The 55,875-nt window shown below is 72.0% G+C and carries 54 protein-coding genes (1 of these 54 only partly in view); 27 read left to right on the top strand and 27 right to left on the bottom strand.

All coding sequences use genetic code 11. The annotated features are described in order from the left end of the window. Window positions 1-188 precede the first annotated feature (188 nt). The 3 genes from IF655_RS26825 to IF655_RS26835 form a co-directional block, all read right to left on the bottom strand. Entirely contained in the window at window positions 189-401 is a 213-nt protein-coding gene (locus IF655_RS26825) for a hypothetical protein (RefSeq protein ID WP_199587707.1), read from the bottom strand. A 276-nt stretch (window positions 402-677) separates the two neighbouring features. Further along, window positions 678-1,610 carry an alpha/beta hydrolase gene (locus tag IF655_RS26830; protein ID WP_199587708.1) on the bottom strand — a complete coding sequence of 311 codons (933 nt, stop codon included), beginning with the start codon at window positions 1,608-1,610 and terminating at the stop codon, window positions 678-680. A gap of 256 nt (window positions 1,611-1,866) precedes the next feature. Beyond that, on the bottom strand, window positions 1,867-2,751 hold the full coding sequence (locus IF655_RS26835; RefSeq protein WP_199587709.1) for a helix-turn-helix domain-containing protein: 885 nt from the start codon (window positions 2,749-2,751) through the stop codon (window positions 1,867-1,869). Between the two features lie 149 nt (window positions 2,752-2,900). Between IF655_RS26835 and IF655_RS26840 the strand changes: the two genes are divergently transcribed. The 3 genes from IF655_RS26840 to IF655_RS26850 all read left to right on the top strand — a co-directional run bounded on the left by IF655_RS26840 (window position 2,901) and on the right by IF655_RS26850 (window position 4,877). Then, window positions 2,901-3,824, top strand: a complete 924-nt coding sequence (locus IF655_RS26840; RefSeq protein WP_199587710.1) for an alpha/beta hydrolase — start codon at window positions 2,901-2,903, stop codon at window positions 3,822-3,824. 103 nt (window positions 3,825-3,927) lie between these two features. After that, window positions 3,928-4,710, top strand: coding sequence for a ketopantoate reductase family protein (locus tag IF655_RS26845; protein ID WP_199587711.1), 783 nt, complete (start codon window positions 3,928-3,930; stop codon window positions 4,708-4,710). Further along, complete coding sequence (locus IF655_RS26850) at window positions 4,665-4,877, top strand: hypothetical protein (RefSeq protein WP_199587712.1); 213 nt, start codon at window positions 4,665-4,667, stop codon at window positions 4,875-4,877. Before IF655_RS26845 ends, IF655_RS26850 begins: the two co-directional genes overlap by 46 nt. A 48-nt stretch (window positions 4,878-4,925) precedes the next feature. Here IF655_RS26850 and IF655_RS26855 read toward each other — a convergent pair whose 3' ends face one another. Continuing rightward, the gene (locus tag IF655_RS26855; RefSeq protein WP_242488951.1) at window positions 4,926-6,095 is read right to left on the bottom strand and encodes an aldehyde dehydrogenase; all 1,170 of its coding nucleotides are present in this window, start codon (window positions 6,093-6,095) and stop codon (window positions 4,926-4,928) included. Between IF655_RS26855 and IF655_RS26860 the strand changes: the two genes are divergently transcribed. From IF655_RS26860 to mmsB, 7 genes are all read left to right on the top strand, one after another. After that, the gene (locus tag IF655_RS26860; protein WP_199587713.1) at window positions 6,067-6,669 is read left to right on the top strand and encodes a flavin reductase family protein; all 603 of its coding nucleotides are present in this window, start codon (window positions 6,067-6,069) and stop codon (window positions 6,667-6,669) included. The two genes, IF655_RS26855 and IF655_RS26860, sit on opposite strands and share 29 nt — an antisense overlap. Before the next feature lie 130 nt (window positions 6,670-6,799). Next, window positions 6,800-7,957 carry a mandelate racemase/muconate lactonizing enzyme family protein gene (locus IF655_RS26865; protein WP_199587714.1) on the top strand — a complete coding sequence of 386 codons (1,158 nt, stop codon included), beginning with the start codon at window positions 6,800-6,802 and terminating at the stop codon, window positions 7,955-7,957. Beyond that, entirely contained in the window at window positions 7,954-8,943 is a 990-nt protein-coding gene (locus IF655_RS26870; RefSeq protein ID WP_199587715.1) for a zinc-binding dehydrogenase, read from the top strand. The genes IF655_RS26865 and IF655_RS26870 overlap by 4 nt, the downstream gene beginning before the upstream one ends. A gap of 108 nt (window positions 8,944-9,051) precedes the next feature. Further along, entirely contained in the window at window positions 9,052-10,020 is a 969-nt protein-coding gene (locus IF655_RS26875; RefSeq protein ID WP_199587716.1) for a hypothetical protein, read from the top strand. A 110-nt stretch (window positions 10,021-10,130) separates the two neighbouring features. Beyond that, window positions 10,131-11,249, top strand: coding sequence for a multiple monosaccharide ABC transporter substrate-binding protein (gene chvE, locus IF655_RS26880; RefSeq protein ID WP_199587717.1), 1,119 nt, complete (start codon window positions 10,131-10,133; stop codon window positions 11,247-11,249). A gap of 32 nt (window positions 11,250-11,281) precedes the next feature. Beyond that, window positions 11,282-12,832 carry a multiple monosaccharide ABC transporter ATP-binding protein gene (gene mmsA, locus IF655_RS26885; protein ID WP_199587718.1) on the top strand — a complete coding sequence of 517 codons (1,551 nt, stop codon included), beginning with the start codon at window positions 11,282-11,284 and terminating at the stop codon, window positions 12,830-12,832. Further along, window positions 12,829-14,061 carry a multiple monosaccharide ABC transporter permease gene (gene mmsB, locus IF655_RS26890; protein WP_199587719.1) on the top strand — a complete coding sequence of 411 codons (1,233 nt, stop codon included), beginning with the start codon at window positions 12,829-12,831 and terminating at the stop codon, window positions 14,059-14,061. The genes mmsA and mmsB overlap by 4 nt, the downstream gene beginning before the upstream one ends. A gap of 23 nt (window positions 14,062-14,084) precedes the next feature. Here the strand turns inward: mmsB and IF655_RS26895 are convergent, their stop codons facing one another. The 3 genes from IF655_RS26895 to IF655_RS26905 all read right to left on the bottom strand — a co-directional run bounded on the left by IF655_RS26895 (window position 14,085) and on the right by IF655_RS26905 (window position 16,741). After that, a complete protein-coding gene (locus IF655_RS26895; RefSeq protein ID WP_199587720.1) occupies window positions 14,085-14,930 on the bottom strand; it encodes an SMP-30/gluconolactonase/LRE family protein in 846 nt (281 codons plus the stop codon). Continuing rightward, window positions 14,927-15,700, bottom strand: a complete 774-nt coding sequence (locus IF655_RS26900) for an IclR family transcriptional regulator (protein ID WP_199587721.1) — start codon at window positions 15,698-15,700, stop codon at window positions 14,927-14,929. The genes IF655_RS26895 and IF655_RS26900 overlap by 4 nt, the downstream gene beginning before the upstream one ends. Before the next feature lie 132 nt (window positions 15,701-15,832). Beyond that, a complete protein-coding gene (locus tag IF655_RS26905) occupies window positions 15,833-16,741 on the bottom strand; it encodes a helix-turn-helix transcriptional regulator (protein ID WP_199587722.1) in 909 nt (302 codons plus the stop codon). 148 nt (window positions 16,742-16,889) lie between these two features. Between IF655_RS26905 and IF655_RS26910 the strand changes: the two genes are divergently transcribed. Together IF655_RS26910 and IF655_RS26915 are read left to right on the top strand one after the other, a co-directional pair. After that, a complete protein-coding gene (locus IF655_RS26910) occupies window positions 16,890-17,867 on the top strand; it encodes an aldo/keto reductase (protein WP_199587723.1) in 978 nt (325 codons plus the stop codon). Window positions 17,868-17,935: 68 nt separating this feature from the next. Continuing rightward, window positions 17,936-18,964, top strand: a complete 1,029-nt coding sequence (locus IF655_RS26915; protein WP_199587724.1) for a zinc-binding dehydrogenase — start codon at window positions 17,936-17,938, stop codon at window positions 18,962-18,964. A 21-nt stretch (window positions 18,965-18,985) separates the two neighbouring features. On the opposite strand, the gene IF655_RS26920 is transcribed toward IF655_RS26915, so the two are convergent. After that, a complete protein-coding gene (locus IF655_RS26920; protein ID WP_199587725.1) occupies window positions 18,986-19,762 on the bottom strand; it encodes a family 16 glycosylhydrolase in 777 nt (258 codons plus the stop codon). Between the two features lie 241 nt (window positions 19,763-20,003). On the opposite strand from IF655_RS26920, the gene IF655_RS26925 reads away from it, so the two are divergent. Beyond that, a complete protein-coding gene (locus IF655_RS26925) occupies window positions 20,004-20,873 on the top strand; it encodes a DMT family transporter (protein WP_199587726.1) in 870 nt (289 codons plus the stop codon). 111 nt (window positions 20,874-20,984) lie between these two features. On the opposite strand, the gene snpA is transcribed toward IF655_RS26925, so the two are convergent. After that, on the bottom strand, window positions 20,985-21,656 hold the full coding sequence (snpA, locus tag IF655_RS26930; protein ID WP_199587727.1) for a snapalysin: 672 nt from the start codon (window positions 21,654-21,656) through the stop codon (window positions 20,985-20,987). A gap of 181 nt (window positions 21,657-21,837) precedes the next feature. Here snpA and IF655_RS26935 point away from each other — a divergent pair, with 181 nt between their 5' ends. Next, window positions 21,838-22,776 carry a LysR family transcriptional regulator gene (locus tag IF655_RS26935; RefSeq protein WP_199587728.1) on the top strand — a complete coding sequence of 313 codons (939 nt, stop codon included), beginning with the start codon at window positions 21,838-21,840 and terminating at the stop codon, window positions 22,774-22,776. 7 nt (window positions 22,777-22,783) lie between these two features. On the opposite strand, the gene IF655_RS26940 is transcribed toward IF655_RS26935, so the two are convergent. After that, complete coding sequence (locus IF655_RS26940; protein WP_199587729.1) at window positions 22,784-24,310, bottom strand: hypothetical protein; 1,527 nt, start codon at window positions 24,308-24,310, stop codon at window positions 22,784-22,786. Window positions 24,311-24,580: 270 nt separating this feature from the next. Here IF655_RS26940 and IF655_RS26945 point away from each other — a divergent pair, with 270 nt between their 5' ends. From IF655_RS26945 to hypA, 9 genes are all read left to right on the top strand, one after another. Then, window positions 24,581-25,279: a DedA family protein gene (locus IF655_RS26945; protein ID WP_307815076.1), complete on the top strand. Its 699-nt coding sequence runs from the start codon at window positions 24,581-24,583 to the stop codon at window positions 25,277-25,279. 168 nt (window positions 25,280-25,447) lie between these two features. Then, window positions 25,448-26,992: a hypothetical protein gene (locus IF655_RS26950; RefSeq protein ID WP_199587730.1), complete on the top strand. Its 1,545-nt coding sequence runs from the start codon at window positions 25,448-25,450 to the stop codon at window positions 26,990-26,992. Next, window positions 26,989-28,080 carry a hydrogenase expression protein HypE gene (locus tag IF655_RS26955; protein ID WP_199587731.1) on the top strand — a complete coding sequence of 364 codons (1,092 nt, stop codon included), beginning with the start codon at window positions 26,989-26,991 and terminating at the stop codon, window positions 28,078-28,080. The genes IF655_RS26950 and IF655_RS26955 overlap by 4 nt, the downstream gene beginning before the upstream one ends. Window positions 28,081-28,161: 81 nt before the next feature. Further along, window positions 28,162-29,955 carry a nickel-dependent hydrogenase large subunit gene (locus IF655_RS26960; protein WP_199587732.1) on the top strand — a complete coding sequence of 598 codons (1,794 nt, stop codon included), beginning with the start codon at window positions 28,162-28,164 and terminating at the stop codon, window positions 29,953-29,955. After that, window positions 29,948-30,514: a NifU family protein gene (locus IF655_RS26965; RefSeq protein WP_199587733.1), complete on the top strand. Its 567-nt coding sequence runs from the start codon at window positions 29,948-29,950 to the stop codon at window positions 30,512-30,514. Before IF655_RS26960 ends, IF655_RS26965 begins: the two co-directional genes overlap by 8 nt. Then, window positions 30,511-31,101: a DUF5947 family protein gene (locus IF655_RS26970; protein WP_199587734.1), complete on the top strand. Its 591-nt coding sequence runs from the start codon at window positions 30,511-30,513 to the stop codon at window positions 31,099-31,101. The genes IF655_RS26965 and IF655_RS26970 overlap by 4 nt, the downstream gene beginning before the upstream one ends. A gap of 21 nt (window positions 31,102-31,122) precedes the next feature. Further along, the gene (locus IF655_RS26975) at window positions 31,123-31,329 is read left to right on the top strand and encodes a hypothetical protein (protein WP_199587735.1); all 207 of its coding nucleotides are present in this window, start codon (window positions 31,123-31,125) and stop codon (window positions 31,327-31,329) included. Between the two features lie 20 nt (window positions 31,330-31,349). Then, a complete protein-coding gene (locus IF655_RS26980) occupies window positions 31,350-31,538 on the top strand; it encodes a hypothetical protein (protein WP_199587736.1) in 189 nt (62 codons plus the stop codon). A gap of 7 nt (window positions 31,539-31,545) precedes the next feature. Continuing rightward, a complete protein-coding gene (gene hypA, locus IF655_RS26985) occupies window positions 31,546-31,893 on the top strand; it encodes a hydrogenase maturation nickel metallochaperone HypA (RefSeq protein ID WP_199587737.1) in 348 nt (115 codons plus the stop codon). A gap of 78 nt (window positions 31,894-31,971) precedes the next feature. Here the strand turns inward: hypA and hypE are convergent, their stop codons facing one another. The 7 genes from hypE to IF655_RS27020 form a co-directional block, all read right to left on the bottom strand. Beyond that, complete coding sequence (hypE, locus tag IF655_RS26990) at window positions 31,972-32,961, bottom strand: hydrogenase expression/formation protein HypE (RefSeq protein WP_374100393.1); 990 nt, start codon at window positions 32,959-32,961, stop codon at window positions 31,972-31,974. A gap of 76 nt (window positions 32,962-33,037) precedes the next feature. Then, the gene (hypD, locus tag IF655_RS26995) at window positions 33,038-34,183 is read right to left on the bottom strand and encodes a hydrogenase formation protein HypD (protein ID WP_199587739.1); all 1,146 of its coding nucleotides are present in this window, start codon (window positions 34,181-34,183) and stop codon (window positions 33,038-33,040) included. Beyond that, entirely contained in the window at window positions 34,180-34,470 is a 291-nt protein-coding gene (locus tag IF655_RS27000) for a HypC/HybG/HupF family hydrogenase formation chaperone (protein ID WP_199587740.1), read from the bottom strand. Before IF655_RS27000 ends, hypD begins: the two co-directional genes overlap by 4 nt. 50 nt (window positions 34,471-34,520) lie before the next feature. Beyond that, window positions 34,521-36,872, bottom strand: coding sequence for a carbamoyltransferase HypF (hypF, locus tag IF655_RS27005; RefSeq protein WP_199587741.1), 2,352 nt, complete (start codon window positions 36,870-36,872; stop codon window positions 34,521-34,523). Further along, window positions 36,869-37,654 (bottom strand): hydrogenase nickel incorporation protein HypB, encoded by a 786-nt coding sequence (gene hypB / locus IF655_RS27010; protein WP_199587742.1) that lies wholly within the window; start codon window positions 37,652-37,654, stop codon window positions 36,869-36,871. The genes hypF and hypB overlap by 4 nt, the downstream gene beginning before the upstream one ends. Before the next feature lie 63 nt (window positions 37,655-37,717). Then, window positions 37,718-38,308, bottom strand: coding sequence for a hydrogenase maturation protease (locus IF655_RS27015; RefSeq protein WP_199587743.1), 591 nt, complete (start codon window positions 38,306-38,308; stop codon window positions 37,718-37,720). Next, window positions 38,305-40,020 (bottom strand): hydrogenase maturation protein, encoded by a 1,716-nt coding sequence (locus tag IF655_RS27020; protein ID WP_199587744.1) that lies wholly within the window; start codon window positions 40,018-40,020, stop codon window positions 38,305-38,307. Before IF655_RS27020 ends, IF655_RS27015 begins: the two co-directional genes overlap by 4 nt. A gap of 509 nt (window positions 40,021-40,529) precedes the next feature. Between IF655_RS27020 and IF655_RS27025 the strand changes: the two genes are divergently transcribed. Continuing rightward, on the top strand, window positions 40,530-41,636 hold the full coding sequence (locus IF655_RS27025) for an AI-2E family transporter (protein WP_199587745.1): 1,107 nt from the start codon (window positions 40,530-40,532) through the stop codon (window positions 41,634-41,636). 70 nt (window positions 41,637-41,706) lie between these two features. Here the strand turns inward: IF655_RS27025 and IF655_RS27030 are convergent, their stop codons facing one another. Further along, a complete protein-coding gene (locus IF655_RS27030) occupies window positions 41,707-42,555 on the bottom strand; it encodes a lysozyme (RefSeq protein ID WP_199587746.1) in 849 nt (282 codons plus the stop codon). 129 nt (window positions 42,556-42,684) lie between these two features. After that, window positions 42,685-44,541 (bottom strand): M1 family metallopeptidase, encoded by a 1,857-nt coding sequence (locus tag IF655_RS27035; protein WP_199587747.1) that lies wholly within the window; start codon window positions 44,539-44,541, stop codon window positions 42,685-42,687. A gap of 379 nt (window positions 44,542-44,920) precedes the next feature. Between IF655_RS27035 and IF655_RS27040 the strand changes: the two genes are divergently transcribed. Then, window positions 44,921-45,826: an SGNH/GDSL hydrolase family protein gene (locus IF655_RS27040; protein WP_199587748.1), complete on the top strand. Its 906-nt coding sequence runs from the start codon at window positions 44,921-44,923 to the stop codon at window positions 45,824-45,826. Between the two features lie 34 nt (window positions 45,827-45,860). Here IF655_RS27040 and pgm read toward each other — a convergent pair whose 3' ends face one another. Beyond that, window positions 45,861-47,501, bottom strand: a complete 1,641-nt coding sequence (gene pgm / locus IF655_RS27045) for a phosphoglucomutase (alpha-D-glucose-1,6-bisphosphate-dependent) (protein ID WP_199587749.1) — start codon at window positions 47,499-47,501, stop codon at window positions 45,861-45,863. Between the two features lie 194 nt (window positions 47,502-47,695). Continuing rightward, window positions 47,696-48,439, bottom strand: coding sequence for an SAM-dependent methyltransferase (locus IF655_RS27050; RefSeq protein WP_206776502.1), 744 nt, complete (start codon window positions 48,437-48,439; stop codon window positions 47,696-47,698). A 199-nt stretch (window positions 48,440-48,638) separates the two neighbouring features. Here IF655_RS27050 and IF655_RS27055 point away from each other — a divergent pair, with 199 nt between their 5' ends. Then, the gene (locus IF655_RS27055) at window positions 48,639-49,199 is read left to right on the top strand and encodes a GNAT family N-acetyltransferase (protein ID WP_374100387.1); all 561 of its coding nucleotides are present in this window, start codon (window positions 48,639-48,641) and stop codon (window positions 49,197-49,199) included. Here the strand turns inward: IF655_RS27055 and IF655_RS27060 are convergent. The 4 genes from IF655_RS27060 to IF655_RS27075 form a co-directional block, all read right to left on the bottom strand. Continuing rightward, window positions 49,196-49,990 (bottom strand): SDR family NAD(P)-dependent oxidoreductase, encoded by a 795-nt coding sequence (locus IF655_RS27060; protein ID WP_199587752.1) that lies wholly within the window; start codon window positions 49,988-49,990, stop codon window positions 49,196-49,198. The genes IF655_RS27055 and IF655_RS27060 overlap by 4 nt on opposite strands. 148 nt (window positions 49,991-50,138) lie before the next feature. Next, window positions 50,139-51,974 carry an arabinofuranosidase catalytic domain-containing protein gene (locus tag IF655_RS27065; protein WP_199587753.1) on the bottom strand — a complete coding sequence of 612 codons (1,836 nt, stop codon included), beginning with the start codon at window positions 51,972-51,974 and terminating at the stop codon, window positions 50,139-50,141. 215 nt (window positions 51,975-52,189) lie between these two features. Then, window positions 52,190-52,798, bottom strand: a complete 609-nt coding sequence (locus tag IF655_RS27070) for a CE1759 family FMN reductase (protein ID WP_199587754.1) — start codon at window positions 52,796-52,798, stop codon at window positions 52,190-52,192. Next, entirely contained in the window at window positions 52,795-53,934 is a 1,140-nt protein-coding gene (locus IF655_RS27075; protein ID WP_199587777.1) for an LLM class flavin-dependent oxidoreductase, read from the bottom strand. The genes IF655_RS27070 and IF655_RS27075 overlap by 4 nt, the downstream gene beginning before the upstream one ends. A 449-nt stretch (window positions 53,935-54,383) precedes the next feature. Between IF655_RS27075 and IF655_RS27080 the strand changes: the two genes are divergently transcribed. Beyond that, window positions 54,384-55,331 carry a DUF5996 family protein gene (locus IF655_RS27080; RefSeq protein ID WP_199587755.1) on the top strand — a complete coding sequence of 316 codons (948 nt, stop codon included), beginning with the start codon at window positions 54,384-54,386 and terminating at the stop codon, window positions 55,329-55,331. Between the two features lie 7 nt (window positions 55,332-55,338). Here the strand turns inward: IF655_RS27080 and IF655_RS31345 are convergent, their stop codons facing one another. Together IF655_RS31345 and IF655_RS27090 are read right to left on the bottom strand one after the other, a co-directional pair. Next, window positions 55,339-55,533 carry a hypothetical protein gene (locus IF655_RS31345; protein WP_242488952.1) on the bottom strand — a complete coding sequence of 65 codons (195 nt, stop codon included), beginning with the start codon at window positions 55,531-55,533 and terminating at the stop codon, window positions 55,339-55,341. 187 nt (window positions 55,534-55,720) lie between these two features. Further along, window positions 55,721-55,875, bottom strand: partial view of a hypothetical protein gene (locus IF655_RS27090; protein ID WP_199587756.1) — the 3' portion only. It continues 43 nt past the right edge of the window; only the last 155 of its 198 coding nucleotides appear in the window; its start codon lies beyond the right edge, outside the window; the stop codon is at window positions 55,721-55,723.

Raw genomic sequence — 55,875 nt, forward strand, 5'->3', positions numbered from 1 at the left:
TTTCCCCCCGCGGGGGCCCCGGTTTTTTTTTTTCTGGGCGGCGGGGGGGGGCCGCCGCCTATTATTGGGGGGGGGGGGGGGGTTTTTCTCGGGGGGGGGGGGGGGGGGGGGGGCCCCCCACCACCACGATATGGCACGCATCAGCCCTGATGGGCGAGCTGCGTGCAGGGCGGTTGAGTGATGCCCTGTCAAGGAGTTCGCACGTGCGCGAGGTCGTCCCTGACGCGTGCGGGCTCCTCGTCCGGGGGGAGGTTGGCGGTGTCCCTGACCGCATCCGCCGATGCGAGCGCGTCAGTTCGCGCGCCCTGGAACAACGCGGTGAAGTCCTCGGTGGCGGGGCCGGGCCCGGAGAAGACCTCGAAGGTGTTGCCCAGCGCCGCGTCATCGAGCACCGCCTCCACGAGGAGCGGTCCCGGCGGGTGACGAAGATCGTCGTCCGGAGAACGATCCGGGGCCTGCGGTCCCCGAGTGCGGTGAGGGTGTTCGCCACCCCGCCATAATCAATGCGCTCGAAGGACTCGGGGCGGGAGTCGTCGTCCGAGCCGTGGACGAAGATCACGGCGTCGATGTCGCGGACGGCCTCGGTGAGTGTGTCTGTCGTCTCAGCCGCCGATGACGGAAATCCCGGCTTCTCCGTGCGATCGGGATATCCGGCGCCGGGCAGCGGAGATGTTCGGTCAGAGGTACTTCTTGTAGAACGGGATCAGGTGGTCCAGGGCGATCTTGACCGGCTCGGGCTGGTCGTACAGGTCGTAGTGGGAAAAGCCCTCGGCGACGACCAGTTCCTTGTCCTTGGAGGCCGCGCGGCGGTAGATCTCCAGGCCGTCCCGGTAGGCGCCGAAGGCACCGGGCTTGTCGCCGACCACTACGCACAGGGGGCGGGTGAGGAGGACCTCGGCGCGGTTGAAGGCGTCCCAGCCGACCGCGTTGGCCTGGCGGGAGAACAGCGACTCGGTGCGGCCGCCGGGCTTCTCGCCGCGGTCGGTGCGGTAGTACTCGGTCGCCTCGAACAGGTCCAGCTCGGTCAGGCCCTGCTCCTCTGCCGCCTCGGGCGAGGCCGGCAGGTACTGGTTGACGCGCGGCTCCCCGCCCCGCGCCTCGGCGGTGCGCTGTTCGGCGATGGCGTCGAGGGTGGCGATGGGGTCGTAGCCGCTGAACGCCTCGTGCATCAGGCGCCCGAAGTTCACGCCGGTCACGCTGCCGACGGCCTTGATGCGGCGGTCGGTCATCGTGGCGTTGATGGCGTACGCGCCACCGCCGCACACCCCGATGACCCCGATGCGGTCGGCGTCCACGTAGGGCAGCGTCACCAGGAAGTCGATGACGTAGCTGATGTCCTCGACCCGGAACGTCGGGTCCTCGATCGACCGGGGCTCCCCGCCGCTCGCGCCCTGGAAGCTGGCGTCGAAGGCGACGACCACGAAGCCCTGTTCGGCCAGCGCCTTGCCGTAGACGTTCCCCGAGGTCTGTTCCTTGCAGGAGCCGATGGGGTGGACGCTCACGATCGCGGGGTAGGTCCGGCTCGCGTCGAAGCCGGGCGGAAGGTGGATGTCAGCGGCCAGGTTCCACGCCAGCGCCTTGATCTCGACGTGCTCGATGTTCTCGCTCACGGGTACAACTCCTCCTCGAAGAGGTGGTCGACATGGGGTTCGAACCGGTCGCGGTGGTCGCCTCGTCCAGTGGGCGGCGACTGACGCCTCGCGCCGGTTCCTCCATGCTTGCGCAGGGAAAAGCGGTCCGCAGCACCTGATCGGGGTGGGGCTTACAGGGGGGACCGGCAACCCCTCCTTGCCGGGGACTGGCCACCGTCGAACGCCCGGCGCGCGGCGGCGGCCCGGTCCGTGTCGTCGTGGGAGCCGGTCGCGACTATTCCGCGGTGTGCTGCGGCGCGCCCGCTGCCGATTCGACCCGTTCCGTGGCGGCCCAGCTCGCCAGCAGCGTCAGCGCCTCGTACGAGGGTGAGCCGGGTTCGGCGGTGTAGCCGATGACGGAGAGTCCGGTGGCGCCGGTCGCGTCCAGGGCTTCGAAGCGCAGGCTGAGGTCGCCGACGGCGGGATGCCGGAAGTCCTTGGTGCCGCTGCGGTGGGCCCGTACGTCGTGCGCGGCCCAGCGGGTGCGGAACTCGTCGCTGCGGGTGGCGAGTTCACCGACCAGGTGGGTGATGGCCTTCGCGTACGGGGCCTTGGCGGCGGCGACCCGCAGCAGGGCTACGGCGTCGTCGGCGGCCTTCTCCCAGGCGGGGAAGGTCTCCTCGGCCCGGTCGGCGAGGAAGATGAACCGGGCCAGGTTGGGCGGCTCGGGCTGGTGCTCGTAGACCGCTCCGTACAGGGCACGGCCGAGCGGGTTGGCGGCGACCATGTCGAGGTGGGCGTTCTGCACGATGGCCGGGGCGGTGACCATGGTGTCGATCAGTGCCTGGAGGGTTTCGGGGACCTGTCGGCGGGGGGCACGGGTCTGCTTGCGGGCCGCCTTCCCGGCCGCGCGGGCGAGGTCGAAGAGGTGGGCGGCCTCCACCTCGTCCAGCCGCAGCGCCCCGGCGATGGCGTGCAGCACCTCCTCGGAGACACCGGCGACCTGGCCGCGCTCGATCTGTACGTAGTACTCGGCGCTCACTCCGGCCAGCAGGGCGACCTCCTCGCGACGCAGCCCGGGCACCCGACGGCGGCCCGCCATGGGAAGGCCCACCTGGTCGGGGGTGATCTTCGCGCGGCGGGTGGTCAGGAAGTCCTTGATCTCCTTGGCGGTCTCCATGCTTCGAGGCTAAGCCCAGGTCGGGACCGGATGGAGAGGCTGCCAGTACCCCCGACAAGGAGCCTCTGCCTCGCCCGCGTAAGAAGCCGCAGGGTGGAGTCATCGGCCGGAACGACCGGCCGGAACCACTGTGACCCTCTGGAGTATCCGTGGAAGCCATCACCTTCCCCAATGGCCCGATCGCCATGGCGGGCAACCTCTTCCTCCCGGCCGGTTTCGACCCCGAGGGCAGCTACCCGGCCGTCGTCACCGTCCACCCCGGCGGCGGCGTCAAGGAGCAGACCGCCGGCCTGTACGCGGCCAAGCTGGCCGAGCAGGGCTTCGTCGCCCTCGCCTTCGACGCCTCCTTCCAGGGCGACAGCGGCGGCGAGCCGCACCACCTGGAGGACCCCTACGCCCGCGTCGAGGACGTCCGCGCGGCCGTCGACCACCTCCAGTCCCTGCCCTACGTCGACCCCGAGCGCATCGGCGCCCTCGGCGTCTGCGCGGGCGGCGGCTACGCGGTCAACGCGGCGATGACCGACTACCGCATCAAGGCCCTCACCACCGTCAGCGCCGTCAACATCGGCACCTCCTTCCGCCGCGGCTGGTACGGCACCGACTCCGACGCCGCCGCCGTGCCGACCCTGCAGGCGCTCGCCCAGCAGCGCACCGCCGAGTCCGCCCAGGGCGCCGAGCCCGCCTACCTCCCCTACGTCCCGGCCGAGCCGGACGAGAACACCCCGCGCGACCTGGTCGAGGCGTCGGAGTACTACCTCACCCCGCGCGCCCAGCACCCCAACGCCAAGAACAAGTTCCTCTTCACCAAGAGCGTCTCGCGGATCTTCACCTTCGACGCGTTCCACATGGTCGAGGACCTGCTGACCCAGCCGATCCTGATCGTCGCGGGCAGCGACGCGGGTTCCCTGTGGATGTCCACCGAGCTCCACGGCCGCGCCCGCAGCCCCAAGCGGCTCCGCGTCGTCGAGGGCGGCACCCACATGGACTTCTACGACGTCCCCAAGTACGTGGACCAGGCCGTCGCCGAAGCCGTGCCCTTCTTCACCGAGCACCTGGCCGCCGAGCAGGACTGACCCCGTACCCGCGGCACACCGGGAGGTCCGCCGGTCCCGTACCGGCGGACCTCCGGTCCCCCGCGGCAACACGATCGTTTCTCTCCGACTCGAAGGGGTCACCATGACGACGACACCGCACTGGCGCATCGCCGTGATCGGCGCCGGAGCGATCGGCAGCACCATCGCGCTGAAGCTCGCCGAGTCCGGTCACGAAGTCACTATGGCGGTGCGCGACGCACGGCGGCGGGAGATCCTGACGCGCGAGGGGCTGCGTGGCCAGGCGCGCGGCGGCGCCGTCGAGCGCGCCGATGTCCGGGTGACCGCTTCTCTCGACGCCGATTACGACCTGGTGATCGTGCCGGTCCAGCGCCACCGGATCGACAGCCTCGTCCCGACGCTGGCGGCGAACGGCTCGGCTCGCATCATGCTCATGTTCAACAACGCCTCCGACGCGGACATCTGGTCCGACAAGATCGGTGCCGACCGCCTGATCTGGGGCTTCCCGGCGATCCTTGCCAAGGTGCACGACGACACGGTCGGGTACTCGATCGTGTCGCGCGTCCAGGTCACCACGATCGGCCGCCCCGACGGCGTGATCGACGACGACGTACGGCAGATCGCCTCGGTCTTCTCCGGCGCCGCCATCCCGACCGTCGTCTCCCCCGTCATCGACGGCTGGCTCAAGACGCACGCCGCGTTCGTCGCGCCGATGGTGGCGGCGGCTTTCCTGCCAGGACGCCCGGGGCGCGGTCACTGGCTGAGCTGGTCCTCGGCCCGCGAACTCGGCGCCGCCGTGCGGACCGGTATGCGCGCGGTGCGCCGGTCGGGGCCACCGTCGCGCCGGGGAACATGCGCGCGATGCCGTTCATCCCCGGACCGGTACTCACCGCGCTGTTCTGGCTGATGTTCGCCTCGCCCGCGGGCAAGGGGATGGTCGGTCAGGTCTCGGACTCGGTGGCGGCCGAGAGCGCGCTGCTGCGCGAGCTGAGCCGACTGGCCGGGGCGGCCGGTGTCGACCCGGCACCGCTGGTCCGCCTCGCCGCGCGCGTCCCCTCACCCGCGCCCCGCTAGCCCGCGTCCGCCGAGGCGGGCGGCACCGGCCGGGTGAGGGGACACCGCCTACCCCAGGTTCATGTACACAGCCTTCGGATACAGGTAGTTCTCCACGTGTTCCCGGGCGCCCTTCCAGCCGTAACCGCTCATCTTGGTGCCGCCGAAACCGATCGCGGGATCGAGGACGCCGTAGCAGTTGACCCAGACGGTGCCCCCGGTGATCGCCCTCGACACCTTGTGCGCCGTGGACACGTTCCGCGTCCACAGGCCGCCTGCCAGTCCGTACGGGGTGGCGTTGGCCAGCCGGATCGCCTCGTCCAGGTCGTCGAAGGGGATCACCGTGGCCACCGGGCCGAAGATCTCCTCCTGGGCGATGGTCATGTCGTTGGTGGCGCCCGCGAACACCGTCGGCTCGATGTAGCACCCGTCCGCGTGTTCGCCGGTGAGGCGGCTGCCACCCGTCACCAGGCGGGCCTCGTCGGTGCCGATCTCTATGTAGTGCTGGACCCGCTCCAGTTGCCGGGCCGAGATCAGCGGACCGATCTGGGTGTCCGGGTCCAGGCCGTTGCCCACCCGTACCGTCCTGGTGAACTCGCCCAGCCGTGCCACGAACTCGTCGTGGACCGGCCGCTGCACGAAGATCCGCGTCCCGGTCACGCACACCTGGCCGCTGTTGGTGTAGACGCCCATCGCGGCGCCGGGCACGGCCAGGTCCAGGTCGGCGTCCGCGAACACGATGTCCGGCGACTTGCCGCCCAGCTCCCTCTGCAGCCGCTTCATGTTGCCCGCCGACGCCCGCACGATGCTCTGTGCCGTGCCCACCGAACCGGTGAACGCGATCCGGTCCACGCCGTGGTGCTCGGCGAGCGCGCTGCCCGCGTCCTTTCCATAGCCGGTGACCACGTTGATCACGCCGTCCGGCACACCTGCCTCGGTCAGCAGCTCCGCGATCCGCAGCACCGACAACGACGCGTCCTCGGCGGGCTTGAGCACCGCAGTGCAGCATCCCCGCGCGCGGGGAGCGGATTCCGTCGCAAGTAGGCGCCGGGGCGGCGGGGGACGATGGGGCAGCTCGTCGTACAGGGTGAGGGTGACGCGGTCGCCGCGGGCGTGGGTGGGGATCTCGAAGTCGGAACCAGGGGCTTGGCGGTGCCGCGATCCGGGGCTGAAATGCGCCGCCTCCGTGCTGAACTGGATACTTACAGGTATGCGCGTTGACTTCGATCCTGCGGACATGCCCACTCGCGACTTCTACCGGCTACTCACCTCGGTGGTCGTCCCCCGGCCCATCGCCTGGGTCTCGACCCTGTCGGCGGACGGGAGGACGGCGAACCTCGCTCCGCACTCCTTCTTCACGGTCGCCTCCACCGATCCGCCGATCGTGCAGTTCACCTCCGTCGGACGGAAGGACTCGCTGCACAACGTGGAGGCGACCGGGGAGTTCGTCGTCAATCTCGCTCCGGAGCCGCTGTTCGCCGAGATCAACGCGACCGCGACCGACTTCCCGCGCGACAAGGGCGAGTTCGACGCCGTGGGCATCGCGCGTGAGCCCTCGCTGAAGGTGCGTCCGCCGCGGGTGGCGGACTCGCCGGTGGCGATCGAGTGCGTGCTGCACGCGACGCTGGGTCTGGGCGACTCGACGGTGGTGTTCGGCCGGGTCGTGCACGTGGTCGTCGACGAGGACGCGCTGGTGGACGGGCGTCCCGACATCGGACTGCTGCGCCCCCTCGCCAGGCTCGGCGGCAACGAGTGGAGCACGATCGGCGACGTGCGCGAGCTGGCGCGCGAGCGGTACGAGGAGCGGGACTAGACCTGGTCCGTCCCCGCTTGCCGGAACGGTCACCTGCGCAACCCATTGACACCCCCGCCACCCCCTCCCTACTGTCACGCCAGCATTTCGAACGCATGACGAAATTTCGAACACCGAGGGGTGGGCGGGCGTGCGTATCACCGGAATCAGCACCCATGTGGTCGGCACACCGTGGCGGAATCTGACCTATGTGCAGGTCCACACGGACGAGGGGCTCACCGGGGTCGGGGAGACCCGGATGCTCGGTCACACCGACGCCCTGATCGGCTACTTGCGCGAGGCAGAGGCGAACCACATAGCGGGCTCGGACCCGTTCGCCGTGGAGGACCTGGTCCGCCGGATGAAGTACGGCGACTTCGGCCGCGCCGGGGAGATCGTGATGTCCGGCATCGCGGTGGTCGAGATGGCCTGCTGGGACATCAGGGGCAAGGCGCTCGGCGTCCCGGTGTGGCAGTTGCTCGGCGGGAAGGTCACCGACCGCGTCAAGGCGTACGCGAACGGCTGGTACACCACCGAGCGCACTCCGGAGGCGTATCACGAGGCGGCCCGTGCGGTCGTGGCGCGGGGCTACCGGGCGCTGAAGATCGACCCGTTCGGCACCGGTCACTTCGAGCTGGACCACGAGCGCACCCGGTACGCCGTCTCCCTGATCGAGGCGGTACGGGACGCGATCGGTCCTGACACCGAGCTGATGCTGGAGATGCACGGCCGCTTCTCCCCCGCGACCGCGATCCGCCTCGCCCGTGAACTGGCGCCCTTCGACCCCGCCTGGCTGGAGGAGCCGGTGCCGCCGGAGAACCTGAAGGCGCTGGAGAAGGTGGCCGCGAAGGTGGACATCCCGGTCGCCACCGGGGAGCGGATGCACGACCGGATCGAGTTCCGGGAGCTGCTGGAGAGCCAGGCGGCGGACATCCTCCAGCCCGACGTCGGTCACATCGGCGGCATCTGGGAGACCCGCAAGCTGGCCGCGACCGCCGAGAGCCACTATCTGCTGCTCGCCCCGCACAACGTCGGCGGTCCGGTCCTCACCGCCGCCTCGCTCCAAGTCGGTTTCAGCACACCGAACTTCAAGATCCTGGAGCACTTCAACGACTTCGCGGACGCCGAGATCAAGACGGTGGTCAAGGGCGCCCCCGAGGTGGTCGACGGCTACTTCCACCTCTCGGACGCCCCCGGTCTCGGCGTCGAGCTGGACACCGACGCGGCGGCCGAATTCCCCCAGCAGCAGGCCCGGTTCGACCTGTGGGCCGAGGGCTGGGAGCGGCGCCGTCCGAAGGGGACGAAGTGAGCGTCCAGGTGGTGGTCGAGGCGCCGGGCACCTGTCGGCTGGAGCCGCACACGCCCCAAGCCCCTGGTCCCGGCGAGGCGTTGGTCGCCGTGCACGCGGTGGGCGTCTGCGGCAGCGACCGTGAGCTGTACCGGGGCAACCGGCCCGCACCGTACGTGCGTTACCCCGTGGTGCCGGGTCACGAGTGGTCCGGCACGGTCCGCGTGGTGGGCGCCGGGGTGCCGGAGGCATTGGTCGGCCGCAAGGTGGTCGGCGAGGGTTTCCGCAACTGCCAGGTGTGCGCCCGCTGTCACGCGGGCGAGACGACGCTCTGCGAGGCGGGGTACGAGGAGACCGGTTTCACCCACCCCGGCGCGATGGCGCCCACCCTGACCCTGCCCGCCCGGCTGCTGCACCCGCTGCCCGACGACGCCGACCTCACCGCGGCCGCCCTTCTTGAGCCCGCCGCCTGTGTCGCTGCCGCCGCTCTCCTTGCCGACGTCCGGCCGGGCGAGCGGGTCGCGGTGGTCGGCACGGGGACGCTCGGGATGCTCGCGGTGCGGTTCCTCGCGGCGGTCTCCCCCAGTGAGCTGCTGGTGGTGGGGCTCGACCGCGAACGCGAGCCGCTGGCAAAGGAGTTCGGCGCCACGGACTTCGCCGTGAGCGGCTCCGATCTGCCCGGCGGCTACGACGTGGTGATCGAGGCGGCGGGCTCCGCCGAAGCCGCGCGCTCCGCCTCCGCCCTGCTCCGGCGCGGCGGACGCCTGGTCCTGACCGGCATCCCGGCGCCGGGCGCGTTGGGTCTGGACCCCGCCGACCTCGTCGTACGACGCCTTGAGGTGCGCACGGTCTTCGGGGCGCCCCCGGCCGCCTGGGCGCACGCGGTCCGGCTGTTCGGCGCCGGACTCCTCGACCCGCTGCCCCTGGTGTCGCAACGGCTGCCGCTGACCGAGTTCGCGCGGGCGGTGGAAACGACGGGACCCGGGAAGGTGCTCCTGCTGCCCTGACTTGAGCAGAAAACCCCTGCGCACAAGACCCCTCGCACAAGCCCCCAGGAGGCTCACTCGCCCGAAGATCCGAACTCTGTCCGGCATACCGAACATGAAAGGCAGCCCGTGACCGACCTCTCCGCTCCGGCAGTCCGCAGACCCGGTGAGCAGGCGCTCGCCGCTCTGGGTCTCGCCGCGCCCGCCCCCGATCCCGCCGACGCCTCCCCGCACCGCTTCCCGGGCGGCGGGAGCTGGCGCACCGAGATCCCGTCGTGCGAGGGACCCGAGGCGCTGGCCGTCGTCCTGGCCGAGGCGGCGCGGCTGGACGTGCCGGTGCACCGGATCAGCCAGGGCAGCGGTGTCTGGATGCTCACGGACGCCGAGATCACCGAGATGGCCGGGGCGACCCGGGAACGCGGCATCGAGCTGTGCCTGTTCACCGGACCGCGCGGCACCTGGGACACCGGAGGTGCCGTCCGCTCCGACTCGCGCGGCGGCGGTCCGCGCGCCCGGGGTCACGACGCGGTGGCGGGCTGTGTCGAGGACGCGGTGCGCGCGACCGAACTGGGCGTGCGCTGCCTACTGGTGGCCGACGAGGGCGTGCTCTGGGCGCTGCACCGGGCGCGGGAGTCGGGGGTGCTCCCGGCGGACACCACGCTGAAGGTCTCCGCGCTGATCGGCCCGGTCAACCCGGTCTCCTACGCGGTGTTCGAGCGGCTGGGCGCCGACTCGATCAACGTGCCCGGCGATCTCACGCTCGCCCATCTCACCGAGATCCGCCGGGTGTCCGGCGCCCCCATGGACATGTACATCGAGGCGCCGGACGACCTCGGCGGCCAGGTGCGGATGTACGAGGTGGCCGAGCTGATCCGGCGCGGCGCCCCGCTGTACCTGAAGTTCGGCCTGTCGAAGGCGCCCGGCATCTACCCCTGGGGCGCCCACCTCCGCAGCGTCGCCCTGGACACCGCGCGGGAGCGGGTGCGGCGCGGACGGCTGGTCCTCGACCTGCTCGCCCGGCACGGCGCCGACGGCGGCATGGCCCCGCTCGGCAGCCGCCTGCCCGGCCCGCTGCACCGCTTCCCGACGACCGCGTGAACCCGTAGAACCCGTACCCCCACCGCGTGTCCCCGAAGGACACACCCCGCACGGCCCGACCCGCTCCACGCCGAGACACCCGACGCCGAGACGAACAAGGACGGTTCCCCATGCGCGACCGCTACACCGCACGCCCCCGCAGAGTCGCCCTCGCCGCGACCGCCGTACTCGCCCTCACCCTGACCGCCTGCGGGCAGAGCGGGGAGGGCGGCAGTGAGGACAAGGGCGGCGACGCCAAGGGTGGCACCATCGGCGTCGCCATGCCGACCAAGTCCTCCGAGCGCTGGATCGCGGACGGCAACAACGTCGTCAAGGACCTGCACGCCAAGGGGTACAAGACCAAGCTGGTCTACGGCGAGGACGACCCGGACACCCAGGTCGCCCAGATCGAGAACCTGATCACGCAGGGCGTCAAGGGTCTGATCATCGCGGCGATCGACAACAAGTCCCTGAACAACGTGCTCCAGGAAGCCGCCGACGCCCACATCCCGGTCATCGCCTACGACCGGCTGATCCTCGGCACCAAGAACGTCGACTACTACGCCTCCTTCGACAACGAGAAGGTCGGCGAGCTGCAAGGCACGTACATCGCGCACCGGTTGGGGCTGGACAGCGGCAAGAAGGGCCCGTTCTCCATCGAGTTGTTCGCCGGGTCCAACGACGACAACAACACCAAGTACTTCTTCGGCGGCGCGATGAAGGTGCTCCAGCCGTACATCGACAAGAAGCAGCTCGTGGTGAAGTCCGGGCAGACCGCGCTCAACCAGGTCACCACCCTGCGCTGGGACGGCACCACCGCCCAGCACCGCATGGAGGACCTGCTGACGTCGGCGTACCGCTCCGGACGGGTCGACGCGGTGCTCTCGCCGTACGACGGCATCTCCATCGGCATCCTGTCCGCGCTGAAGTCGGACGGCTACGGCGCGAAGAGCAAGCCGCTGCCGGTCGTCACCGGGCAGGACGCGGAGCTGGCGTCGGTGAAGTCGATCATCGCCGGGGAGCAGACGCAGACCGTCTACAAGGACACCCGCAAGCTCGCGGAGGTCGCCGCGAACATGGTGGACGCGACCCTCAAGGACAAGAAGCCCGAGGTCAACGACTCCAAGACCTACGACAACGGCGCCAAGGTCGTGCCCGCCTACCTGCTCCAGCCGGTCAGCGTCGACAAGAAGAACTACCGCGAAGTACTGGTCGACGGCGGCTACTACACCGAGTCCCAGCTCAAGTGACCGCCCACTCCCACGACTTGGAAGGCGCGGCCATGGCGGGACCCGTCCTCGAAATGCGCTCGATCGTCAAGACCTTCCCCGGCGTCACCGCTTTGTCCGACGTCACCCTGACCGTCCAGCGGGGTGAGGTGCACGCCATCTGCGGGGAGAACGGCGCCGGGAAGTCCACCCTGATGAAGGTGCTCTCCGGGGTTCACCCGTACGGCAGTTACGAGGGCGAGGTGCTCTTCGAGGGCGAGGAGTGCCGGTTCCGCGACATCCGCGCCAGCGAGCGGCAAGGGATCGTCATCATCCACCAGGAGCTGGCGCTGGTGCCCTATCTCTCCCTCACGGAGAACCTGTTCCTCGGCAACGAGCACGCCCGGCGCGGTCTGATCGACTGGACGGAGACGCTACGGCACGCCACAAAGCTGCTGCGCCGGGTGGGACTTGACGAACATCCGGAGACCCGGGTCGCGGACATCGGCGTCGGCAAGCAGCAGTTGGTGGAGATCGCCAAGGCGCTGGCGAAGTCGGTGAAGCTGCTGATCCTGGACGAGCCGACCGCCGCCCTGAACGACGAGGACAGCGGCAAACTCCTGGATCTCATCCTGGAGTTGAAGGGTCAGGGCATCACCTGCATCGTGATCTCGCACAAGCTGAACGAGATCCGCCGGGTCGCGGACTCGGTGACCGTGCTGCGCGACGGCCGCTCGGTGGAGACGCTGGACGTGCGGGCACCGGGGACCACCGAGGAACGGATCATCGCGGGCATGGTCGGCCGCGACCTCGACCACCGCTTCCCCGAACGCCCGCCGCACCAGGCGGAGTTGGGCACGGCTCCGGCACTTGAGGTGCGCGGCTGGACCGTACGGCATCCGATCGACCGACAGCGCAAGGTCGTCGACGACGTGTCCATCGAGGTGCGCCGGGGCGAGATCGTCGGCATCGCGGGGCTGATGGGCGCGGGCCGTACCGAGCTGGCGATGAGCGTGTTCGGGCGCTCCTACGGGCGGTACGCGGGCGGCACGGTACTCAAGGACGGCCGGGAGATCCGTACCCGGACCGTCGCGGAGGCGGTGGGGCACGGCATCGCGTACGTCACCGAGGACCGCAAGCACTACGGGCTCAACCTCATCGACACCGTGCACCGCAATGTCTCGCTGACCGCGCTGGGCAAGGTGGCCCGGCGCGGGATCGTGGACGAACACGCCGAGCGGCGGGCGGCGGAGGGGTTCCGTACCGCCATGAACATCAAGGCGCCGACCGTGCTGGAGCCGGTCGGTCGGCTGTCCGGCGGCAACCAGCAGAAGGTCGTCCTCAGCAAGTGGATCTTCGCGGACCCGGACGTGCTGATCCTGGACGAGCCGACGCGGGGCATCGACGTGGGCGCCAAGTACGAGATCTACACCGTGATCGGACGGCTCGCGGCGGAGGGCAGGGCGGTCGTCTTCATCTCCTCCGAACTGCCCGAACTGCTCGGCATGTGCGACCGGATCTACACCATGGCCGCCGGGCGGCTGACCGGCGAGGTGCCGAGGGCGGACGCCACACAGGAAGCGCTGATGCGCCTGATGACCAGAGACGAAGAGGTGACGCCATGAGCGCGGACGTGACGGCCCCGGCCCCGCCGGAGCGCGACGGGCCGCCCGCCGCGCCGGGCGTGCTCCGGCTGATGCTGGACGGGCTGCGCCGCAACATGCGCCAGTACGGGATGGTGATCGCGCTCGGACTGATCGTGGTCCTGTTCGCGGTGTGGACCGACGGCGATCTGCTGCTCCCGCGCAACGTCTCCAACCTGGTGCTCCAGAACAGCTACATCCTGGTCCTGGCGATCGGGATGATGCTGGTGATCATCTCGGGGCACATCGACCTGTCGGTGGGCTCGCTGACCGCGTTCGTCGGGGCGTTCCTGGCGGTGCTGAACGTACGGCACGACGTGCCCTGGCCACTGGCGCTGGTGCTGTGTCTGCTGGTGGGCGCGGCGGCGGGGGCGGTGCAGGGGTATCTGATCGCCTATCTGGGCATCCCGTCGTTCATCGTGACGCTCGCCGGGATGCTGCTGTTCCGTGGGCTGACGGAGATCCTGCTGAAGGGGCAGACCCTGGGCCCGTTCCCGGACGGGCTGCAGAAGATCGGCAACGGCTTCCTGCCCGCGTTCGGCCCCGACACCGACTACCACAATCCGACCCTGCTCCTTGGGCTGGTGCTCATCGCGGCGGTGGCCTGGCAGGAGGTCCAAGGCAGGCGCAGACAGCGGGAGTTCGCGCTCCAGGTGCCCCCGCTGAGACTGTTCGCGCTGAAGCTGACCGCGCTGGTCGCCGCGATCCTCGCCCTGACCCTGCTGCTCGCCAGCTACAAGGGCGCCCCGATCATCCTGATCGCCCTCGGCGCCCTGGTCGTCGGCTACGGCTACCTCATGCGCAACGCGGTCTTCGGGCGGCATGTCTACGCGATCGGCGGCAACCTGCCCGCGGCGAAGCTGTCCGGGGTGAAGGACAAGAAGGTCACCTTCCTGGTCTTCCTCAACATGGGCGTCCTCGCGGCGCTCGCCGGACTGGTGGTCGCCGCCCGGCTGAACGCGGCCTCCCCGAAGGCGGGCGTCAACTTCGAACTGGAGGCCATCGCCTCGTCGTTCATCGGCGGCGCCTCCATGAGCGGCGGGGTCGGCACGGTGCTCGGCGCCATCATCGGCGGGCTCGTCCTCGGCGTGCTGAACAACGGCATGAACCTGCTGAGCGTCGGCACCGACTGGCAGCAGGTCATCAAGGGTCTTGCCCTGCTGCTGGCGGTCGGCTTCGACGTGTGGAACAAGCGCCGGTCGGGGGCGTGAACTGAGGTACTCGAGAGGCGAGTTCACCCCTTGAACGGCGGCTGCGGCAGTCCTTCTCCCGCGCCCGGCACCACCAGCACCGACCCCGACAGGGGCGTGGGTGCGGTGAGGCCGACGCGGGCGGTGGTGACGTACAGGTCGGTCAGGCCGGGGCCGCCGAAGGCGCAGGCGGTGGTGCGCGGGGCCGGGAGGCGGATCTCCCGGTCCAGTGCGCCGGAGGGGGTGTAGCGGCGGACCGCGCCCCCGTCCCACAGCGCCACCCAGACGCAGCCCGCCGCGTCGACGGTCAGCCCGTCGGGGAAGCCCGCGCCGTCCTCGATCACGGCCAGGGTGCGCCGGTTGCGGACGCCGTCGCCGTCGTGGTCGAAGACGTCGACGCGCCGGGTGGGACTGTCGATGTAGTACATCAACGTGCCGTCCGGGCTCCAGCCGATGCCGTTGCTCACGGCGACGTCGGTGAGGATCGGTTCGGCGGTGCCGTCGCCGGTCAGGCGGGTCAGGGTGCCGCCGCCGGGAGCCTCGTCGTAGCGCATGGTGCCGGCCCAGAGCGCGCCGTCGGGGGCGACGGCCGCGTCGTTGGCGCGGCGCCCCGGCACCGGGTCGTGGTGCAGCCAGCGGAAGGCGCCGTCGGGGTCGGTCAGGGCGACGCCGTTGCGCAGGTTGAGCACCAGTCCGCCGTGGGCGCGGGGCTTGGCGGCGCCGACGTGCTGTCCGGTGTCGTGGACGGTGCGGCGACCGGTGGCGGGGTCGTAGGTGTGCACGCGGCTCGCCAGGACGTCGACCCACAGCAGACGGGCGCCGACCGGGTCCCAGGTCGGTCCCTCGCCCAGCTCCGCCCGCGCCTCGACGGCGACCTCACAGGTGTTCACGCCGCCTCCCGGTGGCCCAGTCGTGTGGAGAGTTCGGCGGCGCCCTCGACGGCGAGCGCCTCCAGTTCGGTACGGCGTTCCTCGCTCCAGCGGACCGTCGGCACCGAGATGGACAGCGCGGCGACGACCCGACCGCTACGGTCGCGAACGGGGGCGGCCACGCAGCTCACGTCCGGGTTGGACTCCCGGCGCTCCACCGCGACGCCCCGGCGCCGGATCTCCGCGAGGGCGTCCCGCAGTCGACCGGGGTCGGTGAGGCTGTCCGGGGTCATCGCGACCAGCTCGGCGCCGTCCGGGACACGGGCGGCCAGCTCCGGCTCGGGCAGCGAGGCGAGCAGCATCTTGCCGACCGCCGTGCAGTGCGCGGGCAGCCTGCGCCCGGCAGCCGAGACCATGCGGACCGCGTGCGTGGAGTCGACCTTGGCGATGTAGATGACGTCGGTGTCCTCAAGGAGCGCCACATGGACCGTCTCGTCACAGGTCTCGGCGACGCCGCGCGCCACCTCCCGCCCCTCGGCGGCGAGGTCGAGCTGCTCGGCGTACCGGCTGCCGAGCTGGTACGGGCGCACCCCGAGCCGGTACCGCCCCGGCTGCCCGGGCACCGGGACCAGGTAGGAGCGGGCGGCGAGGGTGGTGACCAGCTCGTGCACGGTGGTGCGCGGGAGCTGGAGTCTGCGCACGATGTCGGGCGCGGAGAGCGTGCCGTCCCCGTCGAGGAACAGCTCCAGGATGTCGAGGGCCCGCGTCACGGCGGGCACGAGGCGTCCCACGTCCGGCCTCCTTGCCTGCTTCCGGGCGCGACGGTCCGCCACCCCTGTTCGACACCCCGACCGGCGATCGACGGGGCGAACACAGGCTAGTCAGCGCGGGGTCCCCGGGCAACGGTCACCCGCGCGCCGGGGCTACGGCTGCCGACCGGGTGCGCTCGGGGCGGTCGGGAATCCTTGCGCCGACGGCGGTGCGCTCATGTCGAGCAGGAGCAGGGCGTCGTGCTCGGGGGTGCCGGGTTCGGCGGTGTAGACGCCGATGCGCTGACCGGGGGTGCCTTCCACGTGGAGCGACTGCGAGGTGAGGGTGAGCGTGCCGACCCGGGGATGCCGGAAGGTCTTGTGCGCGGGTTTGCGTCCGGTCACCTCGTAGCGCTCCCACAGTCCCGCGAAGTCGGGGCTTTTGAGGAGGAGTTCACCGACCAGGCCGACGAGGTCGGGGGCGTCCGGGGCGGTTCCGGCGATGGCGCGCAGGCGGGCGACGCAGCCGGTGATCTGGCGCTCCCAGTGCGGGAACAGGTCGCGCGCCGCCGGGTGGAGGAAGAGGTAGCGGGCGATGTTGCGCTGTCTGACGGGCCAGTCGTCAAGACCCGCGTACAGGGCGAGTCCGCCGGGGTTCCAGGCGAGGAGGTCCATGCTGCGGCTGATGACGTAGGCGGGGTTCGGGCGCAGTGACTCCAGCAGCAGCTTCAGGTGCGGGCGCACGGCACGGCTGGGGGCGGGCGGCGGTTCGGGGGCGTAGCGGGCCGCGCGGGCGGCGAGTTCGCGCAGGTGCTGGTGTTCCTGGTCGTCCATGAGCAGGGCGCGGGCGAGCGAGTCGAGGACGGCGGGGCTGGGGCGGGTCTCCTTGCCGCGTTCCAGGCGCACGTAGTAGTCGATGCTGATCCCGGCGAGGGTGGCCAGCTCCTCGCGGCGCAGTCCGGGGGTGCGGCGGATGCCCGTGCCCACCGTGAGACCGACGTGCTGGGGGCTGGTCTGGGTCCGGCGGGCGCGCAGGAAGCGGCCCAGCTCGGCGCTCTCGCTGTGCGCGCTCGTCGATGCCATGCCCCCAGTCTCGCCCACCGGGCACCTGCCGGGAGGGGGCGAGGGGGGTCCTGTCATGACCCCCGAAGAGCCCGCCCTGCCACACCGGCGCGATCCGGGAGACGGTGAAGACACAGGACCCCGACACATCACGACCGGAGAGAGTGAGATGCGCTATATCACACTGCGTGACCTGGAGGTTTCCCGGATCGGGCTCGGTGCCATGGGGATGTCCCACGGCTACACCGGTGCCGGCACCGACGACGCGGAGTCGATCAGGACGGTGCACCGGGCGCTGGAACTGGGCGTCACGCTCGTCGACACCGCCGAGATCTACGGCCCCTACACCAACGAGGAGTTGCTCGGCCGGGCGCTGAAGGGGCGCCGGGACCAGGTGGTGCTGGCCACGAAGTTCGGTCTGGTCTCCCACGGCGGCGACGGCACCTGGAACCTGGACTCCCGCCCCGCCAACATCCGTACCGCCGTCGAGGGCTCCCTGAAGCGGCTGGGCACCGACCACATCGATCTGTACTACCAGCACCGGGTGGACCCGCACACGCCGATCGAGGAGACGGCGGGGGCGGTCGCCGAGCTGATCGCCGAGGGCAAGGTCCGCGCCTTCGGGCTCTCGGAGGCAGGACCGGACACGATCCGCCGCGCCCATGCCGTCCAGCCGGTCACCGCGGTCCAGTCCGAGTACTCGCTGTGGACGCGCGGGATCGAGGACCGGGTCCTGACCGTCCTGCGGGAGCTGAACATCGGCCTGGTGCCGTTCTCCCCGCTGGGACGCGGTCTGCTGACGGGCGCCGTCCGCTCCACCGACGCGTTCGACGCAAACGACTTCCGGCGCGGCAACCCCCGCTTCACCGGCGACAACTTCCGGCACAACCTGGCGCTCGCCGACGAGGTCCGGGCCGTGGCCGCCGAGATCGGCGCCACGCCCGCCCAGGTGGCACTCGCGTGGCTCCTCGCCCAGGGCGACGACATCGCCCCGATCCCCGGCACCAAGCGGGTCGCCCGCGTCGAGGAGAACACCGCCGCCGACGCGCTCACGCTGACCGCCGCGCAGTTGGACAAGCTCGGCAGTCTGCCGCCCGCCGCCGGAGCCACCCACAGCGAGGCACAGGCCCGGATGCTCGAGCGCTGATTCCCCCCCTCACGACACCCCCGCACGACCCGCCCGCACGACACCCCCGTTTGGAGCAACCCCCTCTCATGCGCGCAGCAGTGATGTACGGAGCCGGAGACGTCCGCGTCGAGGACCGGCCCGACCCGAAGATCGTCGAGCCGACCGACGCCGTGGTGCGCACGGTGGCCGCGTGCGTGTGCGGCAGCGACCTGTGGCCGTACCGGTCGATGCCCGCCACCGACGCCGGGCGCCCCATGGGCCACGAGTTCCTGGGCGTCGTCGAGGAGACCGGCGCCGAGGTGACCGGGCTGACGGCGGGGGATCTGGTCGTCGCCCCCTTCACCTACAGCGACGGCACGTGCGACTACTGCGCCAAGGACCTCCAGATCTCGTGCCGCCACGGCGGGCGGTACGGCTTCGACGGGGTCGACGGCGGGCAGGGCGAAGCCGTCCGTGTGCCCTGGGCGGACGGCACCCTGGTGAAGCTCCCGGTCGCCGCCGACTCCGCCCTGGTGCCCTCCCTGCTGGCCCTGTCGGACGTGATGACCACCGGCCACCACGGCGCGGTGACCGCAGGGGTCCGCCGCGGGGACACGGTGCTGGTCGTCGGGGACGGGGCGGTCGGGCTGTGCGCGGTGATCGCCGCGCGGCGGCTGGGTGCCGAGCGGATCGTGCTCGCGGGCCGCCATGAGGAACGCACCGCTCTGGGCCGTGAGTTCGGTGCCACCGACGTGGTCGCGGAGCGTGGCGAGGAGGGCGTCGCCCGCGTCCGCGAGCTGACCGGCGGCGTGGACAAGGTGATCGAGGCCGTCGGCACCCGCCAGGCGCTCGACACCGCCCTGGGCGCCGTCCTGGACGGGGGCACCGTCAGCCGCCTGGGCGTCCCGCAGTACGAGGAGGGACCGCTCGGCCGGGCCGGGTTCATGCGAAACATCACCCTGACCGGCGGCGCCAGTCCCGCCCGCGCCTACATCGAGCGGCTTCTGCCCGACGTGCTCGACGGCACGATCGACCCCGGCCGTGTCTTCGACCGGACCTTCCCGCTCGACCGGACCCCGGACGCCTACCGGGCGATGGCCGACCGCCAGGTCCTCAAGGCGCTCGTCCGCCCCTGATCGCCCCTCCGCACCACCGGCTCAGACCGGCTGTTCCTCCTCCGGGGTCGTCACCTCCTCCCCCGCCTCGTCCCGCTCGGCGGCCGCGCCCCGGCCGCCCGGGCGGCGTACGAGGAGGCTGCTGACGGTGTACGACATCTGGGTGGTCGCCCGCGCGGGCGGGGGGTGGTAGCGGCCGCCGCAGACCGAGAGGTTGACGATGAGGTAGGCGTGCCAGCCGCGTCCGGTGCCCCGGCGGTCGGCGAACGCCACCGTGCCGTTCACGGTCCAGACGACGGAGGCGGCGCCGAACTCGGTGCGCAGGTCGACCCAGGCACCGGGGCGGATCGCGCGGTCGCGGAAGTAGCTGTTGCTGCCGCGTACGTGGTTGGTGAGTTCCAGCAGGTCGGGGTTGTCGGGGTGGTACTCGAAGACGTCGATCTCCTGGCCGCCGTCCCGCCAGGTCCAGATGGCGGGCCAGGCGCCGGTCTCGACGGGCAGCCGCACCCGCGCCTCCAGGACGTCCCCGGTGCGCACCATGAAGCCGTCGCGGCTGCCCTCGGTGGTGAGCAGCCCGGTGTTCCACTTGCCGTCGGGGCGCCGGGTGGCCCGGAAGACGCCCGAGCGGCTGTAGGCGGGGTCGGAGACGAGGTAGTCGAGTTTGTCGTCGCCCGGGTTGACCGGGCCGCCGTTCGGATAGGCCCAGGAGTGGCCGGCGACCCACTGTCGCTCCGAGGTGAAGTCGGCTCTGAACACCACGTCGGACCCGGGCGCGGCACGCGGCGCCGGGAGGGGACTGTCGGGTGTCGATTCGCGCATGTCGGATGTCTCTCCGCCATACGCCCCGTCATGCGGTGACGCCGGGACATCACGGAGATAATGACCCGTTCGAGTGAATCGGGCTCCGGACGCGGTGGCGCAGGGCGCCCCGGCGGCGCGATGGCGTGGGCTTTCGTAGGCTGGCGTGGGCTTTCGCAGGCTGCGGAGGTCCGAAGCGCCTCCGGGCTCCTCCGGGACGTGGACTTCCGGTACGTGGACGACCCGCAGGCGGGAGACGGTAGTGATCGAACTTGCCGCGGTGTTCGCCGTCGCCGGTGCCGGGAGCAATGCCGTGGGCACCGCTTTCCAGCGCAAGGCCGCCTCGGTCAGCTCCAAGAGCGGGCTGCGGCTGCTGCTGGACCTGGTGCGCCGTCCCGCCTGGGTGATCGGCATGGCCGGGGTGATCGGCGCGGCGATCTTCCAGAGCCTCGCTCTCGTCAACGGTCCGCTGGCGCTGGTGCAGCCCCTGTTCATCCTGGAGCTGCCCTTCGCGCTCCTCGTGGTGGGCCCGCTGCTGCACCGGCATCTGCCCGCGTACGGCTGGTGGGGCGTGGGCGCCGTGGTGCTGGGGCTCGCGGTCATGCTCGCCTCGGCGGCGCCGTACGGTGCGCGCGACCAGGCGCCGCTGACCCACTGGGTACCCGCGCTGGTCCTGTGCGTCGGGGCGATCGTGGCCGTCACCCTGCTGGCCCGGCACGAGCGCTCCCCCACCGGGCGGGCGGCGCTGCTGGCGTCGGGCTCCGCGATCGCCAACGCGCTCACGGCCGCGCTGCTGAAGTCGGCCACCGGCACCTTCGCGGACGAGGGCTTCGAGGCGTTCCTGCTCTCCTGGCAGACCTACGGCTTCGCGCTGGCAGGCACGGCGGCGGTCCTCCTGCTGGAGAACGCGCTCCAGGCGGGTCCGCTCGCCGCCGCCCAGCCCGCGCTGACCATCGGCGACGCGGTGGTGAGCCTCGCCCTCGGCATCACCCTGTTCGGCGAGCGCATCCGCACGGGCTGGTGGCTGGTCCCGGAGGCGTGCGGCGCACTCCTGATCATCGCGGGCGTCCTGGTCCTGAGCCGCGCGGTGCAGAACCTCATCGAACGGCCGCCCCGGTCCCGGGTGGCGTAGGACCCGGCAACGGACGACGACGGCGGCGGTGCGGATGTCCGCACCGCCGCCGCTCCGTCTTCCGTCGCACGCCGGGATCAACACCCCGCCGCGGTCAGCGCATCGCCGGGATCAGCGGTCCGCGTTCACCTTCTCCAGCGCCTTCGCCAGCCCCGCCGCCCACAGTTGGTTGACGCGGGCGCGCTCGTTGCTGTCCGGGTAGCGGTTGGTGCAGGACGGGCCGGGACCGCCGCCCGACATCAGCTCGCTGCACGGTCCGCTGTAGTGGTCGGGGAGACCCAGGACGTGGCCGGTCTCGTGGGCGGTCACGCGGATGGAGTCGTACTGCTGGTTCTGCGCGTAGTCGAGGAAGATGTAGCCGCCGCCGTGGCCGTCGGTGGAGGCGTACGAGCCCTGCGGGTCGCTGCCCTCGTAGTACGAGAAGTCGGCGCTGCCCGAGGTGGCCTGGAGCTTGACGTTGGAGACGGAGCCGTTCCAGATGGAGGCGGCGTTGGCTATCTGGGAGCTGAAGCTCGGCGCCTGGGAGGCGTTGTAGTAGACGGTGACCGCCTTCAGGCTCGGGTGCGCCGCCTGCTTCTTGGCGACCGAGGTGAGGACGGCCTCGAAGAACGCCTTGTTCTGCGCGGCTTCCCCGGCCGAGCCGGTGAAGTGGGCGTGCGGGGCGGCGGTGACCGCGTGGGCGGGGGCCGCGGTGCCGAGGGCGGCGCAGGCCAGGCCCAGACCGAGGGCGAGGACGCCTCTGGCGGCCTTCGCGGACAGGGCAGGGGTACGGAAGGACTTCATGTGGGGGGCTCCTACTCGTTCCGTGGGGTGAACGATCGGTTGCCCATGAGTCTCGGGGAGCCCAACTCCCCGCGGATGATGGCAAGTAGGGATAGCGCGAGGCTATCGTCGTCAACTCGCCCCGCTGCGACCCGATTTGAACCTCTGGCGCCGTCTCACAGCCCACACCTAGGCTCCCGGCATGGATCTTGAGGTCAGACATCTGCGCGTGCTGTGCGCCATCGCCGACGCGGGCAGCCTGCATCGCGCCGCCCGTGAACTGGGGCTGGCGCAGCCGTCGTTGAGCACGCAGTTGCGCCGTATCGAACAGGCTCTGGGCGGGCGGCTGTTCACCCGGGACCGCACCGGCTGCCGTCCCACCCCGCTGGGGCGCCTTGTGCTGGGCCGGGCGCGACCGCTCGTGCGGGAGCTGGGCGCGCTCGTCGCGGAGGCGCGGGCCGCGGCGACGCGTGCGCCGGGCGGACCCCGGCTGCGGATCGGGGCGACGGCCAGCCGGGCGCTGCCGGGCTGGCTGCGGCGGCTGCGCGCCCGGGTGCCTCCGGCCGATCCCACGCTGCACGTCGACGCGTCCGCGAACGCGCTGCTGCGGATGGTCGCCGAGGGCGGGCTCGACCTGGCCTTCGTGCACGAGGTGGAGGGCAGTCCGCTGCGCGTTCCGGCGGGGCTCAGTGTGCGGGTGCTGGTGCAGCGGGAGCCGCAGTTCGTCTCGCTCGCCGCCGACCATCCCGCCGCCGCCCGGCACGAGGTGCGGCTCGCGGACCTGGCGGGCGAGCGCTGGATGGTGGACTCCACCGTGGACGGCGAGTGGGACGGGCTGTGCCGGGTGCTGCGCGAGGCGGGGATCGAGCCGCGCCTGCTGCACGGCGACTATCTGACCGCCTACACGCTGGCCGCTACCGGTGAGGTGGTCACGGTCAGCCAGCCGACCGCGCGACCCCGCTCCGACCTCGCCATTCGGCCGCTGCGCGGCGACCCGATCGGCGTACGGCTGCTGCTCGCGGCGCGCACCGAGACCGAGTTGGCGGACGGCTACCCCGAACTGGCCGACGCCTACTGGGAGGTGGCCGCGCAGTCACCGCTCTACCGGGCGTGGCTGGACCGCGCTCCGGCATCGGTGTGACAGGGCGTCAGTTGCCGAACGTCCGTGTGGTGTAGGCGCATTCGGTGTAGATGTAGCCCGAGCGGATCTTCGCCGTGTCGGAGGCGGGGGTGGCGGTGCTGGTGCCGTTCGGCTTGTGGACGAAGTACGTGGTGCCGACGGGCAGGCTGATGGTGCGCTTCGGGTAGTTCTTGCCGCTGTCGTCGCAGGGCTTGAAACCGATCCTGATGGTGTCCGCGAAGGAGTACGCCCGGCAGTTGCCGCAGCCCTTGAGGGTGAAGCTGCCGGTGACCGGTCCGGTGTAGAGGACGGTGATGTCGTCCGGGCTGTCGTTCTTCACCGTGACGGAGATGCCGCCGCCGGAGGCGGTGGTGGGCAGCTTCTTCCCGGCGGCGGGGACGGTCTGGGCGACCTCGGCGCCGATGGCTATCTTCCGCGCCCGGTCCCGCTTGGCGCCCTTCGCCCGGGCGGCGTAGTCCTCCATGGTCTTCTGCGCGGCGGAGAACTGGCCGTCCTTGTACTGGTCGATCCCGCAGTCGTACGCCCCCGCGTCCCCGCTCCGCTTCGCGCGATTCGCCGAGGCGGTGAGCTGGGCGGCGGAGCTGCCCGCGGAGTTCGAGAGGGTGAGGGCGCGGGTGTTCAGCTCGCGCAGCCGCTCGACCGCGGTGCAGGGCGCCTTTCCGCCGACGTCCTTCTGCGCCTGGGCCACGGCCGACTCGACGGCGGGGGCGACCTTGGCGGCCGGGCCGGAGTCGGGGAAGGTGCCGAGCAGGTCGCCGAAGTGCTCCACCCATCCCTCGCCGTCCCCGGAGAGGGCGGTGGCGCCGCAGTCGTACAGCGAGGTGGCGAGTCGGTCGTCGGGCCACTGGGCGAGCGAGCCCAGCCGGTTCTCGGGCAGGGACTGGGGCACGGTGCGCAGATACTTCAGCGGCTCGATCGCGCCGCAGTAGTCGCCGCTCGCGTAGGGGGCGCCGACGGTGCGGTAGTAGGTGCGCAGGCTGTCGGGCACCTGACCGGCGGCGCGGGAGCCCGCGTGGTGGACGGCGAGGTCCCGGTAGACGTCCAGGGCGTCGCGGTAGTCGGAGCGTGAGGTGGTGAAGGAGAGGCGGCCCGCCGCCGTGACCGTCTCGTCGGCGCGGTGCAGCCGGTCGAGCAGCGCCTGCTGGACGGCTTCCTCGCGGGCGTCGCGGTACCAGAGGGTGCCGGCCGTCGGCACCGCGAGCAGCAGGACGCCGAGGGCGAGCGCGAGGGGTGCCTTGGACGGCCAGGTGAGCCGGGTGCGCAGGGCGGTGAACGCGCCGTGCGCGGCGGCGAGGACCAGGACGACGACGTATCCGGCGAGCGCCCCGGCCGGGACGCCGTCGGGATCGGCGGGCAGGGCGACCAGCAGGAGGACGGCGGTCGCCACCCAGCAGGCGGCGGCGAGGAACCATCTTCGCAGCAGGACGTAGCCGAGACCGAGTCCGCTCAGATTGAGCAGACCGACGGCGGCCGCGCGCAGCGGGTCCGGCGGTGCGGGCGGCGGGCTCGACGGCATCGGTGGCACCGGTGGCATGGGATATCCCGGTGCCCCGGCAGGACCGTACGGTGTGTCCGACATGGCGGCTTCCCCCCGTCAACTGCCCCCGCGCCCCTGTGAATCGGCAGTGTACGGGGAGTGGTGGGGCACGGACAGAGGGTTTTCGGGCCGACTGTCGCGGGGCGCCTCGCCGGGCGTACGACCGGCGCGGGTGGGCACCGGGTACGCGCCGTCTGCGGGCGGCGGCGCCGGGTCCGGGCGACACTTGGCGGGAGGCTACCGAGCGACGGACCGGGAGGCGATGGGGTGGAAGCCGTCAACCCCACGGACAGCGCCTCGCTGCTGGCCGCCTTCGGCGCGCTCGGCGTCCTGGTGGTGACGTTCGCGGAGTCGGGTCTGCTGGTCGTCGGCTTCTTCCTGCCCGGTGACACGCTGCTGTTCCCGGCCGGGGTGCTGTGCGCCGGAGCCGACGGACGACCGCCCCGGCTGGTGCTCTGGCAGGTGATGCTGTGCGCGGCGGCGGGGGCGGTGGCGGGCGGCCAGGTCGGCTACCTCATCGGTCGGCACGGCGGACGCCCGCTGCTGACCCGTACCTCCAACCGGCGGGTCAGGGAGGGCGCGGAGCGCGCGGAACGGCTCCTTGCCCGCTACGGCTACGGCAAGGCGCTGGTGATCGGCCGCTTCATCCCCATGCTGCGTTCGGTGCTGCATCCGGCGGCGGGCGCCCTCGGCGTACCGATCGGCACGTTCACCCTGTGGCAGACGGTCGGCGGGGTGCTCTGGTCGCAGAGCCTGGTGCTCGTGGGGTACGCCCTCGGTGCCTCGGTGTCCCACGTGGACGACTATCTGCTGCCGCTGGTCGGCGTCATCGTCGTCCTCTCCCTGATCCCGCTGCTGGTGGAGGCGGTGCGCTCCCGGCGGGCGCGACACGGGGACGCGGCGCACGAAAGCGCGACGCACGGCGAGCGCGCCGCCGACGAGCCCTCGGGTCCGGAAGACGAGTAGCGCGCCGCGGCCGGGACGGGAAACCGCCGCCCGCATATGCCCGCTCACCCGCCCGGCCCAACCCGCGTGGGCCTGAAGGGGCGAGGTCGTGTGACGGATGTGACGGTGGGTGGAAGGCATGGACCACTGCGGGCATGGACCACTGCACCGGCACGGCGAGGAGGCGGCATGGTGGACACGAGCGGCGGCGAGGGCGGCACGGCATGTGCCTTCGCGCCCGGTGACGGTCCCGCCCCGCACCCCGGGGCGGCCGACGTCTTCGCCGGGATGAGCGCGGTCGCCGACGCCGTCCTCTACGAGGGCTATCTGCTCTACCCCTACCGCCGCTCCTCGGCCAAGAACCGCGTGCGCTGGCAGTTCGGGGTGCTCCCGCCCCGGGACTGGGTGGAGGCGGACGGACCGGTCACCGAGGGCATCTCCGGCTCGGCGGACTCCTGGTACCAGCGCACCGAGTGCCTGGTGCGCGCCGAAGGACCGGCCGCGGCGCTCCGGGTGCGGGTGCGCTACCTCCAGATGCAGCGCAAGCAGGTCGAGGCGGCCGACGGCGACAGCGGGCACCGCCCGGTCGAGTCCCTGCTGACGGCGGACGGCGGGGTCCAGTTGAGCTTCGACGAGGCCGTACCGCAGGAGGTGGACCTGGTCTGGCCGCTGGCGGACCTGCTGCGCGGCGTGTGCACGGCGCCGACGGGCGCGCCCGCCGCTCGCGAGACGGAGGAACTGTCCAAGGGCGCGGGCCGGATCGTCCGCACCCGCGAGGCGGTACGGGCGCGCACCACGGCCGGGGCAGAACAGCTCGCGGACGGTCTCTACCGGGTGTGCGTGCGCACCGAGAACACCGGGCGGTCCCCGGAGTCCGGCGGCGCGCGCGGCGAGGTGCTGCGGCACGCGCTGCTCGCCGCGCACACCCTGCTCGGCGGTACGGGGCTGGAGTTCGTCTCGCTCATCGACCCGCCGGAGGCGCTGCGCGCGCAGACCCGCGGCTGCCGCAACGCCTTCACGTTCCCGGTGCTCGGCGGACCCGCGCCCGAGTCCGACGGCGCGGACGACGGCTGCACGGGTCCGGTGCTGCTCTCCTCCCCCATCATCCTGCCCGACCATCCGCAGGTGGCGCCGGAGAGTCCGGGCGATCTGCACGACGCGGCGGAGATCGACGAGATCCTGACGCTGCGCACGATGCTGCTGACCGACGAGGAGAAGGCCGAGGCGCGGGCCACCGACCCGCGCGCCGCGCGCATCCTCGACCGCGTGGACACCATGCCCCAGGAGGTCTTCTCCCGGCTGCACGGCGCCATCCGCTCACTGTCCCCGGTCTCCCCGGTGACACCGGCGTCCACGGGCGAGCCGTCCCCGCCCGCCGAGGCTCCCGGTCCGGCGGGCGCACGTCCCGCCTGGTGGCAGGAGGGCGGTGACGACGGGCTGTCCCCGACGACCGACACGGTGCTCGTGGACGGGGTGGAACTCGGCGGCGGCAGCCCGGTGCGGCTGCGCCCGCGCAAGCGGGGCTCCGACGCCCAGGACATGTTCCTGGAGGGGCGGACGGCGCGGGTGTCCGCCGTCTTCCACGACGTGGACGGCAGCACGCATCTCGCGGTGACCGTAGACGACGATCCGGCGGCCGAACTGCACGGCTGGTACGGCCGATTCCACTACTTCCGACCCGACGAGGTCGAGCCCCTCGGCGACCCCCGACCGCAGCGAAGGCAGGCGACATGACCACCGAGAGCCACACCACCGCAGCCCGTGAACGCCTCGCCCACTCCGAGGCGCACGAGGGCATAGACGAGATCACCATCCTGTGGATCTCGGAGGGGATGAGCTGCGACGGCGACACCGTCTCGCTGACGGCGGCCATGCAGCCCTCCATCGAGGACGTCGTCCTCGGCGTGATCCCCGGTCTGCCCAAGGTCAACCTGGTCAACAAGGTGCTCTCGCCGAGCCTGGGCGGCGAGGACTTCCTCGCGCCCTACCGGGCGGCGGCGCGCGGCGAGCTGGACACCCCGTTCATCCTCGTCATCGAGGGGTCGGTCCCCAACCAGGAGATCATCGAGGGCGACGGCTTCTGGACGTCGTTCGGCAACGACCCGAAGACCGGGCAGCCGCAGACCATCAACTGGTGGATCGACCAGCTCGCGCCGAAGGCGTGGGCGGTGGTCGCCGCGGGAACGTGCGCCACCTACGGCGGCATCCACGGCATGGCGGGCAACCCGACCGGCGCGATGGGTCTGGCCGACTACCTCGGCTGGGACTACACGTCGCAGGCGGGGCTGCCGATCGTCAACGTGCCGGGCTGTCCGATCCAGCCGGAGAACTTCATGGAGGTCCTGGTCTGGGTGCTCCAGACCGCGGCGGGAACGGCACCGCCGCCCCCGCTGGACCACATGCTGCGGCCGCAGTGGCTGTTCGGCAAGACCGTGCACGAGGGCTGCGACCGGGGCTCGTACTACGAGCAGGGCGACTTCGGTCTGGACTACAACTCCCCCAAGTGCCTGGTGAAGACCGGCTGCTGGGGTCCCGTGGTCAACTGCAACGTGCCCAAGCGGGGCTGGATGGCCGGCATCGGCGGCTGCCCCAACGTCGGCGGCATCTGCATCGGCTGCACGATGCCGGGCTTCCCGGACGCGTTCATGCCGTTCATGGACGAGCCGCCCGGCGGCACCCTGTCCTCCCTGGTCATCAAGCCGTACGGCGCCGTGGTGCGCCGACTGCGCGGACTGACCAACGAGATGGTCAACCACGAACCCAAGTGGCGCGGCAAGAAGCGCAAGCTGACCAGCGGTTACGACCCGTACTGGCGCCCCTGAGGGCGCCGGGACCGTGATCCGCCTCCCGCCCCCAGCCCCACCCCCACCCGCCGAACTCCGACAGCGAGGGCAGCACCGCAGATGACGACCACCGAATCCCGGCCGACGGGACGCAAACCGGCCCAGCTCGTGGACATGTCGTGGGATCCGATCACCCGGATCATCGGCAACCTGGGCATCTACACGAAGATCGACTTCGCCAACCGGGAAGTCGCCGAGTGCCACAGCACCTCGTCGCTGTTCCGCGGCTACTCGGTGTTCATGAAGGGGAAGGACCCGCGCGACGCCGGGTTCATCACCTCGCGCATCTGCGGCATCTGCGGCGACAACCACACCACGTGCTCCAACTACGCCCAGCAGATGGCGTACGGCATCAAGCCGCCGCCGATGGCGGAGCACATCACCAACCTCGGCGAGGCGGCCGAGTACATGTTCGACCACACGATCTTCCAGGACAACCTGGTGTTCGTGGACTTCTGCGAGGCCATGGTCAAGGCGACCAACCCCGGTCTGCTGGCCCGCGCCGAGCGCACCGACGCCCCGCGCGGGGAGATCCACGGCTTCAGGACCATCGCCGACATCATGAAGGCGTTCAACCCCTTCGAGGGCGAGGTCTACAAGGAGGCACTGCGCGTCAGCCGCGTCACCCGGGAGATGTTCTGCCTCATGGAGGGACGGCACGTCCACCCCTCCACGCTCTACCCGGGCGGTGTCGGCACGATGCCGCAGCCGAGCGTCTTCACGGACTACCTCAGCCGGCTGATGCACATCATCGACTTCATCAAGAAGGCCGTCGCGATGAACGACGACGTCTTCGACTTCTTCTACGAGGCGCTGCCGGGCTACGAGGAGGTCGGGCGGCGTCGCATCCTGCTCGGCTGCTGGGGCGCCTGGCAGGACCCGGCGGTCGTCGACTACCGCTACGCGTCGATGAACGAGTGGGGCAAGGCGATGTACGTCACCCCGGGCGTCATCGTCGACGGCGAGCTGGTCACCAACAACCTCATCGACATCAACCTGGGCATCCGCATCATGCTCGGCAGCTCGTACTACGACGACTGGGTCAACGAGCAGCCCTTCGTCACCCACGACCCGCTGGGCAACCCGGTCGACATGCGCCACCCGTGGAACCAGACGACCGTCCCGGTGCCGCAGAAGCGGGATTTCGAGGGGAACTACAGCTGGGTCATGAGCCCGCGCTGGTACCACAAGGAGACCGACAAGCACCTCGCGCTCGACACCGGCGGCGGTCCGCTCGCGCGCCTGTGGTCGACCGCGCTGAGCGGTCTGGTCGACACCCGGTACGTCAAGGCGGCGAACGGCAAGGTGCGCATCCAGCTCCCCAAGGGCGAGTCGCTTCCGGAGACCACGCTGGAGTGGTCCATCCCGAAGTGGAGCAACACCATCGAACGCGACCGCGCGCGGCCGTACTTCGTCGCGTACGCCGCCGCGATGGCCCTGCAGTTCCTGGAGGAGTCCATGGAGCTGATGCGCGCGGGCGAGACCAAGGTGTTCCAGGACTTCGAGGTCCCGGACGAGGCGATCGGCTGCGGCTTCCACGAGGCCGTGCGCGGGGTGCTCTCGCACCACCTGGTGATCAAGGACAAGAAGATCGCCAACTACCACCCGTACCCGCCGACCCCGTGGAACGCGAGCCCCCGCGACATCTACGGCACGCCGGGTCCGTACGAGGACGCGGTGCAGGGTCAGCCGATCTTCGAGGAGAACGGACCCGACGACTTCAAGGGCGTCGACATCATGCGCACCGTGCGCAGCTTCGACCCCTGTCTGCCGTGCGGCGTCCACATGTACATGGGCAAGGGCAAGACGCTGGACGTCGTGCACTCGCCCACCTACGGGGCGAACCATGGCTGAGGGTGCCCGCCTCGACGACCCGGCGGTGGAGGCGCGCCTGGCGCACCTCGACGACGTGCTGGGCGCCCTGGAGTCGGACTCCGGCGACACCGCCCGCGAGGCGCTGGGCGCGGTGGGACTGCTCACCGAGGTCTACGGCGAGGCGCTGGCCCGCGTCCTGGACCACGCGGACGACGCGCTGCGCGACCGTCTGGCCGAGGACGAGCTGCTGGCGCATCTGCTCGTGCTGCACTCCCTCCACCCCGAGCCGCCGGAGCGGCGGGCCGAGCGCGCGGTCGAGCGGCTGCGTCCCGCCGTGCGCAAGCGCGGCGGCGACCTGGAGTGGCAGGGCGTCGAGGGCGGTGTGGCGCGGGTCCGGGTGGACCCGGGCGGCGGTGGCTGCGGCGCCGGGTGCGGTGCGGACTCCCCCGACGTGACCGAGGTGGTCCGCGCGGCGGTGCTGGCCGCCGCGCCCGAGCTGACACGGGTGGAGGCGGTCACCCCCGAGCGGACCTCCCCGCCCGCGTTCGTCCCGCTGGCCACGCTCACCCTTCGGGGCGCGGCGCAGGGAGCGCGGTGAGCGGGGCGCTGGCCCGGGTCGTCCGCTCGGGCGCGGCGGCGGGCCGTACGGCAGCGGCCGAGGCGTGCGAGCTGTGCGCGGCGCCGGTCGCCGAGGAGCACGCCCATCTGTACGAGGCGGAGGCCGACGGGCTGCGCTGTGTGTGCGGTCCCTGTTCGGTGCTGTTCGCCGACGGCGGCGCGGGCGGGGGCCGGTACCGGCTCGTGCCCCGCCGTCGGGTGCGGCTGGCGCCGGTCGACACGGCGGTCCTCGGTGTACCGGTGGGTCTGGTGTTCTTCGTGCCCCGCTCCGACGGCTCGGTGACCGCCGAGGGTCCGAGTCCGGCCGGGGCGATGCGCTGGGAGATCGACGCGTCCGCCTGGCGCGGGCTGGCCGAGTCCGCTCCGCCGCTGGCCGGGATGGTGCCCGACGTGGAGGCGCTGCTGATCAACACGGTGCGCGGACACGAGGAACACTGGATCGTACCGATCGACGACTGCTTCCGGATGGTCGCCCTGGTCCGCGAGGAGTGGCGGGGGCTGTCCGGCGGCGGCCGGGTCTGGCCGGCCGTCGAACGGTTCTTCACGGAGCTGACCGAGCGTTCGTGAAGCCCAGAGAGGAGATTCGTCATGGGCAGGATCAGAGTGGGTCGCCCGCAGGTCAAACCGGACACGCCGACGCATGTGCCGGGCCTGCACCAGGGCAACGAGGGTCCCTACCAGGAGCAGACCGGGCACCACGAGGACGGCACCGCCGACGCGCGCCGCTCCACGGGGGTCCGCACCAAGCGGCACGACGCGCTTCTCGACGTCATGCCGAACATTCCCCCGGGATGAGAGAGAGGCGAGTGAGTGCCATGAAGCACGTCGGAGTGAAGGACTCGGCGGAGCCCCTGATCTCGGGGAAGCAGGTGCTGATCGCACAGGCCGCCCTGCTGGCCGGGCTGACGCTGCTCCTGCTCGTCAAGGAGGTCCCGGGCATGGTGCGGGAGCTGAAGATCTACCGGATGACCGGGGGCCTGGGCGCCGGTCGCCGGTACCCGTGAGTCCGCCGTGCACGAACTGTCGATCGCGTCCGCGATCGTGGAGCGCGCCGGGGAGATCGCCCGCGCCGACGGCGGCGGGGACGTCTCCTCGGTGACGGTCCGGGTCGGTGAGCTGTCCGGGGTGGTGCCGGACGCGCTGTGCTTCGCCTTCGAGGTGGCACGCGACGGCACCGCCCTCTCCTCAGCCCGGCTCGTGGTGGAGCAGGTGACCGCGGTGGCGTGGTGCGGGGCGTGCGTCGAGGAGTTCGCGGTGGGCATGCCGCCGTTCTTCTGGTGCCCGCGCTGCGACCGTCCCTCCCAGGATCTGCGCAGCGGGCGGGAGTTGGAGATCACTGCGGTGGAGCCGGTGCCCTGAGGTGCCGAACGCGGAGAGGGGCCCGCCGTTGTCCGGCGGGCCCCTCTCCGCGTGGCGCGGGTCTCTCGCGCGCCGCGCTCAGCAGATGCGCGGCAACTGCTCCCCGAGCGGCAGGTCGAGGACCCGGGTGCCGCCGAGTCCCGTGGCGACGGTGACCATTCCGGGGTGTTCGGCGACGCACTCCCCGATCAGCGCGGCTCCGGTGCCCTGCGGGTGGGCGCGCATCGCGGCGAGCACGGCGTCGGCGTGCTCGCGGGACACGAAGGCGACGAGCCTGCCCTCGTTGGCGACGTAGAACGGGTCGAGTCCGAGGAAGCCGCAGGCGTTGGCCACCTCGTCGGGCACGGGTACGGCGCGCTCGGTGAGGCGTACGCCGGTTCCGGAGGCGCGGGCGATCTCGTTGAGGGCGGCGCCGAGTCCGCCCCGGGTGGGGTCGCGCAGGACGTGCAGGTCCGAGGTGACGCCGAGCATGGCGGCGACGAGTCCGGCGAGCGGCGCGGTGTCGGAGGCGATCTCGACGCCGAACTCCAGTCCCTCGCGCACGCTCATCACGGCGACTCCGTGGAGCCCGATGGGTCCGCTGACGATCACCGCGTCGCCGGGGCGGGCGCGCTGGGGGCGGATGTCGACGCCGTCGGGGACGAGACCGACCCCGGCGGTGGTGACGTAGACGCCGTCGCCGTGTCCGGACTCGACCACCTTGGTGTCGCCGGTGGCGACGGTGACCCCGGCAGCCTCTGCGGCGCTGCCGACGGCGCGGGCGATCCGCGCGACGACGTCGAGCGTGACGCCCTCCTCCAGGACGAACGCGGTGGACAGATAGGCGGGTTGAGCCCCGCTCATCGCGAGGTCGTTGACGGTGCCGTTGACCGCGAGGTCGCCGAGGCAGCCGCCGGGGAAGAACAGCGGGCGCACCACGTAGGAGTCGGTGGAGAACGCGAGCCGGGCGCCGCCGAGTTGGAGGACGGCGGAGTCGGTGAGCGCCGCCAGGACGGGGTTGCCGTAGGCCGGGGCGAAGACCTGCTCCATCAGCTCGGCGGAGAGGGCGCCGCCTCCGCCGTGGCCCATGACGACGACGCCCTGGTCGCGCAGGGGGGCGGGGCAGGACCAGTTGGCGGGGTCGACGGGTGTTTCCGCGGCGAGGTCAGCCAACGGGGTTCATCTCCTCTCGGGGGATGCGCGAGCCGGGCGACGCCGGGCTGCCTGCCATCCGCCGGTACAGGTAGTACGCGGCGCAGGCGCCCTCGTTGGAGACCATGGTGGCGCCGAGCGGGGTGCGCGGGGTGCAGGCGGTGCCGAACGCCTCGCACGCGGTGGGTTTGATGAGTCCCTGGAGGACCTCTCCGGCCCGGCAGACGGCGGGTTCCTCGGTGCGGATGCCGGTGACGTCGAAGCGGTGCTCGGCGTCGTACGCGCGGAACGCCTCGGACAGCCGCCAGCCGCTGGCCGGGATGCGGCCGATGCCGCGCCAGTTGCGGTCGGTGACCTCGAAGACCTCCTCGATCATGCGCCGGGCGGCGGGGTTGCCCTCCTCGCGCACGGCGCGGGCGTAGGCGTTCTCCACCCGGTGCTCGCCGCGCTCCAGTTGGTGGACGGCGCGCCGGATGCCCTCCAGGATGTCGAGGGGTTCGAAGCCGGTGACGACCATGGGCACCTTGTGCCGTGCGGCGAGTTCCGGGTACTCCTCGGTGCCCATCACGCTGCACACGTGCCCGGCGGCGAGGAAACCCTGCACCCGGCACTCGGGGGCGGTCATGATCGCCTCGATGGCGGGGGGAACCCGCACGTGGGAGACCAGCAGGCTGAAGTTGTCCAGACCGAGGCGGCGGGCCTGGTGGACGGCCATGGCGTTGGCGGGCGCGGTGGTCTCGAACCCGATGGCGAAGAACACCACTTGGCGCTCGGGGTTGCGGCGCGCGAGGTCGAGCGCGTCGAGCGGGGAGTAGACCACGCGCACGTCACCGCCCTCGCCCTTGACCCGGAACAGGTCGCGGTCGGTGCCGGGCACGCGCAGCATGTCGCCGAAGGAGCAGAAGATCACATCGGGGCGGGCGGCGACGGCGAGCGCCTTGTCGATGACGTCGAGCGGGGTGACGCACACCGGGCAGCCCGGACCGTGGATCAACTCGACCTCTTCGGGCAGGAGTTGGTCGATGCCGTGCCGGATGATGGAGTGGGTCTGACCGCCGCAGACCTCCATCAGGGCCCAGGGACGGGTGGCGGTGGCGCGGATCTCGTCCAGCAGACGGCGGGCCAGCGCCGGGTCGTTGAACTCCTCGATGTACTTCACCGGTTCTCGCTCCCGCTTCCCTGCCGCTCCGCCTGCTGCCAGGCGTCCCCGAACTCCTCTTCCAGCAGACCGAGTTGCTCGAAGAGTTCGAGCGAGGCGCGCGCGGACTCCTCGTCGAGCTTCTGGAGGGCGAAGCCGACGTGGACGATGACGTACTCCCCCACCTGGACGTCGGGGAGGTATTCCAGACACGCCTGCTTCTGGACCCCGCCGAAGTCGATCAGCCCGGTGCGCGGGTCGGCGCCATCGTCGATGGCCACGACCTTGCCGGGCACTGCAAGACACATGGGTCACTCCGTCTCGTCGTCGTGTGCCGAGCCGCGGGTCAGCGGGCTCGTCATGGCCGTGCCGTGTGCGCGGCGACCATGAGCTGTCCGAGCGCCAGTCCGCCGTCGCCCGGCGGCACCTCGCCGTGGCGCAGGACGGTGAAGCCGTCCGCCGTGAGCAGGGCGGCGCTCTCCTCCTCCAGCAGGGCGTTGGCGAAGACGCCCCCGGTGAGGGCGGTGGTGGTCAGCCCGGTGGCGGTACGGACGCGGCGGCACACCTCGGCGACCGCGCGGGCCACGCCCCGGTGGAAGCGGGCGGCCATGACCGGTGCGGGGACACCCCGGCGCACGTCCTCGACCAGGGCGCCGAGCAGCGGCGCGGGGTCCATCCGCCAGCCGTCCGGCGGGTCCGCCGTGAAGCCGAAGGGGTACGCCACCGGGTCCGCGTCGCGGGCCCTGGTCGCGAGTGCCTCCAGCGCCAGCGCCGCCTGCGCCTCGTGTCCGGCGCGATGGCAGGCGCCGACGAGGGACGACACGGCGTCGAAGAGGCGGCCCATGCTGGAGGTCGGCACGCAGTTCACCTGCCGCGTCAACTGCTGTCTGAGCACGCCGAGTTCGTCCGGTGTGCAGGCCAGGACGCTCGGCAGGTCCGGCGTCCACTCAAGCCCCGCCGCCCACAGCCGCGCCAGCGCGAGGCGGCAGGGGTTGGCCACGCCCGCGTCGCCGCCGGGCAGCGGGGCGGGGGCGAGGTGGGCCAGGCGGCGGTGTCCGGTGTAGTCGGCGAGCAGGATCTCGCCGCCCCACACGGTGCCGTCGTCGCCGTACCCGGTGCCGTCGAAGGCGACGCCGATGACGGGGGTGGTGCCGTCGAGCCCGTGTTCGGCCATGGCGGAGGCGATGTGGGCGTGGTGGTGCTGGACCAGCGCCGGTTCCGGCAGGGCGGCTTCGGCGGCGCGGCGGCGGGCCCACGCGGTGGAGTGGTAGCCGGGGTGCCGGTCGGCGGCGACGAGCGCCGGGGTCACGCCGGTGAGGGTCGCGAGGTGGGTCTCGGCGCGGCGGGCCGCCTCCAGGGTGGCGAGGTCGCCCATGTCCCCGATGTGCGGACCGAACCACGCCTGGTCGCCGTCCCCGAGGCAGAGGGCGTTCTTGAGGTCGCCGCCGACCGCGAGCGCGGGCCGCACGGGCACCGGGAGGGTCAGCGGGCGCGGGACGTATCCGCGCGAGCGGCGCAGGACCTGGGTGCTGCCGTCGGCGCGCACCCGCAGCAGGGAGTCGTCGCAGGGCGAGGCGACGGGACGGTCGTGGGTGAGCCACGCGTCGGCCAGTCCGGCGAGCCGGATCAGCGCCTCGGCGTCGTCGGTGACGATGGGCTCGCCGGAGCGGTTGCCGCTGGTCATGACGAGGGCGCGCGGTCCCGGCGGATCGCCGGGGAGCCCGAACAGCAGGGTGTGCGCGGGGGTGTAGGGCAGCAGGACGCCCACGTGCGGGCTGCCGGGGTTCACCCCGTCGGCGAGGCGGAGCCGGTCGCCCGAGGTCCGCGCGCGCAGCAGGACGATGGGGCGCGCCGGATCGGTGAGCGCGGCGCGTTCGGCGGCGGAGAGCACCGCGAGGCGTTCGGCGGTGGCGAGGTCGGCGCACATGACCGCGAACGCCTTGCCGCCGCGCTCCTTGCGGCGGCGCAGCGTGGCGACCGCCTCGGCGTCGGTGGCGTCGCAGGCGAGGTGGTAGCCGCCGACGCCCTTGACGGCGACGATCCGTCCCGCGCCGAGCAGTTCCCGTGCCCCGGCGAGGGCGTCGGCGCCGCGCGCGGGGCGGATCGGGGTGCCCGGCGCCGGGAGCAGGGTCAGTTCGGGACCGCAGTCGGGGCAGGCGACGGGCTGGGCGTGGAAGCGCCGGTCGGCGGGGTCGCCGTACTCGCGGGCGCAGGCGGGGCACATCGGGAAGCCGGCCATGGTGGTGGCGGCGCGGTCGTAGGGCATCGCGGTGGCGATGGTGAAGCGGGGACCGCAGTGGGTGCAGGTGGCGAAGGGGTGCCGGTGGCGGCGGTCGGCGGGGTCGGCGATCTCGCGCAGGCAGTCGGCGCAGGTGGCGGTGTCGGGCGGGAGCTGGGTGCGGCCCTCGGCGGAGTCGGTGGCGCGGATCGTGAACGGTCCGGTGACCCCGGTGGCGGGCAGGTCCTCGTGGCCGATGCCGGTCACCCGGGCGAGCGGGGGCGGCTGTTCGGCCAGCAGGGCGCAGAACCGGACGACGCCGTCCTCGGGACCCTCGACCTCGATGACGACCCCGTCGCCGGTGTTGCTCACGTGCCCGGCGAGCGCGAGGCCGTCGGCGAGCCGGTGCACATGGGGCCGGAAGCCGACGCCCTGGACCGTGCCGCGCACGGTGAGGCGTCGGCGGACCGTACCGGTCGCCGGGGCGGTCATGAACGGGGCGCGGCGGCGGTGGCGGGGCTGTGGCTGTGTGCCGCGTCGTGTGCGTGGCTGTGCGCCGCGTCGGGTCCGTGGCTGTGCCCGTGCCCGTGCGGTCCGGGTGCCAGGGGCGGCTGGTGGAGCACCGCGTCGGGCGCCGCGAGCACGTACTCGAGCAGCGTGTCCACCCCGTCCCCGCTGCGGGCGCACGAGCGGACGATCTCCACCCCAGGGTTGACCCGGTGGACGTTCGCGCGGAAGGCGTCCTCGTCGAAGCCGGCCGGCTCCGCGAGGTCGGTCTTGGTGATGACGACGAGGTGGGCGGAGCCGAAGGCGGTGGGGTACTTCAGCGGCTTGTCCTCGCCCTCGGTGACGGCCATGAGGGCGATGCGCAGGGTTTCGCCGAGGTCGTAGGAGGCGGGGCAGACGAGGTTGCCGACGTTCTCGACGAAGAGCGCGCGGGTGTCCTCGGGGAGCCAGCCGGTGAGCCGGTCGCGGACCTGGGCTGCCTCCAGGTGGCACAGCCCGTCGGTGAGGAGCTGCTGGACGGGGGCGCCGGAGCGGGCGAGGCGTACGGCGTCGTTCTCGGTGGCGAGGTCGGCGGTGAGGGCGGCGACCGGGACGCCCCGTTCGACGGCGCGGGCGAGGACGCGGCCGAGGAGTTCGGTCTTGCCGCTGCCGGGGCTGGAGAGCAGGTTGACGACGGTGACGCCCTGCCGGGCGAGGTCGTCGCGCAGGCGCGCGGCGAGGTCGTCGTTCTTGGCCAGGACGGCCTGTCTGAGATCGGCCTCGCACATGGCGCAGCTCCTCGGGTGGCGGGAAGAACGGTCGCCGGGCCGTGTCGGGCACGGCCCGGGCTCTCACCGATCTTCGGCGCCGTCGGCCGCGAGGGCGGGCAGCGCAGCCGCGTGCGGGGTCCCGGATTCCATCGGGCGGCCCAACGGGGGCGGGGGTGCGGCGGGGTCGGCCAGCAGGACGGGCACGAGAACGTGCAGCGCGTCGACGGCCCGGGCGACGGCCTCGCGCACGGGTTCGCTGAGCCCGGGGGCGATGTCCTCGTCGCCGCGCGGGAGCACGGCGGGCTCGCAGGCGAGGACGAGGACGCGGGGCAGCGGTTCGTCGCCGAGGTGGGCGGCGAGGGCGAGTACCTTCTGCGGGTCCATGCCGTGCGCCTCGGGCACGGTGGCGGCGTCCGGGGGCTCGGCTTCGATCAGGGAGAGGGTGCCGGGCGGATGTCCGCGGTGCGCGGTGTCGACCAGGACGGCGGTCGCGCAGCCGTCGAGCAGGGTGTAGGCGAGGTCCATGCCCCGGATGCCGAAGTCCCGCACGGTGACCCCGGCGGGCAGCGGGCGCTGTTCCAGGGCGCGGATCACCTCGGGTCCGAAGGCGTCGTCGCCGAGGAAGATGTTGCCGACCCCGGCCACGAGCAGTCTCCCGGTGTCGCCGCTCACGATTCCTCCCCGGTGCCGGTGGCGAGCGGCCGTACGGAGGCGGAGGGCTGCTTGCGGACGAACGCGGAGCGCAGGGCGTGGTACGGCGCGGTGGGGTCGTCGAACAGGGCGTGCATCCGGGCGAGTTCGTCGCGCCGGTACTCCGCGAGCGGGCGCTTCTCCTCCTCGGCGCGGCGGGCGGCGGCCTTGGCGGTGATGCGGGCGGCGAGACCGGGGCTCGCGGCGAGGTCGGCGGCCATGGTCGCGACGGTGGGGGCGAACTCCCCGGCGCCGGCGGGCACCAGGCGGTCCACGAGACCGAGCCGGGCGGCGTGTTCGGCGCTGACCGGCAGCGCCTCGGTGGTCAGGCGGTGCGCGGTGACCTCGCCGACGCGGCGCGGGAGGCTGTAGGTCCAGTACTCGGAGCCGTACAGACCCATCCGCCGGTAGTGCGGGTTGAGGACGGCGCCGGTGCGGCACCACACCTCGTCGGCGGCGAGGGCGAGCATGGCGCCCCCGGCTGCGGCGTTCCCGGCGAGCGCGGCGACGACCAGCCGGTCGGTGGTGCGCAGGACGGCTTCCACGAGGTCGTCCATGGCGCCGAGGTTGTCCCGGGACTCCGCGCCGGGGTCGGCGGCGCCCTCGATGACGTTGAGGTGGATGCCGTTGGAGAAGAAGTCCCGGTCGCCGCCGAGGACGAGCACCGGGGTGGGCCGGGCGAGGGCGTACTCGTAGGCGGCGAGCAGGCGGCGGCACTGGTCGGTGCTCATGGCGCCGCCGGGGAAGGCGAAGCTCAGGAAGCCGGTGTCGCCGCGTTGCCGGTAGCGGATGTCGGTCCAGGTGCGCCGGTCGCCGGGGAGTTCGAGGGGGACGGTCGACTCGGGGAGCGACGCCGCGTACTCGGGGGCCCAGGAGGCGAGGACGGAGGCGGCGGGGCGGCGGAAGGGCGCCGGGTCGCCGCTGCTCTTGCGGGGGCGCAGCTCGGGGATCCACACGGCGCCGTCGCGGGTGGCGCGGCAGACGGCGCCGTTGCGGGTGGCGAGCAAGTCGCCCGGGCGGCCGTGCAGTTGGTCCTCGGGGTGGCCGCCGTGCAGGAAGACCTCGCGGCCGAGGAGTTCGTCGAGGACGCCGGGCTGGGAGTCGGCGCCGCGCAGTTTGCGCAGGACGGTGGTGGTGTCGTCGCGCTCCCAGTCGATGCGGCGGCGGTCCTGGCGGAAGTAGTCGCGCCAGACCACGGCGGGCCAGTCGCCGGTCTGCGGGCGGGGCTTGTAGGAGCCCTCGGCGTAGCGGCGGACGGCGAGGTGTACGGCCGACGCGGCGGCGTCGGCGGCTTCGTTGCGGTAGAGGTCGCTCTTGCCGACGGCGGGCACGGGGAAGGTCTCGGACGCCCAGATGGCGCCCGCGTCCATGGCCGCCTCGGCCTGCAGGACGGTCACGCCCCAGTGGCTCGCGTCCTCGGCGATCGCCCAGTCCAGGGAGGAGGGACCGCGGTCTCCGGGGGGTCCGGGGTGCACGATCAGACAGGTGCGTTCCCGCCACACGTCCTCGGGGAGGGCGCTCTTCAGCATGGGCGCGACGATCAGCTCGGGGCGGGTCTCGCGGACGGCGGCGCGGACCGGTTCGGGGCCGTGGGTGGCGAGGACGACGTCCACGGTGTGGCCCTGATCGGACAGTTCCGCGTAGACCCGTTGACAGAGGCTGTTGAACGCGCTGGCGACCAGCAAAATGTCCATGCGACGATATGTTCGTCCATTTTCCCGATGCCGTGAAGAACCGGTTCGGCGTTTCCCTCGACCCCGGCGAACAAGGTCCGAATTCACCGGAAAACATGCGGAAAACCCATTCGATTGTCACCCCGTTGTCCTAATCCCGTGAGTTTAGGACCACCCGGATGCGCGACCGGTCCTGGACGACGCTCCCGTCGAGTTCCCGCGCGCCGACGACCGCCGGATCGGCCGCCGCCACCGCCAGGTCGCGGTCGCGGCGGACAGCCGCCGCACGCAGGAGTAGCGGCGCACCGCCTCGCACGCCCAGGCGCGTTGCGGGTCTGGTTTCTCCCGCTTTGCCCTTACCTTTCTCTAGATGTGACCGAGGGTCGGGACGTGCCCGAGGGTCGGGCTCGGCGGCACGGAGGCGAGGCGGGCGCGTGGTGGGTGGTGCGGGGTGGTGGTGGCGACGGCACGGGAAATCCGGTCACCCGGCACACGACCCGGCGCCCGGTGGCAGGACCGCCTCCCCCACCGTGCGGCTGCCCTCCCACTCGCGCACCGCGCCGAAGATCTCCGCGGCCGAGCTGACGGTCCCCTGGCTGCGGATCGCCGCCGCCTACGCCTGGCGTCTCATCCTGGTCGGCATCGCGGTCTACGGCGTCTTCGGCGTCCTGGGCCGCTTCCAGCTCATCGCGGTGGCGCTGTTCCTCGCGCTGGTCATCACCTCGGTGCTGCGCCCGGCAGCGGATCTGCTGGACCGGTGGATGCCGCGCCCGCTGGCCGTCGCGCTCGCCATGGTGGGCAGCCTGTGCCTGCTGCTGGGGCTGCTGGCGCTCGTGGGCAACGCGGTGGCCGGGGAGTCCGCCCAGTTGGGCAGCGAGTTCCGGGGCGGGGTGCACCGCATCGAGGACTGGCTGCGGCGCCCGCCGTTCCGGCTGAGCCAGGACCGGCTGAACGCGCTCCAGGGCGAGGTGACGCGGTATCTGTCCACGCACCGGGCGGCCCTGCTGAGCAGTGCGGTCGCCGGGATCGGGCGGGTCGTGGAGGTCGTGACGGGCGGGGCGCTCGCGCTGTTCGCCTCCGCCTTCTTCATCCACTCCGGGGACCGGCTGTGGGAGTGGGTGCGCGACCGGCTGCTGCCGCGCGGGGCGCGCACGGTGTGGGACCGCGCGGGCCGGGCGGCGTGGGGGACGTTCGCCGGGTACACGCGCGGCATCATCATCGTCGCCGCCACCAACGCCGTACTGGTCGGCATCGCGCTGTTCGCGCTGCGGGTGCCGCTCGCGCTGCCGCTGACGCTCCTCGAGTTCTTCGCCGCGTTCGTGCCGCTGGTGGGCTCGCCGGTGGCGCTCGGTGTGGCGACGGTGGTCGCCCTTGCCACCCGGGGCCCGCTCACGGCCATCGCGGTGCTGGTGCTCATCGTCGTGATCGGCCAACTGGAGGGCCATGTGCTGCATCCGCTGGTGATGAGCTGGGCGGTGCGGCTGCATCCGCTGGTCGTGGCCGTGTCGGTCATCGCGGGGAGCATCGTGGCGGGCGTGATCGGCGCGGTCGTGGCCGTGCCGTTCGTCTCGGTGGTCTGGGCGGTGCTGAGCACCCTGCGCGGACCACCCGCGACCCAGCCGCCCCGGACGCCGTGACCGGCCGGGACGCGTGACGTCCGGCCGGTCGGCGGGGCGGGTGACAGGAGCGACGTGGACCGACGCCTGGTCAGCCGGTCGCGAAGGACCGCAGCTTGGTGGTCGAGCCGTTGAACTTGTCGTGGTCGCCGACCGTCGGGCCGGTCGAGGTGTACTGCCACATGGTGTACGAGGACCAGCCTGCCGGGAGGGTGCCCGCGGAGGAGGCGTAGCGCGCGATCCACAGGGGGCTGGCGCCGAAGCCGGAGTAGTTGCCGGTGCACTCGTTCCACCAGGCGGTGGCGGTGTAGACGACGGCGCTGCGGCCGGTGCGCGCCTTGTAGCGGTTCAGGAAGTCGCGGATCCAGGTCACCATGCCGCTCTTGGACTTGCCGTAGCAGGAGGCGCCGTAGGGGTTCCACTCGATGTCGAGCACCCCGGGCAGGGTCCGCCCGTCGGCGGACCAGCCGCCGCCGTGGTCGACGAAGTAGTCGGCCTGCGTCTTGCCGCTGGTGGTGTCGGGGGTCGCGAAGTGGTACGAGCCGCGGATCATGCCCGCGTTGTAGGGGCCGTTGTACTGCTGGGTGAAGTAGGGGTTCTTGTAGTACGTCCCCTCCGTCGCCTTGGTGTAGGCCCAGCGGGTGCCCGCGTTCCACAGGGTGGTCCACGCGACGTTGCCCTGGTGGCTGGAGACGTCCACGCCCTCGGTGTGGGTCGCCCGGGGGGCCAGGGCGCGGTCCTCGGACCACGCGGTGCCGCGCTCGTGGGCGCGGACGCCCACGCCCATGTAGGCGCTGCCCCGTGGAAGGACGCCCCACCCGGAGTCGGACACGGCGGCGGGGGGCGACAGGAAGAGGAGAAGGCCGGAGAGGACGCCGGTGAGGCACAGGCGTGAGCTGCGGCCGCGGAGGAGATGTATGTCGCTTCGCACGAGATCCATCTGACCCGGCATCGGGGCGTGGCGCACGCCGGGTTGGGCCGGGCGAAGGCGTGACCGGGCCGGGGTTGGGCCATGTGGGTGGACCGGCGGGCGCCCGGCCGGGGGCGGTTCCGGCCAGGCGGCGGCGGGTCAGCCGTCGATGCGGTGCTGGGTCCAGAAGGAGGTGAGGTCGGTGCTCGTGGCCGCCTGGGCGGCTGCCTTGAACTCGGCGGTGGTGGAGACGCCGTACCAGTGGGCGGTCGCGTAGTCCTTGAGCAGCTTGGTCATGGCGGTGTCGCCGATCAGGCGGCGCAGGTCGTGCAGGGCGCACTTGCCGTAGCCGTAGACGACGGTGGAGTAGCGCGAGGAGTGGGCGTCCCAGTAGGCCATCGAGTTGGTGATCTTCTCGGCGCTGGACGCCCAGGAGACGCTGCTCCAGCAGCCCGAGCCGGTCTTGCCCTGGGCGAGGTCGGTGGCGTAGTCGGTGAAGGACTCGTCCAGCCAGGGGCTGTTGTACTCGTCGTCGCCGACGATGCCGTACCACCACTGGTGGCCGATCTCGTGGGTGAGGGCGTTGGTGGAGACCAGGTCGAGGACGAAGCCGGGGTACTCCATGCCGCCGAACCAGAAGTTGTTGTCGATGACCGCGTCCAGCTCGCCGTAGGGGTACGCCCCGAAGCGGCCCGCGTGGGCGTCGACGGCGCTCTTGGCGGTGCTGAGCATCGACTGGGCGCTGGAGGAACTGATCCCGGAGACGGAGTAGACGTTCACCGGGACGCCGCCGGGCGAGGTACCGGAGATCTTGCTGAACGGACCGGCCGCCCAGGCGAAGTCACGCACCTTCGAGGCGGTGGCGGTGGTGACCGTACGACCGCTCGTGCCGGGGGTGTCGGTGGAGGTGCCGGTGGCGGGGACCAGCAGGGAGCTGGGGTGGTCGAGGGTGACCTTGAAGTCGGCGGCGAGCGAGTAGAAGGACTCGCCGTTGTTGGTGTACGGGTCCAGGTGCCAGCCGGAGCCGTCGCGTACGGCGAGGACGGGCAGCGCGTTGCCGATGAAGCTGAAGGCGCCGTCGTGGCCGAAGCGGTCGGCGCCGTCGGGCACGGTGATGCCGAGGTCGAAGCCGATGGTGGCGGACTGGCCCTTGGCGAGCGGCTGCGGGAGCGTGATCTTCAGCGCGGTGCAGGCCACGGTGAGGTCGCCCGCGGTGCCGCCGGTGACGTTGCCGACCTTGACGGGCGGGGCGGAGCAGGTGCCGTGGTAGTTGTCCCAGAGCCTCAGGTAGACCTCGCCGAGCGCGTCGGACGAGGCGTTGGTGAAGGTCGCGCTCTCGTGCCCGTTCCACACGGTGCCGGTGCTGTCGCTGCTGAGGCTGACGGTGTAGTCGGGCGCGGCCGGGGTGCGGACGGTGTCGCCCGCGGGCGGGGTGGTGGTGTCGGCGGTGTCGAGGGCGACGTCGTCGAGGACGAAGCTGGTCTTCAGGCTGGAGTCCTCGGTGCCGGTGAAGGCGAGGTCGACGGTGCGGCCCGCGTACGAGGACACGTCGACGGTCTCGCGGACGTAGCCGGTGGCGTGGTCGAGGTTGGAGTAGCTCGCGAGGGTGGTGCCGCCGAGCTTCACCGTCAGTTTGTCGTAGGCGGTGGAGGAGGTGGTCTCGGCGGTGTCGACGTGCAGATAGAAGCTGAGGGTGGCGCTGCCGCAGCCGCTGGGGACCGTGACGCTCTGGGTGAGCGTGTCGGTGCGGGTGGCGCCGGTGCCGCCGAGCCAGGCGAAGGCGGAACCGCCGTGCGCGCTCTGGCCGGTACGGCTGGTGATCAGGCTGCTGGAGGACTGGGTCCAGGGCGAGGTGCCGCTCTCGAATCCGCCGTTGCCGACGACCTGGGCCGGGGTGCAGGCGGCGACCGCCGTGGCCTCGGCGGGGCGGGCGACGGCGGAACCCGCGGGCAGGGAGAAGGCGATCAGGGCGGCGAGGGCGAGCCCGCCGAGCGCCTTGTGGGGGGTGGATCTCACACGCTACTCCTTTGCGAAGGCCGGGGTTTCGGCCTGCCGATGACCGAGTCCGGCCGGAGTGCGCCGGCGCGGCCGTGGGGTGGGGCTGCGCGATGGCCGTGCGGGGTGCCCCCTCGGTGAGGAGGGGGCGGCCGGGGCAAGCGTGACAGATCTGACCTGCTCATGCCAGAGGCGCCCGCGCTTCCCCGGCGGACGGCACCGCCGGTGCCGCCGATGCCGCCGGTGCCGCCGGTGCCGCCGGTGCCGCCGGTGCCCCGGAGCGTGAAGGGCGGTCAATCACCGTGTGCGGAAAGTGTGTTCACGCGTCTGGCACCGTGGAGCTACCCGGCGGTATACAGACCCGGTCGCACGTGATGGGCTGTCAGGTGGGGAGGACTCCATGGCGAACCGCGCACGGAAACAGGGCACTTCACGGAAGTGGGTCGGTCTGGTGGGCGCGGCGCTGGGGGGTTGTGCCCTGGTCGCCGGGTCGGTGGTGCCGGCGTCCGCGCATGCCGGGCACGGGCAGGTCCGTTATGTGGCGCTCGGGGACTCCTACACCTCCGGACCGCTCATCCCCCGTCAGGTGGACGCGAGTTGTGCGCGCTCCGATCAGAACTACCCCTCGCTGGTGGCGGAGCGCACACGGGTGGACGGCTTCGTCGACGTGAGCTGTTCGGGGGCGACCACGGCGGAGATGTGGCAGGCACAGGGAGCCAATCCGCCGCAACTCGACGCGCTCACCCGGAACACCGACCTCGTCACCGTGCAGATCGGCGGCAACGACGTCGGCTTCGGCTCGATCATCTCCACCTGCGCCAGGCTCGGCGCGCCGGAGCCGGACGGCAATCCCTGCGAGCGGTCCTACCGGGACGCCGGGTACGACGAGTTGGCGCTCACCGTGGCACGCACCGCGCCGAAGATCGACCGGGTGCTGCGCGCCGTCCACGCCCGGGCGCCGCACGCGCGGGTGCTGCTCGTGGGGTACCCGGATCTGCTGCCCGACGACGGCACCGGCTGCTTCCCCGACGTGCCGTTCGCGCGCGGCGACTTCCGCTATCTGCGGGACACCGAGAAGCGGCTCAACCTGATGCTGCGGCTGGTCGCCGCCTGGAACCGGGTCGGGTACGTCGACACCTACGGTCCCACCGTCGGGCACGACATGTGCAAGGCGCCCGAGGACCGCTGGATCGAGCCGTTGAAGCCTGCCGCGCCCGCCGCCCCGGCGCACCCCAACGCGCGCGGCGAGGCGGCGATGGCGCAGGCCGTGCTGGAGACGGTGGGGCGGGGGCACGGCAGGCGCTGAACCCACGCCCAACCGCGCCGCCGTCAGCGGGAGTTCAGTCGCCGAGCGCCGCCAGCACCACCGACTGCGCCTCCTCCTGCACCCGGGCCAGATGGTCCGGACCGAGGAAGGACTCGGCGTACACCTTGTACACGTCCTCGGTGCCGGACGGTCGCGCCGCGAACCAGGCGTTCTCCGTGGTGACCTTGATGCCGCCGATGGGGGCGCCGTTGCCGGGCGCCTCGGTGAGGACGGCGGTGACCGGCTCGCCCGCGAGGGTGTCGGCGGTGACCTGGGCCGGGGAGAGCTTGGCCAGCAGCGCCTTCTGCTCACGGGTGGCGGGGGCGTCGATGCGGGCGTAGGCGGGTTCCCCGAAGCGCTCGGTGAGGTCCGCGTAGTGCGCGGAGGGGGTGCGCCCGGTGACGGCGGTGATCTCGGAGGCGAGCAGCGCGAGCAGGATGCCGTCCTTGTCGGTGGTCCACACCGAGCCGTCGCGGCGCAGGAAGGACGCGCCCGCCGACTCCTCGCCGCCGAAGCCGAGGTCGCCGCTGAGCAGCCCGTCCACGAACCACTTGAAGCCGACCGGGACTTCGACGAGGCGGCGGCCGAGGTCGGCGGCCACCCGGTCGATCATCGAGGAGGAGACGAGGGTCTTGCCGACGCCGGTCGCCTGCGGCCACTGCTCGCGGTGCTTGTAGAGGTAGCCGATGGCGACCGCGAGGTAGTGGTTGGGGTTCATCAGACCGGCGTCCGGGGTGACGATGCCGTGCCGGTCGGCGTCGGCGTCGTTGCCGGTGGCCAGCGCGAACCGGTCGCGCTGCTCGATGAGCGACGCCATCGCGTACGGCGAGGAGCAGTCCATGCGGATCTTGCCGTCCCAGTCCAGCGTCATGAACCGCCAGGTGGGGTCGGTGTGCGGGTTGACCACGGTGAGGTCGATGCCGTGCTCGTCGGCGATCCTCCCCCAGTACGCGACGGAGGCGCCGCCGAGCGGGTCGGCGCCGATGCGCAGCCCGGCGTCCCGGACCGCGTCCAGGTTCAGCACGCTGGGCAGCTCGCGGACGTAGGCGCCGAGGAAGTCGTACCGCCCTGTGGTGTCGGCGGCGAGCGCGTGGGCGTACGGGATGCGGCGTACGTCCTTCAGACCGCCCGCGATGATCTGGTTGGCGCGGTCCTGGATCCACGAGGTGGCGTCCGAGCCCGCCGGGCCGCCGTTGGGCGGGTTGTACTTGAAGCCGCCGTCGGCGGGCGGGTTGTGCGAGGGCGTGACGACGACGCCGTCCGCGAGACCCGTCGTGCGGTCCCGGTTGTGGGTGAGGATCGCGAGGGAGACGGCGGGGGTGGGCGTGTAGCCGTCCTCGCTGTCGATCAGGACGGTGACGCCGTTCGCGGCGAACACCTCCAAGGCGGTGACCTTCGCGGGCTCGGAGAGGGCGTGCGTGTCGGCGCCGAGGAACAGCGGTCCGTCGATGCCCCGCTCGGCGCGGTACTCGCAGATGGCCTGGCTGGTGGCGGCGATGTGGTCCTCGTTGAAGGCCGTCGCCAGGGACGAGCCCCGGTGCCCCGAGGTCCCGAACGCGACCCGCTGCCCCGGGTCCGCCGGGTCCGGGTGCAGCGCGTAGTACGCCGTGACCAGCCGGGCCACGTCGACAAGGTCCTCGGGACCGGCGAGAGCGCCGGCTCGCTCGTGCGGCATGAGTCCGCTCCTCCGCATAGGTGTGTTCGACGGGGTGATCGAACGCTCTGAGCCCATCTTTCCTCGTCATGGGCCCGCCATGCGCGTACGCGCCGGGTCGGCCGCCGCCCGGCGCGTTGTGCGGGCGCCTGTCGTGGCTCCGCTGTGGCTCCGCTGTGGCTCTGTCTCGCCTCCGTCGTGGCTCTGTCCGGCGGTTATCGCGGCTTGCGTCCGACCGCCGCGTACAGCGGCAGGCTCGCGCCCTGGCGCTGGTCGGCGGAGTCGGGGCGCCAGTCGCTGACGAACGCGATGCCCGGGTCCAGCAGCTCCAGTCCGGAGAGGAACTCCGCGAACTCCGCCCGGGAGCGCACCGCCACCGGGGTGCCGCCGCGCCGGTAGACGTCGGCCACGGCGTTCCAGGTATCCGGGTCGGTGTCGGCGGTGGCGTGCGAGAGGACGAGGTGACTCCCTGCCGGGAGCGGGTCGAGCAGCTCGCGGACCAGGTCGAGGGCGCCGTACTCGTCGGGGACCAGATGGAGCAGGGCGACCATGGAGAGCGCCACCGGCTCGTCGAAGTCCAGGATCTCCCGCGCGGCCTCGACGATCTTCCCGGGCTCGCGGACGTCCGCCTGGAGGTACGCGGTACGTCCCTCGGGCGCGCTGGTGAGCAGAGCCTGGGCGTGGCGCAGCACGATGGGGTCGTTGTCGACGTAGACGACCTTGGACTCGGGTCCGACCGCCTGGACGACCTGGTGCAGGTTCGGGTCGGTCGGGATGCCGGTGCCGATGTCGAGGAACTGCCGTACCCCGAGACCGGCCAGGGCGCGCGCGGCTCGCACCATGAACTGCCGGTTGGCCCGCGCCAGTTCGGGCACCTGCGGGAACAGCGCCTGGACCTGTTCGGCCGCCGCCCAGTCCACCGGGTAGTTGTCCTTGCCGCCGAGGTACCAGTCGTACATCCGGGCGGCGTGCGGCTTGCTGGTGTCGATGACGGGCGGCTGGGTCTCGGCGTCGGACACGGAGGGGTCTCCTCTGCGGGGGCGGCGGTGGCGCGTGACGGCGTGGCGGCTGCATCCTGCCATGTCACGGGGGCGCCCGTCAGACCCGTCGCCACGTCAACTCCGTTCGCACGGCGGCTGGTTGTGCCACCATGACCCGGTGCTGATCGACATCCCCGCCGCTCCCCCGCGCCCGGCCCTCCGGCTGCGGCGCTGGGATTCCGCCGACGCCGCCGCGCTGACCCGTCTGGAGCGGGACGAGGCGCTGCGCCGCTGGACGAGTTTCCCGGCTCTCGCGGACGCGGCGGACGCCGGGCGGTGGATCGAGGAGCAGCGGCGCGCGTGGGAGTCCGGGGAGCGCTTCGCCTTCGCGGTGCTGGAGCCGGACGCGCGCCTGGTCGGACACGTCGTCCTCAAGGTCGCCTCACCCGGGGACGGCACCGCCGAGGTGGGCTACTGGACCGCCGCCCACGCGCGGGGCCGGGGGGTGGCTCCGCGCGCGGTGGCGGCGCTGACCGCGTGGGCGGTCCGGGAGGGTCGGACGCGGCTGGAGCTGGTGCACCAGGCGGACAACGCGGCGTCCTGCCGGGTCGCCGTCAAGTGCGGGTACAAGCTCGCCGCGACACTCGCCCCGGCGCCGCCCGCGTACCCGGTCGAGGGGCATGTGCACGTGTGGGGCGGGACGCGCCCTGCTAGGGCCTGTCCGGCGGACAGGCCCTAGGGCAGGATCGCGTCCACGTAGCCGCCGTCCACGCGCAGCGCGCCGCCCGTCGTGGCGGACGCCTGGTCGGAGCTGAGGTAGACGACCATGTTGGCGATCTCCTCGGGCTCGATCAGGCGCTGGAGCAGGGACTGGGGGCGGTACTCGCGCATGAAGACCTGCTGCGCCTCGTCCCAGGGGAGGTCGCGGTCGACGAGTTCGTACACGAAGTCCTCGACGCCGCCGGTGTGGGTGGGTCCGGCGATGACGGAGTTGACGGTGACGCCGGTGCCCGCCGCCTTCTTGGCGAAGCCCCGGCTCACCGCGAGCAGGGCGGTCTTGGACATGCCGTACTGGATCATCTCGGCGGGGATGACGATCGCCGAGTCGCTGGCGATGTACTGCACCCGTCCCCAGCCACGCTCGGTCATGCCGGGGAGGTAGAGCCGGGTGAGGCGGACGGCGGCGAGGACGTTGATCTCGAAGTAGCGCCGCCACTCCTCGTCGGTGATCTCCAGCGGGTCGGCGGTGCCGAAGATGCCGAGGTTGTTGACGAGGATGTCCACGTCAGGCAGCTCGCTCTTCAGCCGTTCGGCGCCCTCCTCGGTGGAGACGTCGGCGGCGGCCGCCGTGAACTCGCCGTCCGGGACCTGCTCGGCGAGGGTCGCGATGGCGGCGGAGACCCGGTCGGCGTCACGTCCGTTGACAGCCACGCGGGCCCCGGCGCGGGCGAGTCCGGCGGCGATGGCGGCGCCGATGCCCTGCGTCGAGCCGGTGACCAGCGCGGTGCGTCCTGTGAGATCGATGTGCATGGGCGAACGGGTTCCCTTCGGCTCCGGATACGACACCTGGCCCCCAGTGTGCGGGCGCCGGGCGCCGGAACCGGTGAAGGGCGGACCTACGGCGGGGCGGCCCGGGTCATCCGGTCCGCCCCGCCCGCTGCCTTGTCTCGTACCGTCGTCAGCCGAGCCGGAACTTCTGGGCGGCCGAGCCGTTGCAGTCCCAGATCCGCAACCGGCTGCCGTTGGTAGTGGTGCCGTCCGGCAGGTCGAGGCAGCGCCCGGACTGCGGGTTCACCAGGGAGCCGTCCGCCTGCTGGACCCACTTCTGCCCGCCGACACCGTTGCAGTCCCACAGCTCGACCTGGGTGCCATTGGCGGTGCCGTTGCCGTTGATGTCCAGGCAACGTCCGAGGGTGGACAGGGAGTTGTCGGCGCGGTGGTACCAGTGCTGGTCGACGGCCCAGGTCTGGCAGTCCCAGAGCTGGACGGCCGTGCCGTTGACGCCGGTGTCGTCGGCGGCGACGTCCAGGCACTTGCCGCCGGGTCCGGCGACCGGGGCGCCGCCGTTCACCGCGAACTTCTGCGCGGCCGAGCCGTTGCAGTCGTAGATCTGCAGCCGGGTGCCGTTGCCGGTGGCGCCGCTGGGCGAGTCGAGGCAGCGCCCGGACTGCGGGTTGAGCAGGGAGCCGTCCGCCTGCTGGACCCACTTCTGCCCGCCGACGCCGTTGCAGTCCCAGAGTTCGACCTTGGTGCCGTTGGCGGTGCCGTTGCCGTTGATGTCCAGGCAGCGGCCGATGGTGCCGAGGGAGCCGTCGGGGTTGTGCGTCCAGTGCTGGTCCTCGGCGTAGGACTGGCAGTCCCAGAGCTGGACGGCGGCGCCGTTGACGCCGGTGTCGTCGGCGGCGACGTCCACGCACTTGTTGCCGGGTCCGGTGATGGTGCCCTGGGGGCCGTTGGGCACGTTGGTCTGGCCGGAGTAGCCGACCGAGACGATGTTCGCCTGGACGGCGTTGTCGGCGGCGTCCGTCGGGTAGCCCGCGGTCATGACGCCCTCGAAGAAGGTGCCCATGTTCCAGTTGCTGTTGTCGCCGCCGGTGCCCAGGATGATGCCGCCCTCCTGCTGCATGGGCTTGTAGCCGCCGCGCGTGGGCAGTCCGCCGTCCCACCAGGTGGTCAGGGCGCCGGACTGGGAGTCGCCGCCCTTGAGGGCGTACTTGGTCTGCCCGTTGTTCTTCAGCATGGCGGTGACGTACGTGCTGCTGTTGCCCCGGTTGGCGGTGTTGGAGCCGTTGTCGCCCTGGAACATGCCGTTCTCCAGGTCCGCCTCCACCCACGGTCCCGAGCCGGTGCAGGGGGCGAAGTAGCAGGTGGTGGCGATGGAGACGGCGTCCATGTGCCCGTTGCCGGTGTCGGCCGGGGTGCGCTCGGCGTTGCCGTAGTCGAAGCAGCAGGCGGAGCCGACGTGGGTGCCGCTGGCCACCATGTAGGCGCCCTCGGGCTGTCCGCCCACGGCGACGCCGGAGGCGACCCCGGTGTAGCGGTAGCCGACACCCGGGGAGATCCAGATGCCGTAGACCTTGTGGCCGCCCGCGGTGACGGCGATCTCGCTCGCGTCGGCGCCCCGGTCGGCGCCCATTCCGGCGGTGCCCGCCGGACCGGGGGTCAGATCGTTGTGCCGGGTGGTCTGGTCGTAGACCTTGCTGATCCGGCAGGTGGAGCCGCCGCAGAAGGTGTCCTGGCGGTTCGCGTCGGCGTAGCCGCCCGCCGACAGGACACCGATGTCGGCGGTGGCGCCGTCGGATGCCCGGGTCACCTGGTAGAGCGGGCCGTTGTAGGCGGAGAACAGGGCGCGGGTCGTGCTGTGCGCGGCGACACAGGGGGTGCCGGCCGCGCCGTAGATGTCGCACGGCAGCGAACCGGCGGCCTCGGCGCGCCCGGCGAGTCCGATCAGGGAGCCCAGCAGGAGCAGCAGGGCGGCCAGGACGGACGGTAAAAGCGATCTCTCTCGGCGCATCGTCTGCTCCTCGAAGGACGGGACGTGCTTCCAACCGGCGTGCGGGGAAACCGCGTTCCGTTTCCGTCGCGGAACGCGTCACAGCCGTTGCGGAAGGTACGGACCACGTTCGAGGACGTCAAGATTTGTCGCTTCAGGCTTGGTTCAAAGTTTGATACGTGTCCTGAATTGTTGCTTTGTGGGGTGCGCGGCACCGAAGCCCGGGCGGCACGTGTCTACGGCTCGCCGGTCAACAGGCGCTGCATCGCAGCGAGTTCCTCCTCGCCCGCGTCGCGCCGGGAGCGGGGTCCGCAGGAGCGGAGCACGCGGGTGAAGTCGGCAGCCGCCTCGGTGATGCGGTTGCCGAGTCCCGTGCCGCTCTGTGCGCCGAAGTCGCCGGTGGCGGCGTAGACCGGGCGGGGCGAGACGATGGCGTGCAGGTAGGAGAACATCGGGCGCAGGGCGTGCTCGAGGACCAGGGAGTGGCGTTCGGTGCCGCCGGTCGCGCCGATCAGGACGGGCATGTCGGAGAGGGTCTCCTCCGGGAGCACGTCGAAGAAGGACTTGAAGAGACCACTGAAGGAGGCGTTGAACGCGGGCGTGACGGCGATGACCCCGTCCGCCTCCCTGATCTGCTCGAACGCCGCCTCCAGCGCTCCTCCGCTGAAGCCGGTGAGCATGGCGTCCATGATGGCGTGGGCCAGCGGGCGCAGTTCGACGTAGGACAGCTCGACCGGTTCGCCCTGGGCTTCCAGGTCCTTGGTGACGGCCATGGCCAGGCGGTCGGCGAGCAGTCGGGTGGAGGACGGCTCGCGCAGGCCGCCGGAGATGATGGTGATCTTCATCGCGTCTCGGGGTTCCTTTCGTCGTCGTCCAACTCACTGCCCCCGTCGGTCCTTTGCTCCTCGGCGAGGCGGGCGCGCAGCAGCGACCGGTGGGTGGGGGCGGCCGGTACGTCGGCGGGCCTGCCCACGGCGAACTCCTTGCGGAGGACCGGCACCACCTCTTCGCCGAGGAGGTCGAGCTGTTCGAGCACGGTCTTCAGCGGCAGTCCCGCGTGGTCCATGAGGAAGAGCTGACGCTGGTAATCGCCCACGTAGTTGCGGAAGTTCAGCGTCTTCTCGATGACCTGGGCCGGTGAGCCGACCGTCAGCGGGGTCTGTTCGGTGAACTCCTCAAGGGACGGACCGTGGCCGTAGACCGGGGCGTTGTCGAAGTAGGGGCGGAACTCGTCGACCGCGTCCTGGCTGTTGGGGCGCATGAAGACCTGACCGCCGAGACCGACGATCGCCTGCTCGGGGGTGCCGTGGCCGTAGTGCGCGAACCGTCTGCGGTAGAGGTTCACGAGCTGTTTGGTGTGCGTGGCGGGCCAGAAGATGTGGTTCGCGAAGAAGCCGTCGCCGTAGTACGCGGCGAGTTCGGCGACCTCGGGGGTGCGGATCGAGGCGTGCCAGACGAAGGGGGGCACGTCGTCCAGCGGGCGCGGGGCGAGGGTGAAGCCCTGGAGCGCGGTGCGGAACTTGCCCTCCCAGTCCACCGTTTCCTCGCGCCACAGGCGGCGCAGCAGGTCGTAGTGCTCGACGGTCAGCGGCAGGGCGGCGCGGATGTCCTGGCCGAACCAGGGGTAGACCGGACCGGTGTTGCCGCGCCCGAGCATGACGTCCGTGCGCCCGCCGGAGAGGTGCTGGAGCACACTGAAGTCCTCGGCGATCTTCACCGGGTCGTTGGTGGTGATCAGCGTGGTGGAGGTCGACAGGATGATGCGCTCGGTCTGCGCGGCGATGTAGGCGAGCAGGGTGGTGGGCGAGGACGGCACGAAGGGCGGGTTGTGGTGCTCGCCGGTCGCGAAGACGTCGAGCCCGACCTCCTCGGCCTTGCGCGCGATGGCGACGGTCGCCCGGATGCGTTCCGCCTCGGTGGGCGTGCGTCCCGTGGTGGGGTCGGCGGTGACGTCCCCGACGGTGAAGATGCCGAACTGCATCCCGGACGCGCCGGGCGGCTCCTGCTCCGTGGCCGGTGACGTACCGGTGGTCTCGGACGACGCCATGCTGGGTTCCTCCCGGACTCGCTGGCGGGGGCGGTCCTGGCGGGCCGGGCGGGAGCGGCTCGTCGCGCTCCTCCCGGGGCGGTGGCCGGATCACCTGCGCGTCCTGGCGCGTCGGTTCCGGCACCGGCGGTACGCCCCTGCGCGCCCCGTGTGCCACTACGTCCGCCATGGTCGCACGGCGGGGGCGATACGGCAGGGCGGGGTGCGGTGGGGCAGGGACGGCGAGCGGCGCGGAACGGCAGCCGAGAGAAGAGCGGGCGGCGGGTGAGGAACAGGCGGGGTCAGGGGGATCGTGGGAAAATGGAGGCGCGGTCCGGGCCGATGTCCAGGCCGGGCCGGTCCTCCGTCCCAGACCGATCCTCCGACACGCCGGGGAGGCTTCCGTGAGCGCACGTTCCGACGCGTGGCCGGTGCTGGACCACGCGGAACTGGGCCCCATGATCGAGTACGTGAACCGGGTCGTGCAGATCGCGGGGAAGTACGCCCTGGACGATCCCTTCCAGGTCGGCTGGGGCAACATCGTCCTCACCGTCACACCACGCGGTCTGACGACTCCGGTGTACCGGCGGGACGGGGTGACCTTCACGGTGCACTACCGGCTGCTCGACGGTGACGTGGTGATCGAGACCGACAACGGCGCGCGCACGCTGTCGCTGTCGCGGACCTCGGTGGCGGACTTCTACGCCCACTTCTGCGACGCGGCGGCGCAGCTCGGCATCCCCGCCCCGCACAGCTCGCTGATCTGCGAGATCCCGGGCGCGCCGCCCGCGTTCGAGGACGACCGCGCCGAGCGTGTCTGGTCGGCCCACCCGGCGCGGCACATGTGGGAGGCGTTCAACCTGGCCGCCGACGGCCTGGAGGCGTGGCAGGCGCCCTACCTCGGACACCGGCCGCGCGTCGGGCTGATGTGGGGCGGCTTCGACCTCTCCGCGACCCGCTTCCGCGCCAAGCCGACCTCTCCCCCGCCCCAGGGTCCGCCGTTCATGCGCAACGCCCAGCTCTACGAGTACGTGTCGGTGGGCTTCTCCTTCGACAACACCAAGTCCGGTGGCGGCAACCCGCTGGACATCGGGATGTACGCCTACATCTGGCCCCAGCCGGAGGGGCTCGACGGCCGCTCCTGGGGCGTCGACGGCGCCGAGTGGCACCCCGACGCGGGGCTCGTCATCCTCCCGTGGTCCAAGCTCCGCGAGACCCCCGACCCCCACCAGGCCATCGTCTCCTTCGGCGACGCGGTCTACGACGCGGCGATCGCCACGGCAGGCTGGCCTGCCGACCTCGTCGGCCCCCGCGTGGACGGCTGGTACATGAGCGAACACGCCCCGGCGTGAGGGCGGTTCAGTCCCAGGAGTTGAAGAGGACTTCGCCCAGCATCGCGATCCCGTAGAAACGGATCTCGCGCCACTCGCCGCCGGTGAGCACCGAGGTGTTCACCTGGGAGAGCAGCGCCGTGAGGAGGTCTGCGCCGAGCACCGTGAACCCAGCGCCGGAGAAGGCGCGGGCCCAGTCCGGCGGCTCACGGAAACCGCTCACGCCCATGGCGTGCGGCCCGTCGGCGAACGCGATCCACGGGTGGTGGGCGCGGCCGTGTGGAAGGCGCGGCGGTCGGTGTCCGGGAGTGGGCCGTCCTGTGGGCGGAAGAATCCCGTGGCGCCGTGCGGCAGCGTGAAGGGGACGGTCCCGTCGGGCAGCCGGTCATTGTGTCCGGCGGGGCGGCGGCTCACGTGTGCGGGTGGCGGTCACCCGTCGGCGGTGGTTCGGCGGACTCCGTCTTCTCCAGCAACTCGTCGTACTTGCGGGAGAGTTCGTCGTAGCGCTCGTCGGTGTCGTTGTCGGTCTGCTTGCGGCGCTTGAGGATGTACAGGACTGCCGGGC

The sequence above is a fragment of the Streptomyces sp. DSM 110735 genome (assembly GCF_016482685.1).
Classification (GTDB): Bacteria; Actinomycetota; Actinomycetes; order Streptomycetales; family Streptomycetaceae; genus Streptomyces.

Coding starts and splice junctions, on each gene's coding strand:
- IF655_RS26835 (WP_199587709.1), bottom strand. CDS start 2,751: ATGGAGACCGCCAAGGAGATCAAGGACTTCCTGACCACCCGCCGCGCG.
- IF655_RS26845 (WP_199587711.1), top strand. CDS start 3,928: ATGACGACGACACCGCACTGGCGCATCGCCGTGATCGGCGCCGGAGCG.
- IF655_RS26850 (WP_199587712.1), top strand. CDS start 4,665: ATGCCGTTCATCCCCGGACCGGTACTCACCGCGCTGTTCTGGCTGATG.
- IF655_RS26860 (WP_199587713.1), top strand. CDS start 6,067: ATGCGCGTTGACTTCGATCCTGCGGACATGCCCACTCGCGACTTCTAC.
- IF655_RS26855 (WP_242488951.1), bottom strand. CDS start 6,095: ATGTCCGCAGGATCGAAGTCAACGCGCATACCTGTAAGTATCCAGTTC.
- chvE (WP_199587717.1), top strand. CDS start 10,131: ATGCGCGACCGCTACACCGCACGCCCCCGCAGAGTCGCCCTCGCCGCG.
- mmsA (WP_199587718.1), top strand. CDS start 11,282: ATGGCGGGACCCGTCCTCGAAATGCGCTCGATCGTCAAGACCTTCCCC.
- mmsB (WP_199587719.1), top strand. CDS start 12,829: ATGAGCGCGGACGTGACGGCCCCGGCCCCGCCGGAGCGCGACGGGCCG.
- IF655_RS26905 (WP_199587722.1), bottom strand. CDS start 16,741: ATGGCATCGACGAGCGCGCACAGCGAGAGCGCCGAGCTGGGCCGCTTC.
- IF655_RS26910 (WP_199587723.1), top strand. CDS start 16,890: ATGCGCTATATCACACTGCGTGACCTGGAGGTTTCCCGGATCGGGCTC.
- IF655_RS26915 (WP_199587724.1), top strand. CDS start 17,936: ATGCGCGCAGCAGTGATGTACGGAGCCGGAGACGTCCGCGTCGAGGAC.
- IF655_RS26920 (WP_199587725.1), bottom strand. CDS start 19,762: ATGCGCGAATCGACACCCGACAGTCCCCTCCCGGCGCCGCGTGCCGCG.
- snpA (WP_199587727.1), bottom strand. CDS start 21,656: ATGAAGTCCTTCCGTACCCCTGCCCTGTCCGCGAAGGCCGCCAGAGGC.
- IF655_RS26935 (WP_199587728.1), top strand. CDS start 21,838: ATGGATCTTGAGGTCAGACATCTGCGCGTGCTGTGCGCCATCGCCGAC.
- IF655_RS26940 (WP_199587729.1), bottom strand. CDS start 24,310: ATGCCACCGGTGCCACCGATGCCGTCGAGCCCGCCGCCCGCACCGCCG.
- IF655_RS26950 (WP_199587730.1), top strand. CDS start 25,448: ATGGTGGACACGAGCGGCGGCGAGGGCGGCACGGCATGTGCCTTCGCG.
- IF655_RS26955 (WP_199587731.1), top strand. CDS start 26,989: ATGACCACCGAGAGCCACACCACCGCAGCCCGTGAACGCCTCGCCCAC.
- IF655_RS26960 (WP_199587732.1), top strand. CDS start 28,162: ATGACGACCACCGAATCCCGGCCGACGGGACGCAAACCGGCCCAGCTC.
- IF655_RS26965 (WP_199587733.1), top strand. CDS start 29,948: ATGGCTGAGGGTGCCCGCCTCGACGACCCGGCGGTGGAGGCGCGCCTG.
- IF655_RS26975 (WP_199587735.1), top strand. CDS start 31,123: ATGGGCAGGATCAGAGTGGGTCGCCCGCAGGTCAAACCGGACACGCCG.
- IF655_RS26980 (WP_199587736.1), top strand. CDS start 31,350: ATGAAGCACGTCGGAGTGAAGGACTCGGCGGAGCCCCTGATCTCGGGG.
- hypE (WP_374100393.1), bottom strand. CDS start 32,961: ATGGGCCACGGCGGAGGCGGCGCCCTCTCCGCCGAGCTGATGGAGCAG.
- IF655_RS27000 (WP_199587740.1), bottom strand. CDS start 34,470: ATGTGTCTTGCAGTGCCCGGCAAGGTCGTGGCCATCGACGATGGCGCC.
- hypF (WP_199587741.1), bottom strand. CDS start 36,872: ATGACCGCCCCGGCGACCGGTACGGTCCGCCGACGCCTCACCGTGCGC.
- hypB (WP_199587742.1), bottom strand. CDS start 37,654: ATGTGCGAGGCCGATCTCAGACAGGCCGTCCTGGCCAAGAACGACGAC.
- IF655_RS27020 (WP_199587744.1), bottom strand. CDS start 40,020: ATGGACATTTTGCTGGTCGCCAGCGCGTTCAACAGCCTCTGTCAACGG.
- IF655_RS27030 (WP_199587746.1), bottom strand. CDS start 42,555: ATGGATCTCGTGCGAAGCGACATACATCTCCTCCGCGGCCGCAGCTCA.
- IF655_RS27040 (WP_199587748.1), top strand. CDS start 44,921: ATGGCGAACCGCGCACGGAAACAGGGCACTTCACGGAAGTGGGTCGGT.
- pgm (WP_199587749.1), bottom strand. CDS start 47,501: ATGCCGCACGAGCGAGCCGGCGCTCTCGCCGGTCCCGAGGACCTTGTC.
- IF655_RS27050 (WP_206776502.1), bottom strand. CDS start 48,439: ATGTACGACTGGTACCTCGGCGGCAAGGACAACTACCCGGTGGACTGG.
- IF655_RS27060 (WP_199587752.1), bottom strand. CDS start 49,990: ATGCACATCGATCTCACAGGACGCACCGCGCTGGTCACCGGCTCGACG.
- IF655_RS27065 (WP_199587753.1), bottom strand. CDS start 51,974: ATGCGCCGAGAGAGATCGCTTTTACCGTCCGTCCTGGCCGCCCTGCTG.
- IF655_RS27070 (WP_199587754.1), bottom strand. CDS start 52,798: ATGAAGATCACCATCATCTCCGGCGGCCTGCGCGAGCCGTCCTCCACC.
- IF655_RS27075 (WP_199587777.1), bottom strand. CDS start 53,934: ATGCAGTTCGGCATCTTCACCGTCGGGGACGTCACCGCCGACCCCACC.